This window comes from Microcoleus sp. Pol14D4, assembly GCF_036701245.1.
GTDB lineage: Bacteria > Cyanobacteriota > Cyanobacteriia > Cyanobacteriales > Microcoleaceae > Microcoleus.
Genome location: NZ_JAUBQM010000012.1, coordinates 1 through 57671 on the forward strand (window position 1 = coordinate 1; position 57671 = coordinate 57671).

Consider the following 57671-nt stretch of genomic DNA (forward strand, 5'->3'; position numbering starts at 1 on the left):
GCTTAACTGCTTATCAAGCTATTCAAAAAGCCCTCTCTCTTCATGGCTCCCTTTTTTCCCCTAGTTGAGCAATTACCTACAATTAACCGCCACCCTGCCTTCTGAAGGCAGGCTATGGCGATCGGGAGGAGTATGGAATCAAACACAATATTGCTACTACATTTGGGGTTAAGTTGAAACTAATGGTGCGAAATACGCACCCTAAAGTTTTTCGTTTTCCGGCTCTGACTATTCTTTAAACTGTCAGGATATTCGGTTCCAAAGTGGCCACTAATTTGAGATTGTACTCGTATTCAAAAAATGGCTTTTTATAATCCAAACTCCACAGCTCTAGAGCGCAATCGTCTTCGGAATTGAGCGGTTGTAGTCGCAAGTGAAACTCTCTAACTTCCGGGCGGTGTTGGCATTTAAAATCACAAATAGCGCCTATTTGTCGCCTATCTAAAGCCACAGCCAGCCGCAGGAAAGGATGCAATTTACTGACTAATTCCCGGTAATGTTTAGGAAGGATGATAAAATTTTCGTGCTTCTTTTTAGGAGGATTCTTCCGGTGATAGCGAGCCAAATTGGCAATTACTTCAATCTCTGTTTCAGTGTAGCCCAATAACTCACCATTGCGAATTAAATAGTAAGAATGCTTGTGGTGCGCTGAATGACTGACGTACAAACCGCAGTTGTGCAGAATCGCGGCAGCCCACAGCAACTCGCGTTCTTCGGTTCCCCAATTGTGTAAAATTCCTTGAGTTTGGTCGAAGAAATTGAGCGCAAATGCTGCGGTTCTTTCGCTTTGTTCTAAATTGACTTGATATTTGTCAGCCATGTGCAGAATGCTGCGCTGGCGGATTGACCCTTGATAGCGCAAGCGGTTTTCAATTAAACCGTGAGTTAGCATCCAGTCAACAATTACGCCTTCTCTCAGAGACCGATCGCACACAGTCAGCGATTCAATTCCTAATAGTGTCATAGCTTCTTGCAAAATCATCGATCCTGCGAGAATAATTTCTGCCCGCTTGTCCGACATTCCCGGAATTGCCAACCTTTCGGCATAAGAAAGTTTGCGAAAACGATTGACTAAATCGCGCAAATCTTTTAAACTTAACTGATATCCGGCTAGGGGATTCGGCACTGTTCCCAACTTTTCGCGAGCGTTAATTGCAGCCAGAGTTTCGATGGTTCCAGCAGTGCCAATCAAGCGCAAAGGTTCGCCCTCATGGAATTGAGATCGCAATTCGTCGATCGGTCTTTCCAGCGAAATCCGAATATAAGCTTGCAAATAAGCAAACTCCTCCCTGCTTATCGGGTCAGTTTTGACAAATTGTCCTGTTAAGCGAACAGCACCTATTTTTGTACTGGTGAGACAGCGAGGCTCAGAACTGTCTCCTAAAATCAACTCCGTAGAACCGCCACCAATATCAATAATCACCTGCGATTGATTGTTAAACTCCATACCCGAAAGAACACCGAGATAAATTCTCCGCGCTTCTTCCTGACCGGAAATCAAACTAACATTCAGGTTTAATTCGTCAGCAACTTGTTTGAGAAAATCCCGCCCGTTAGGGGCTTCTCGAACTGCACTGGTAGCCACAGCAATAATTTGTTCGGCATTGAAAGTTTTAGCAATATCTTGAAAGCGGCGCAGAGTGGCGATCGCCCTTTCCATAACCTCGGACTTCAAGCACCCTGTTTTTGCCTCGCAATCGCCCAACCGAACCGTATCTTTTTCTCTAGCAATAATCGTAAACGCGGGCAATTTCGGATCGATCCGTGCCACCACCATGTGAAAGGAGTTAGTACCCATATCAATAGCAGCAATAATACGATTTGACTCCGTAGAAGCAAGTGAATTAACCATTGGAGTATCGGGGTTGATAGATATTTATGATTATTTCACGAATCCAGTGAGGCATTCTATTAAATTAGCAAAAATCTGGAACTGCTGGCTGGCAAAGACTTCCACCTGTTTGAAATTTCGGCAGAAGTGCGATCGGCAGCAGAGATAGTAAGTGATTGTGCCTAAAATTTGATAAAATTTACAGTTAAAAATATCAAATCTAGAATTGAAATGCTTAAAGAGCCCGATCGCCAACCCGAATCCACATTGCTAACCGTCGTGAGGCTGTTGAGATGGGACAAGCCAGCAGGAAGGCTGATTTTAATGATTCCAGCCCTCTGGGCCGTCTTTTTAGCAGCAGACGGGAGGCCGCCTGCTGCATTGGTGGGTGTGATTGTGTTGGGAACCTTAGCCACGAGTGCGGCGGGATGCGTCATCAACGACTTGTGGGATCGCGATATCGATCCCGAAGTAGAAAGAACGCGATCGCGCCCCCTAGCATCCCGCGCCCTCACTGTGCGAACTGGAATCGGAGTTGCTTTAATTTCCTTTACTTGTGCGGCAATTCTCGCTTTTTATCTCAATCCTTTAAGTTTCTGGCTATGCGTCGCCGCCGTACCAGTAATTATCTGCTATCCGCTAGCAAAAAGATTCTTCCCAGTGCCGCAATTAGTGCTATCAATTGCCTGGGGTTTTGCAGTTTTAATTAGTTGGAGTGCGGCCGTTGGGAAACTAGAATTAGGGACTTGGTTTCTGTGGGGTGCAGTCGTGCTGTGGACGATGGGATTTGATACAGTTTATGCGATGAGCGATCGGGAAGACGACCTGCGTTTGGGGGTTAATTCCAGCGCGATATTTTTTGGAGATAATGCAGCTAATGCTGTGGGGTTTTTCTTTATAAGTACAGTCGGTTTATTGACAGCAGTGGGAGTTAATCTGCACTTGCACATTGGTTTTTGGATGGCAATTAGTGCGGCGGCGATTTTGTGGTTTTTGCAGTACAGTCAACTGCGGAATGCGGATATTCCTAAGCTTGTTTACGGTCAAATCTTTCGCCAAAATGTTTGGGTGGGGTTTGTAATATTGGCGGGGATGATTGTTGGGGAGATTTTTTAGCTAGTCTACGTCGGTTTAAAGAATATTGGACGCACTCCGACTCCTAGAAACCGGGTTTTTTACCAAATCGGCAAGCCCAAACGAAGTATATTCGTAAAAAACCCGGTTTCTGGGCCCATGCTAAGTCCGAATAGTGCCATTCCCTACGGGCGCTCGCACCTTCTATGTAAAGTTATATTACAAAAACAGAAACTTCGCATAAAAACTCCGACGTACTCCAGATAGATAAGTAGCGGCGGAAGTTATGCGAGTTAATCCACACTCTGTGTGAAGTTATATTACAAACCGCATAAAAACTCCGGCGCACCTCTGATAGATACATATCAGCCCAAATTATTGGATTCATCAAGGGTGCCTCATGTCTAATATATCGATCGGCAATCTGAACGACAACTATTTCTCCATCGACTTCGCCGGTAAAACTGACCCCACAGACACCTATCGTTTTAATCGGCTGAATACAGGCAGCTTTCGAGTTACGGCTGAAGGATTTAGTTCCATTGTCGGGATGCAACTCCTCGACAGTCAGGGAAAAGTCGTCAAAGACATCGAAACCAACGGCACAAATTCGGGAACTTTTAGCATCGATAATTTGGGCGCAACTAATTATGCACTCAAAATTTCTGCACCCTCCCGCGATACAAATTATCAAGTTAGTTTAACTCCAGATGGCAAAGTTGACCCGCTGACAGGTTTAGGCGTTGACTCCGGCTTTTTCGCTACAGATTCAACGGGTCAAGTTGGCTTTGATTGGCTGCACGACGGCGGCAATTATCAAGGTGAAGTTGCCATTTTCAGCGTGCTGGGAATGGAGAAATTTACCCCGGGTTCTCAAGAATTTATCAAAGAAGCAGCAAGACGATCCCTGACTAATTCTACCTTTGGTCACGTAGTAATTTCTGACCCCACAGAAGGTGCAAATCCACTATTTAATGGCAGTTTAGGAGAAGCAAATTATAACGAAGGGCCGTACAGCGGCGCGAAAACATTTCCGATGAAACCTGGAGAGGTTTTTGCGGTGATGCTGGTGCCAAATGGTACGGTGCAAGATGTGTTTAAGAATCCCAGTGTCGGCGGTGACAAACGCCCGCTGCTATCATTATCTAGCACTAATCCAGATGATGCTTGGTTGTACGGTCAAGTAGCAGATGTCACTGGCAACGGCAAGGCCTTTGCAATGGAAGATCAGCGCGTCGATCAGGGTTCAGATAAAGATTACAACGATTTGGTTTTCAATTTAACAGGTGCGACGGGGAAAGCACCGGCAATAGAGAAAGTGATCGATCCAAGTAAGGATTGGACTAAACTTGATGGCGGCAAGGAATTGATCGATTATGTCAAATCAAAGCAGCCGGTGGTGGAACCGCTTCCTGTGGAAACGCCACCTGTGGAGACAAAACCGCCTGTTGCTGTCGCGCCTCCTGTGGAAACGCCACCTGTGGAGACAAAACCACCGGTTGCTGTCGCGCCACCCGTAACAACGCCACCGATTGAGACAAAACCACCTGTGGCTGTCGCGCCTCCTGTGGAAACGCCACCGATTGAGACAAAACCGCCTGTGGCTGTCGCGCCTCCTGTGGAAACGCCACCTGTGGAGACAAAACCACCTGTGGCTGTCGCGCCACCCGTAACAACGCCACCGATTGAGACAAAACCGCCGGTTGCTGTCACGCCTCCTGTGGAAACGCCACCGATTGAGACAAAACCGCCGGTGGCTGTCGCGCCTCCTGTGGAAACGCCTCCTGTGGAGACAACGCCGGTTGCTGTCACGCCTCCTGTGGAAACGCCACCGATCGATCCAAAACCACCTGTGGCTGTAGCGCCTCCTGTGGAAACGCCACCTGTGGAGACAAAACCGCCTGTGGCTGTCGCACCACCGATTGAGACAACGCCACCTGTCGAAACGCCGCCTGTGGTAACACCGCCTGTAGCAACGCTGCCGATCGCCCCTCCAACACCACCGGTGCAACCGCCTACGATCGCCCCGGAACCGCCTCTAGTTGGACTTGAGCCGATCGACGATCTGTCGCAGCCGATCGACCCCGAACCGCCGATTGAAAGCGTATTACCGATTAGTTCGCCGCCAGAAAATCGCGCATTTATCGGCATCATCGATACTGGGTTTGCGGCGAACAATCCCGATTTGGATTACTCTAAAGTGACATTGGGGCGCGATCGCATTGACAAAGACAGCAATCCTTTGTTTACTGCCGGCACAGGTAACGAACACGGCACATTTAGCTGGGGTTTAGTTAGTGCAATTCAAGGCAACGACAAAGGCATTGATGGCTACAACGATAAAGCGAATGTTTATCTAAGTCGGGCAATTGGTTCTGGGGAATGGGATTTAGCTTTAACTGATTTTGTGGGTGAGGCGAAGGCACAAAAGAAGAAGAATGCGATCGCACTTCTTCCCCTCGATTTAACTCAAAAGAATGCTGATGGAAGCATTACCACTCGTTACGAATTTACACCCAGAGAACGTGCTGCATTAGAAAATGCGCGTCAGAATGGAGTGCTGTTAGTTGTAGCGGCTGGGAATGACGGCGGTGTGATGTCTGTTTTGGGTCAGTCTTCCCAGGAGTTTGAGAATATTCTCACGGTTGGTTCATCTGATGGATTTGGGCGATCGGATTATTCCAGCTACGGCTACGGTTTGGATATTTTAGTGCCCGGAGGTGCGATCGACAATCCGACTTTATCGACTGTTGGCGATGATTTAGGCACGATGGCGGGGACTTCTATTGCGGCGGCCAAAGCGGCGGGGATGGTGTCTAAGGTTTGGGAGAGTAATCCCGATTTGAATCCTACTCAAGTGATTGACGTTTTGACCGGAAGTGCGATCGATCTGAAGGAACCCGGATGGGATGAAGAAACGGGTTTTGGGGTGGTGAATTTGAATAAAGCTGTGGAAGTTGCGAAGGAAACAGCGCCACAAAGTTACACGCCTTCACCGTTTATCACGCCTATAACTTGGGATGGAGAAGGGAAAGTCACGCCAATGGAAAGGGCGACGCAAGATTGGAATGCTGTCGGAGATGGACGGAGAAAGTATGTAGGATGGTTAAATAGTTCTAATACCTCCGATAAGTTAAGTTTCACTGTCAATCAAACGATTCCTTTGTTCCAATTCTCTTTGAATTTTCTTGAAGGTAGTGCGACGCTGTATGACAGCAATGGAAATACGATCGCCAGTGCTGCCCAGACATCCAATATACTTTATGGGACGGCAAATTTAGCACCAGGTAATTATTATGTGCTGGTTGATAAGGGAAGTCGATCGGCGATTGATCCCTATGAGGCGGTTTTGAATTTTACGGGTTCAAGTGGAGAGGTAACAAAACTTGATGAGACGATACTTTTGCCACGTCCAACTCTGACTCCTAATCCGACTCCGATTCAGATAGTGGGAGAGATTGGCAAAGAATATCTCAAAATTGGTGGTGAAAGCCGGATGGGTAAACCACTTCAAAATCAGGTTGAACAGGCTAACGGATTTATCAAACAGTTGTTTGAGAAGGGTTCTATGACTTGGAATGGTAGCAAAGTGGCTACTATCGATTTTGGAGGGGTTAAGGCTTTCGAGTCTTTTGTTAAAGATGTGTCTTCTCCTCCATCAATTCCTAGCGCTAACGTTGATATCTCAAAAAATTGGAAAGCAGAGGTTTATAAGTGGGATCGAGGCAGTGAACTCCAGCCACCCGGAAAGCTAAGCGAGGCGACTCCTACATCGAAATTCCTTGGTTCTTTTGATTTAGGCTCCAACAGCAAAAAAGAGCTAAAATTTGATTGGGGTAATGGTTCTCCCGCTGGTAATTCTAAGTTCCCCGCCGACAACTTCGTAATCAAAACCTACACCGATACGGACTTTGAGGCTAATAAAACTTACAAATTCAGTGCTAGAGGTGATGACGGATTCCGGTTATTTGCCCGACCCATTGACAAGCCTGATGCGTGGGAATTAATCACTCCTATCACAGATACATCGATTAATCCAGATACTCGCCCTTGGTGGCAAGAGTATTACAGCAATCCTAAAGAATACGAATTCAAACCCAAAGAAGGGGGTACGTATCGTGTTGTTGCCCTTTTCTACGATCGAGATTCAAAGGCTGACTTTGACCTTTCTTGGAAGGATATTACGCCACCAATTTCTTCAGGTAGTTACTATCCTAAGATTGAAACCGTCTTGAACAATTTCCTAAGTAACCCAGCTAACACAAAGGGCGAAACAGGTTGGGCGCAGAAAACAATTGACGATAAATGGGATCGAATTGGCGGCGAAAGCGCACAGTATGGCCCTTATTATGGCAATTTCCCTGGTGGTGATAAATGGCAAACAGATATGCCAAGTGATGTTCGGAAAATCTACGAAGACCTTTCAACCTCTATCTTTGGTAAACCACACTCGGTGAATACTGGTTATGCGTATGATGCAGGTTACTATCCTGGAGAGAACGGGAAAATATCGGGATCTCACTCTGGTATAGACATTGATGCTGGAAAAAATACACCTGTTGGAGCAGCAGTTCAGGGCAAAGTTGTTAAGGTAACAGATAGTACCAAACTGGGTTATGACTCAAAATATGGAACCTTTATTGCTATTGATGAGATGGACAGTAGTAATAAAACAACAGGTCGTCGTTGGTGGTACGGTCATCTTAATCAAAAGATAGACGTGAAGGAAGGAGATCGAGTTGTTCCAGGACAAAAACTAGGAACAACAACCGAGTGGAATCATTTACATCTGGCTGTTGTGAATAGCTCTGACACAGTTAAAGATTGGAATGAGGTTGCTAATGGGAAAACATTGGACAAGAACAAGAAGCCAATTTATAATTATGACCAAGATGTTAAAACAGTTCTGTCTCGAACGATGAGTCCTCTTGAAGCATATTGGAAGTCTCGAAATGGAATGAAGGAGTAATATTGGCGAGTTCCCTTTCCTTAACTCTCACCAACAACCAAAGCGCTCGCCCCTTTTCCACTATCAGAAAATAGCGATCGCCCTCGCTCTGAAATGAAGTCGCGATCGCCCTTTTTCCACTATCAGAAAATAGCGCTCGCCCTTTCTAAGGACAATTCAGAAAGGCGATCGCTATTTGGAATGAATTCGCGAGCTCCTTTTTTGCGGTTCATTAAAAGAGCGATCGCTTCTACTTGTAGGATGGAATAACCGCTTGCATCTGGCAATTTCCATGACCAACCCCATCCAGCAAGAAGCCCGCCAAATTCTCGACACTCTCGCCTTTACCCCCTTCGCTCAGTGCCATCCTCTCAGCCACGACTTCGACACAATTCCTGCTAGAGTTGGTTTGTACGCCTTTCGACATCGCATTCAAGGATTACTCTACATCGGCAAAGCCAAGAACCTCCGCGATCGACTGCGAGGTGGTCACAAAGCCTTCCTCTGGGGCTGGCTCGATCGCTACGATCCAGATGATGTAAGGATTGCCTTTGTTACCCTCAACCAATGGCAAAAACCCGGGTTATTATATGAATTAGAAACCCTCATCCTTCAAGCTACAAATCCTCCCTACAACGTTAAAATCCCCAGAGAACAATGACTCAGACCCTCAATATCCAACACTTACCACCAGAAGCTATTCATTCGCTGATGACCCATTTACCTGACTATGTGAAAGTCGCCCTGATGGAAAAAGCTACGCAGCTAGAATGCTCTCTCGAAGCTGCGATCGAAATGGCGATCGCTAGTTTTCTAGACTCAGAAGCTTTCAGCTTTGAAGATTGCCTATTATCGCAACGTCTTAAGGAATCAGAATTGGTAGAATTTCCCCAAAAGAAATAGTGTGCGATCGCCAGTTTTACAATCAAAAGAGCGATCGCCCTTCTTGCATCTGCGTTAATCTGCGTCCATCTGCGGTTAAAAAAGAGCGATCGCCCTTTCTAATAATTCAGAAGGGCGATCACTCAACTATTACCTATAATTCCAATCAATCCCTCTTTCAAAGACTGAATATCTACCTCTTGAAGCCTTCCCAATTTTTTGAGTATCAGTTGCTTCTCAATTGTCGTAATAACAGGCTTAATCATAGAAGCTTTTAAAAGCCCAGCCCCTCGCCAATCTGTTATGACAATATCACAGACTTTCGGGCTACTGCTAACTTGGCTAGTTATACCCATCAGAATGCGATCGGGATATTCTGCATTATAAACGTCAGAACTAATCACAACGGCTGGACGTTTTTTATTGGTAGTTTGATCTGTAAAAGGAAACGGAACTAAAACCACATCACCAAAATTATAACTCGTCATACTCCGCGTCCTCTGGGTTATCCCAAATTTTAGCAAAAGCTGCTTCTGAGAGTTTAGTTGCAGTATCAACGAGAAGACGATCTTCACTTCGGGTTAAAAGGAAATCGATAAAATCTTCTAATACCGTAATTTTATCCGGCGGTAAACTACGGATTTTTTCCATCAGCTTTGTTTCCTGGTTTTGGGCGACACTCATGTTATCTCTCACTTCTTAATGTTAAATCAGCATACATTGTAAAACTACTAGGAAACTTCAGGAAGTTATTGGGCTTACAAACTGTTTTTAGTAATCCACTATTTATATGATAACATACATTGGTAAAAAGTGCCAAAAAACTAGCAAGTTATTAATAACACCATATTCACCCCAAAACTATGAAAAAAATCATCATTGGCCTCATGGGCCCCGGCGAAAGTGCCACATCAACAGACTTAGAAAACGCCTATCAACTCGGACAACTCATCGCGGAAGCAGGATGGATATTGCTAACTGGCGGCAGAAATGTCGGCGTCATGGATGCAGCCAACAAAGGAGCAAAATCAGCTAACGGTTTAACAGTCGGCATCCTTCCGGGGAATGACACTCGCGGCATTTCTGAATCTGTAGATATTGCCATTGTCACCGATATGGGAAACGCCAGAAATAACATTAACGTTCTTTCTTCAGACGTAATAATTGCCTGCGGTATGGGGACGGGCACTGCTTCGGAAATTGCCCTCGCTCTCAAAGCTAACAAACAAGTTATATTATTAAATCACAGCGCCGAAAGTCAACTTTTTTTTAAAGGTTTAGCACAATTTAACATCTTTGTGGTAAACAATGCTGTAGAGGCTATGAATCAAGCTCGCGAAATCCTAGTAAATTCAAGATGAAATCCAAGATGAGAGTAAGCAAATTCAACTTTTGTGCGATCGGCATTTTCCTGACTTTGGGGATTTTCGTCACTACCAAAGCAGACGGAAGAATTGCACAGTTCAGTTTCAGCAATAAACCCACTCAAAGATTAGCACAAACCCTCCCTCCTCCTCCCCCTTTCGCACAGCCTGTTACCGAACAAGAAGCGCCACCTATTCGCAGCGAATCCGTACCCGATCAAATCGCTTTAGCAACCCATTTGCAGACCATCAAAGCTAGAATGTACGGTGCTTACTGGTGTCCTCACTGTCACACCCAACAAGAACTTTTCGGCAAAGAAGCATTTACCGCAATTACTTACATAGAGTGCGACCCCAGAGGCAAAGATGCTCAACCGGATTTGTGCAAAGCTGCCAATATCAAAGCTTATCCCACCTGGGAAATTCGGGGGAAATATTACACGGGTAGGCAATCTTTGGAAAAACTGGCTATTTTATCTGGTTATAAAGGCAGCAGCAATTTTCTGTCACCAGTTCCCTCTCCTTAAAAAAAAATAACTGACAAAGCCAACATTCTTAGCGACAGTACCGAAACTCACCTAAATCAAATGATTTCGGATTTTAGTCGTTTTACCTCGCAAATCGACCTATGAAGCTCAACAAAAAACTCATCTGTAACTGGTAATTAAGATAAATTAGTCAGGATAAAAGCTTCCAGATTGAGCTGTTACAGTAATTTTAAATAGAGCGAGCGCATGATAATTCTGCGAGCACATCTTTCATAATTATCATGCGCTCGCTAACTATTCATATCAAACAGCATCACAAAACGTGGCGCTCGATTTATTGCAAATTTTAATTATTTAGCATAAAATTTAGGAGGGGTAAAATCAACAATGAGATATCAATTTTTTTTCTCCTAAAAAAACAAAAAATATCGAGTGAGTTGCGAGCGCGATAAAATACTCAAAAACTCGATTTGTGAGTACCTCAATCATCTTTAATAGCACAAGATAATAGGAGTATAGGACTTTTAACATGAAACAAAATTTACTTACCCTAGCTTTAACTGCGATCGCCCTCTTAGGGCTGCCTAGTTGCAGTACGACGACCAGCAGTGCCACCACGACAACAGCGCCCACGACTGCCGCAACGCAAACCCAAACCTCGATTAAATTTGGGGCGTCAAGCAGCACGTTGGGTCTTATGAAGGTGCTGCAAACCCACTACGAAGCTACCGCAAAAAACGTCAAAATTACTAACCTAGAACCAGGGCAGTCCGAAAATATAATTGATGGGGTTAAACAGACATTAGTCGATGTAGGTGCAATATCGAGAACATTAAAGCCAGAAGAAAATGATGGCACTTTAGAGTCTCGTGATGTTGCCCACGATGCCCTTATAGTGGCCACTCATTCCAGCGTCACAGGGGTGAAAAACCTTACTACTGAAGACCTCAAAGGCATTTATAGCGGCACTATTACCAACTGGAAGGAACTCGGAGGAGCCGATGCTAAAATTGTACTGCTCGATCGCCCAGAAGATGAATCTGCCAAGCGGCTATTGCGGAAATATTACCTAGGAGCAGATTTAAAAAATTCATTAGAAGCAGTAGTCTTTCGGAAAGAAGGGGAATTGATCGACGCAATTCAAAGCACTCCTTACAGCATCGGTACCTTTTCCCTGGCTCACGCCATTTCCGAAAAACTACCTGTCAACCGCCTCAGCCTCAACGGGGTTGAACCAACACGAGAAAATGTCAAAGCGGGCAAGTATCCGATGGTTCGGACCATTTCAATTCTGTGGCACAAAAAACCTTCAGAGGCTACCCAAGCGCTAATTAAATACATCTCTAGTCCGCCCGGAATCAACGCGATGGAGGAGTCTGGCTTTATTTCCGTGAGCCAATCCGCCAAGGATTAAGAGCTATGGCCATCCAGTCCAGATACGCGCGGTTACCCGTTTCCGCCAAGTTGTTATCACCTCTGTTGTTGGCATTTCTGAGTCTATGGACTGTCGGAACCTTGGGTTTTGGTTATTTTGCTAGAAACAACTTAGAGCAAATGGGGCGAAGGGAGATCGTGGATCTGGCTAGTATGCTGCAGGAAACTCTAAAGCAAAGGCAAGAATCACTCCGTGTGAAAGCCCGTTCGGTGAGTGAAAATAATGATGTCATTACAGCAGTAATAAAGGGCGATCGCCCTTTATTACTGCGAACAGTATTACCAATCCAAGCTGGTTTTAAACTGGATTTGATCAGAATAGTTGACGCTGATGGTCAAGTCTTAGTGTCTTCACAGTTGGGAGCAATAAGACAGGCGAGATTGCAGGATGGCTCTGTGAACCGTGCCGCCCGAACCGGACTAGAGTTACCGGGAGTTCTCCTGGCAGAAAACTGGGCTCCGGCTTCCATGATTGGGTTAATATCAATCAAATCATCTCAAAAGATCCTAGCTGGTTTGGTTGCGGGATTAGCCATGGACGACACAGCGCTCCAGTCGCTTCGCGGCGACACGTCCATACATTTGGTGGCTTTTGACGGCGAGAAGGTAACGGCTGCTACTTTGCCACTTAACCGCGATCGGTCTTGGCAATTTCCCCAGCCAGACGGGTTGCCCACTAAGATCGGGATTGCTGGTGAAGCATACCTGATCAAAACAATCAAGCTACAAGGTTTCGATGGGGCAACTCTCAAAATTGCTGTACTGCATTCTGCCAAGGAAATTGAGCAAGCAGAACACCATTTATGGTTTGTGGTGGGTGGCTTTGGTCTATTAGGAAGTGTCCTGATCGCAGTCGTGACGATCGGAGGTTTCCGTCTGACCCAAGCTCTAAGCCATCGCATTCAAAGACTGACTAAGGCAACCCAGGAATTGGCCAGAGGCAATTTAGCCATTGCTATTCCGGTTGATAGTCAGGATGAAGTGGGGCTTTTAGCTGAGGGATTTAAGAGTATGGCAGAGCAACTGATGGCTCGCGATCTGCAACTGAACCAACAGGTGCAACAACTAGAGAGTACCCTTGAAGAACTGCACCGCACCCAGAGTCAGATGGTGCATAACGAAAAAATGTCGGCACTGGGGCAAATGGTGGCGGGGATAGCGCACGAAATCAACAACCCGGTCAGCTTTATCTACGGCAACCTGTCTCATCTCAACGATCACATCCATGACTTGCTGCGATTACTAGATGCCTATCAAAAGCACTATCCCAACCCGTCCCCATCACTTCAAGATGACCTAGACGATGTGGATCTAAACTTCCTACAAGAGGATCTCACTAAGATTCTTAAGTCGATGAAAATGGGTACCAGTCGCATTCGGGACATTGTGGTTTCGTTGCGTAGCTTTTCTCGTCTGGATCACTCAGAATTCAAGGCTGTCGATATCCATGAAGGCATTGATAACACCTTGATGATTTTAGAACATCGCCTTCAAGCCCAGCCAGAACGCCCAACCATTGAAGTAGTCAGACAATATGGCGAGTTACCGTTGGTAGAATGCTATGCAGGTCAACTTAATCAGGTGTTTATGAACTTGCTATCAAATGCGATCGATGCTTTGGAAGAGAGCAATGAAGGACGTAGTTTTCAGGATATTGTTGACCAACCGAATCGGATTTCGATTAAGACTACCAAAACAAAAAAACAGTGGGTGCAGATTACGATCGCCGATAACGGTACGGGCATTCCAGAGAAAGCGCGATCGCGCCTATTCGATCCCTTCTTCACTACTAAACCCGTAGGCAAGGGGACAGGATTAGGCTTATCCATTAGCTATCAGGTGGTGAAGGAAAAGCACGGAGGAAAACTCTGGTGTGATTCCACCCTGGGCAAAGGCACGAAGTTTGTGATTGAGATTCCCATAGAGCGGACTCAGCCAATAAATACTTGAGAATCGGTTTTCAGTTTTTCGACTTCTTGTCAACCGTCAACCGTCAATTGTCAACTGTTTTATCACTAAAATACTCTTCAACAATTTTCAAAATCCGCGACGCTGCCAAACCGTCACCAAAGGGATTAATTGCCATTGCCATTGCGTTGTATGCTTCGGAATTCCTGAGCAATTCTGCCGCTGCTGTGAAAATTGTATCAGAATTCGTACCTACAAGTTTAGCTGTGCCTGCGGAAATTGCTTCTGGTCTTTCGGTGGTTTCTCGCAATACTAAAACTGGCTTGCCCAAACTCGGTGCTTCCTCTTGCAAGCCGCCGGAATCTGTGAGGATTAAATGACATCTCTGAATCGCTCCTACTAATTCTGCGTAATCTAAAGGTTCTGTTAAAAATACTCTTGGATGGTCGCCCAAAAGAGCTTGCAAAGGTTCTCTAACAGTAGGATTTCGGTGCAGGGGTAGCAGTAAAGCTGTGTCGGGAAATTTATCTAAGATTTGGAGAAAGGCGCGAGCAATTCCTTGTAAGGGTTCGCCCCAATTTTCGCGGCGGTGAACTGTTGCTAAGATAGTGCGATATTTGCTCCAATCTAAATTGGGAATGTTGCATTCTGGTTCGCGTTTGGCGACAGAAAGCAAAGCATCGATTACTGTGTTGCCTGTGCGGTGAATTTCTCCTAAAACGCCCGATCGCCCTAAATTCTCTTGGGCCAGCTCTGTCGGGGCAAAATGCAGCCGTGTGAGCTGAGATATCAACCGTCTGTTAGCCTCTTCGGGGTAAGGATTGAATACGTCATCTGTTCGCAATCCGGCTTCTACGTGACCTACGGGTATTTTCTGGTAAAATGCAGCCAAAGTAGCGGCAAATGCAGTCGTTGTATCGCCCTGAACTAAGACGATGTGGGGCTGCAATTCTTTAAACAATGCTTCCAAACCCTGCAAACTCCGGGAAGTAATATCCGTCAAGGTTTGCTGGTGCTGCATAATTGCTAAATCCCGATCGGCTTTTAGATCGAACATTTGCATTACTTGCTCGACCATTTCTCGGTGCTGACCGGTTAAAATTACTTGGGTATCAAAGGTGGGCGAACTTTTGAAGAGTTGAATTACTGGCGCTAGTTTAATCGCTTCCGGGCGAGTTCCTAAGACGATACAAACGCGGTGAGTAGCTTCGGGCATGGTAAAATTGGGTAGTTGAGATTTGCGAGGGTGTTAAAGGCTCAATATTTTATAGCAGGTTTGAATCGTTGGTTAATAAGATTTATTTTTTTATGAACCGCAGAGGGCGCAGAGGGCGCAGAGGAGTGAAGAGAGATAGAAGGTGTTTTTTTGGGAGTTATATCGTTTCTGCTTGCACTTTTGGTACATTTTTATTTTTTAATTTGTCATGCCTTATCGTTACATTCTATTTTACAAACCCTACGACGTTTTAACTCAATTCACTGACAACTCCAGCGAAACTAAACGCAGTACACTCAAAGACTATATTCCTATTCCTGACATTTATGCAGTAGGAAGGCTCGATCGCGATAGTGAAGGTTTGTTGCTGCTAACCGATGATGGACAAATGCAGCACCGCCTCAGTGACCCGAAATTCGCTCATCCCCGCACTTACTGGGTGCAAGTTGAACGAATTCCCGATGCAAGTGCGATCGCCGCTTTGCAGACAGGTGTCACAATTCAAGATTATCGGACTCGATCGGCAAAAGTGCAATTATTGTCAGCAGAACCACCTTTGCCGCCCCGCGAACCGCCGATTAGATTTCGCAAAAACGTGCCCACAGCTTGGCTGGAAATGACTCTCACAGAAGGCCGCAACCGCCAAGTGCGCCGGATGACCGCAGCAGTAGGGTTTCCGACGCTGCGGCTGGTCAGGTGCGCGATCGGGCATTTGCGTCTCGAAGACCTCAAACCCGGTGAATGGCGCGAACTAACTCAAGCCGATTTGAGATTTTAGATTGGGGAATTACAGTCAACCGCCTTGACATTTAGGACATTCTTGATATCTGAAACTATTACTGCGACTGCATTTCCTTTCTTCCTTCTTCCTTCTTCCTTCTTCCTTCTGCTTACTTTCGAGGGGGCAAAATAAAACTCTCGTTTCCATCCCGATCTTTTTGCACCTGAGCTCCCAACTTTACAAGAGCTTGCTTCGCCCTTTGACGCACCACCTTATCAGTTGTTTGAGCATAAACCGTACTCCAAGCAGTAAACCGCACCGGCACGCTATCGGGATCTCGGCGCAAATACTCAGCAGTTGCTCGAAACATCTGCGCCAAATTTTTCCCTTCCGGCGTTTTTTCCACCCAATCAGCGGCCATTTCGTGAGAGTTAATTGACTCTGGAATATCCCCCAACAGCAGCAACTCATCAAGACCTTTAGTTCGCCACACTATCCACGATTGGGAATGAAGTTGCGGCGAAACGGCAAGAGCCCTAGTACCGCGCTCTATAAAGTTAACAGCGGTTTCAGGCTTTCCTTGATAAAAAGAAATAGCTGTGGAAAGAAACAGGTAGATGTCAGCCCACCGCGGGTCGCGCTGCGTAACTATGTCAAAATAATCTTGGCTCAGATTGTAGCCCGTCACATCTCGGGCTTCGTCGTCGCCAAAATACTGCAAAAATTTTAGAAATGTCCAATCTGCAATTAAATTGTCAAATCCAAAACTAGGGATAGTTTTGACCATTTTTAGCCGCAGGGCTTCTTGCTGCGCTTCTTGCTGTGCGGCTTGCTTGAAACTGGCAGCAGACACTGCAGAGAGCGGCTTTTGCCCCTGAACGCGAACTGGGGACATTCCGCCCAACTCCCCGCTCGACTGCATGGCGACGACCCCCGCCAGCGCTGCTAGACCGATAGCTCCATTAACGAGCAGGCTCAACCACTTACGTGAAAATTGTTCGATTTTAGCTTCCACGGCACTTTATAAATCCAAGTTTTAAATTAAGTTTATTGAAAGAGAGTAATAATTGGTTGGCGATCGACTATGAATCTCGTTAAACTGTCCAAAGGGATAGTGGAGCCTCCACACAATAGTTTAAGTAGTAGTGTGAGATTTTTTAGCAATATAAAATCTCAAATCAAAAATCTAAAATCGAATTGAGCCAAATTCAATGAATCAAGCCCGCAGACGCTTTTCTAAATTACAGGCAGCCCTGTTCAGTGGGGCGATGGCAACAACCGCTTCGATATCTTTACTCGTTCCCGGCCTGAGTCAATCAGTCCGCGCCGAGCTTCAAGATAGCCCCAAAGCTGTCTTAGATGAAGCTTGGCAAATTGTGAACCGAGACTATGTTGATGGCAGCTTTAACAAGACTGACTGGCAATTGACCCGCCAAGAACTGTTGAGCAAAAACTATACCTCTCGCGAAGCAGCCTATACCGCTCTCCGTAAAGCTCTAGAGAAATTAAACGACCAGTACACGCGCTTTATGGACCCGAAGCAGTACGAAGCGCTGACGAATCAAACCTCTGGGGAACTGACAGGGGTGGGGATGAGGCTCGAAGAAGACGAGAAAACGAAAGTGATTACTGTAGTCGAGCCGATGGAAAATTCCCCCGCCCTGAAGGCCGGGATTCTAGCGGGCGATAGGATTTTGGTGATAGACGGCAAAACTACCAAAGGCATGACTGTCTCGGATGCGGCTCAGATAATTCGAGGCGACGAAGGCACAAAAGTCACGCTGCGGATTGCTCGTGAGGGCAAAAGCGAATTTGATGTAACTCTGACTAGGGCGAGAATTGAGGTAGCAGCGGTTCGCTACAGCCTCAAGAAAGAAGGCGGTCAGAATGTCGGTTACATCCGTTTGCAAGAGTTTAGCTCTCATGCCGGGGAACAAATGCAGGCGGCGATTAAAAAGCTCTCGGATCAGAAAGCTGATGCTTTTGTTTTAGATTTGCGGGGAAATCCCGGCGGGTTGCTGCGAGTGAGCATTGATATCGCTCGGATGTGGATGGATACAGGGGCGATCGTCCGTACAGTCGATCGCACGGGAGATTCTCAGGAAATGCGGGCCAACCGCACTGCAATCACTGACAAGCCTTTGGTGGTGCTCGTGGATGATAACTCGGCCAGCGCTAGCGAGATTTTGGCCGGTGCTCTGAAGGATAACAAGCGCGCAACTGTGATGGGCGGCCAAACTTTTGGCAAAGCTTTGGTGCAGTCGGTACATTCTTTGGCTGACGGTTCGGGATTGGCAGTGACGATCGCTCACTACTATACTCCCAACGGTACGGATATCAGCCACAAGGGGGTTACTCCCGATGTGAAAGTTGAAGTAACCGACGAACAAAAGCTGAAATTAGCTAACAAACCGATGTTGGTTGCGACTAAGGAGGATCCTTGCTACGCGCAGGCGATCGCACTTTTGAAAACTACTGCTTCCTCGGCCCGTCCCGTTGCCGCTCATGAGGTTGTCGTTCCTCATAAGTAGTTGAAACCGTCAGTCCTTAAACAATTAGCTTTAAGATAAAACCCGCTCCGGCGGGTTTTGTTTTTCTAGTTTAATTGAGCCTCAGATTGCTAGAAAATGGTTTGTAATAACAGCCAACTATTTAATCCTACTATAATACTAGCCACTAACCAAGCTAAGGCTTTCAGCCAAAATGGATTTACAAAATCTCCCATTAAGTTGCGGTTTGAGGTAAACATTACCAAGGGAATTACTGCAAAGGGTAATTGCAAACTGAGAATCACTTGACTGAAAATCAGTAAATTAGTTGTACTACCTTCCCCAAACAAGATAATTACGATCAAAGCCGGCACAATTGCAATCAGTCGAGTTAGCAAGCGCCGCAACCAAGGTCGCAGTCGAAAATTTAGAAACCCTTCCATCACAATCTGTCCTGCTAAAGTTGCTGTCAAGGTTGAGTTCTGCCCCGAAGCCAATAAAGCAAAGGCAAAAATTGCACTGGCAGAACCCACGCCCAGTACCGGAGAAAGCAGTTTGTAAGCATCTTGAATTTCTGCTACTGCTTGATAGCCGGAAAAATGAAAGCTGGCTGCAGACAAAATCAGAATAGCTGAATTAATAAACAAAGCTATTGACAGCGCTACTGTAGAATCAATTGTGCCAAATTTAATTGCTTCCCATTTTTTATCAGCCGTTTCTTCCCAAGAGCGAGTTTGCACGATCGACGAATGCAAGTAAAGATTGTGCGGCATCACAGTTGCCCCCAAAATACCAACAGCAATATAAAGCATTGCCTGATTTTGCAAACTCTCTAGGTTGGGAACATAACCGAGTAAAACTCCTCCGGCATCTGGTTTGGCAAAAATCATTTCTGCGATAAAGCAACCGCCAATAATTGCAATAATTGTAATCACTAAAGCTTCGATATAACGAAAGCCTTTTCCTTGTATAAATAACACCATTATCACATCTAGTGCAGTGATGCACACTCCCCAAACTAAGGGAATGCCAAATAGCAATTGCAGCCCGATCGCACTACCAACAAGTTCAGCTAAATCGCAAGCAGAAATAGCAATTTCACAAAGTATCCACAGCAAAAAACTGACTCGCGGACTGAAATAATCTCGACAAGCTTGTGCCAAATCTCGTCCCGTTGCCACTCCCAAACGCACGCAGAGTGATTGCAGCAAAATTGCCATCAAATTAGATAGCAAAATCACACTTAATAGCGCATAGCCAAACTTGGCTCCCCCCGCTAAGTCAGTCGCCCAGTTTCCGGGGTCCATGTAACCCACTGAAACCAAATATCCAGGCCCTGCGTAGGCCAGCATTTTACGCCAGAAACCTTTGCTGTTTGGAACGGGGATGCTGCGGTGAACTTCAGGAAGGCTGGGTTTGTTTTCCGAATCAGTCATTTGTTTTACCGTTGGACGTTTTCATATTGTTTTCATAATTTCACAAGTGTAGCGGAATGTCATCAGTTTGATCGAAATCCGGCAAAGTTGCAATAAATATGAAATTGTGTATTTTTTCATACCTTAAACCGAGATGCGTGCGATCGACTATGATTAGGTCGATCGCCAAAAATCACTCTTGTCAACGTTCCTGATTTGAGAGGTTTCTAAATTCGCGAGTTCCCTGATAACCTGATAAATCAGCTAACTCCTGCAAAGATTTTTGCCCTGAGTAAAACTTACCATTGATTTCCCAAGTAGGAGTACCCTGAATCTTGGCAGCTTCGCAAAGATCGCGACGAGCATTTTTCCCTTGCGGATTGCACTCGATATAATTGATAATGCGAGCCGCTTCTTTGCCAAAACTTTCCTTCTGCATCTGACAGTGATCGCAGGTAAAAGAACCGTACATTTTAGCTCCCACTTTTTTTAAATGTTGGGCTAAAGCAATTTCGGAAGTACCAGAGGCTGTTGTGGTATTGATACTTGTTTCCTTAGCTGTACCGAGATTATTAACATCGGCATAAAGAGCCAGAGAGGAAATCAGGACTAACATAGACACCAGAATCCCTATAAAAAATAGTTGCCCGATATCATCCCATTCGCGACCGATTAATGCTAAGACAAACAAGCTAGTTGCAAACAAAGCAGACGCAATACAGTAAATACAAGCTGCTTTAATATCAACAGCCAGTACATACATCAAATAGCCGCTGAAAATTGTCATAGCTGTGCTACCAGCAAACAGAAATAGTCCCGTCCAAGACTCTAACTTAGAGCGGAGACTCTTCTGTTCTGCGGGATTAACAAGTAGGGGAGCTACGGCAAAAACTATCATGCTCAAATAGCCCAAAAAACCGAACAAAGAAAGAGGGAAACCAAAGACATAGGCATAGGGACTCGAAAGCACGATATCGCAGCCTTCGATCGGACAAACTGTCGTCCCGTTGGATAACTTGACCACTGTTAGATAAGCAGTAGTCGCAGCCCCTATTGAGGCAATTCCTGCCGTAATGGGACGAGAATAGCGGTGAATCCAGGGCTGATAACGTTGACGACGCATAGTATTTTTGACCTCAAAATGTATGTCTCAATTGTGGGGTAAGGTGGGCAAGGCTCGCCCTGCGAATACTCTATTTCAAAACTCTAGTCGCATTGAAAATAGCTGCTAAAGCCACCCCAACATCGGCAAAAACTGCTTCCCACATTGTCGCTAACCCAAAAGCACCCAAAGCAATAAATATGCCTTTGACTAACATGGCAAAAATGATATTTTGCCAAACAATATTGTGAGTTTTCCGGGCAATTTGGATGGCTTCAGCCACCTTTGACGGTGCATCTGACATAATTACAACATCGGCAGTTTCGATCGCCGCATCGGAGCCCAAACCCCCCATCGCTATGCCCACATCAGCTCTAGCAAGCACGGGTGCATCATTAATTCCGTCCCCGACAAAGACAATTTTATCGCCTTTTTTAGATTGACCGATCAATTTTTCGATTGCCTCGACTTTTCCTTCTGGTAATAACTCAGCTAAATAGGAATCTAAACCGAGCTTTTTCGCAACACTATCGGCTACAGCTTGATTATCTCCTGTGAGCATCACGATTCGCTCAACACCAAGTTTCTTGAGGTCGCGAATAGCCTGTACTGCGTCTTCCTTCAGCTCGTCAGCAATCAAAATATACCCAGCATAGCGGTTGTCTACCGCTAAATGCACGATCGTACCTTCAGCATTGCAGACATCGTGAGCAATGTTTTCTCGGTGCAGTAAACGGTCATTTCCCGCCAGCACAATTTGATTATTTAATTTTGCTCGGATGCCATGTCCCGCTATTTCTTCGTAATCTTTCACATCCGATGAATCTACTTTTCCGCCGTAAGCTTCCAGAATAGATTTCGCGACTGGGTGATTGGATTGAGATTCTACTTTAGCCGCTATTTCCATTAACTCTGTTTGGGAAAAACCATTCTGAGGCACAATTTGTGCTACTTGAAAAACTCCTTTTGTCAGAGTTCCTGTTTTGTCCAACACAACTGTCTTGACTGCTGTCAGGGTATCTAGAAAAGTCGAGCCTTTAACCAAAATACCGCGCTTGGCTGCACCGCCAATTCCCCCAAAGTATCCCAGAGGAATGCTAATTACCAATCCGCAAGGACAGGAAATCACTAACAAGACAAGGGCGCGGTAAACCCATAAAAAGCGATCGGCATTAGTTGCTCCTGAAATGAACAAAGGCGGAATTAAAGCCACTGCTAGCGATGCAAATACGACAAAAGGCGTGTAATAACTGGCAAATTTGGTGATAAATTTCTCAGTTTCAGCTTTTTTGCTTCTGGCATTTTCTACTAATTCCAGAATTCGGGAGATTGAAGATTCGCCGAAGAGTTTGGTAACTTTGACAGTGAGAACTCCTGTCTGGTTAATTGTTCCTGCTAAAACTGTTTCTCCAACTTTCACCGTTCGAGGTACTGATTCTCCCGTGAGTGCAGATGTGTCAATCTGAGAGTTGCCTCCGATAATTTCACCGTCTAAAGGAATTTTTTCTCCCGGTTTGACAAGGATGATATCGCCGACGGCTACGGTTTCTGGCGAAACTTTTTTGATGTCGCCATTTGTCTTGAGGTTGGCGCTGTCTGGGCGAATTTCTAAAAGCGATTTGATCGATTGACGCGATCGCCCGATCGCAAATTCTTGAAAAAGTTCTCCGATTTTGAAAAACAACATCACCCCGACTGCTTCAGGGAGTTTGTGAATAGCGACAGCGCCGAGTGTTGCTATAGTCATTAAAAAATTTTCATCAAAAAATCGACCTCGCAGAATGTTGCGACCCGCATAGGTTAAAACGTTCCATCCGCTTAAAAGATAGGCTGGGATGAAAACCAGATATTCACCTATAGAATAGGGCGTGTTGTGGAGTTGTTCTTCAAAAATTAAACCGCCGACAAATAGTACAACAACCAATATCACAGGAATCAATTCTTGATTGAGGTTGAAATCTCCGTTCCCGTGGTCGTGGTTGTGGTCGTGGCCGTGGCCGTCGTGGTTATGATTATGACTGTGTTCGTGGTGGTGGTCGTGACTACAGCAGCCGGAATCGCTCGACTTGGCTTTTTGCATGGTTTTTCGTGGGTTTTGCTTACATCTGATCGTATGAATAGATATTCATATTATAGGGTCAAAAATAAAATCTACTAGATTTTGAGTTAAAAATCTAGTAGATTTTATAAAAATATTGTTAAGTTGGTAAGAAACGTTATGAGGGATTAAGAGTAATAACTATTCTAAGTTTCCGATTGAGAAAGACAATGATTATCCATAGTCGTTAGTAATTAACTAATTAAGCCGCCGGATAAATTCTAAAGGCAAACCATCAGTATCGGCAATAAAAGCTACTTCGTAAACATTTTGCCCGATCGCCTGTTGAGTCGGTTCTAATAAAACTTTCAAAGATTGAAACTGGTTTGGTTGGTCTTTAGCAGCTTCCTCAAACCGCTCTTTAACAGACTGCAACCAACTAGGCAAGTCAGTTGTCGCTTCAGTTAAATCAAAAGATAAATGATAATATCCAACATAATGCTCGTCTCCGAAAGCATCCGGTGCGGGTTTTGGTTCCGGGATTTGAATGAGTTCGATGCGTCCGTTAAGACCTTCCATCCAACAGGCTAGGGTGTAACCTGTGGTAAAGCGATCGCTAACAGTAAATCCCAACTGTTCGTAAAAGGCGATCGCCCGGTGAATGTTAGCAGTGCGAATCGAGGCGTGGTGCATTCGATTTTAGATTTTAGATTTTAGATTTTAGATTTTAGAAGGGAAGTAGGAATTCCGGCTTGGGATTTTAGATTTTAGAGGGTAAATTCGTAATTGGGAATTATAAACGGTCGCAGCATCTTTAGCGCGAAAGCAATAGAGCCTTCTTCCCTCTTCCCTCTTCCCTCTTCCTTCTTCCGATGGACATCCGTTACATCCGTTACATCCGTTACATCCGTTACAGAATCCGTTGCCGAACTTCCTTCACTTATTCAAACAACCGAAAATAGGGATATCTAATCGGAACTCCCGGCTCTTTTTCCAAATCAAAATTAATCACTTCCCAACAAGGGTCCTCTTGGGGATCGGGGCTAAAATCTACAGGCAAACCGTACAGCCTCGGCCGCGGCGATTCGGACTGGCCGCGCCAAGGCGTGCTGCGTTCCAAATAAGCGCTGATTAAGTCGCGATAGCGTTGGGCAACGATCACGCGAGTTGCTCGGTAGCCTTGAGTATAGAGTCGATCGAGCGCTTCGTGAATTTCAAACCGAATCCCGTCCGGGTGGGTGTGCTGGCGATACCATTCATTCTCCCAGCGGCGCCAGTGCCGCCCAGACTGAAGGTGAACCAGTTCCCCCGTTTTTGGATCTGCCTCAAATGCCCCGTGACGCGGACACAAATAGGTATCCGTTAGCGTTAGAGCCGGAATTGTTTGGCGACAGTGGGGACACTGAATTTCCGGGCCAAACATCGGGTATTGCAAGGCAACTTCAATCATTTATTTGCGTCCCAGCATATTTTCTCTGCAAAAGTCCCAAATACTTTTATTATATCCCGTATCAACAACCAGCTAATCTGCTAGAAGTATAACGATCGACCAACTAATGAGCAATCTCAACGAATCTCAGTCTGCACTTCCTTCCTATTGGCCAAGGCCAGATCTGTCCCAAGCGGCTTTTGTCGCTGAAGGCGCTGTAGTCATCGGCAGGGTAGAGGTGGCTGCGGGCGCTAGTATCTGGTACGGGGCGGTGGTGCGGGCGGATGTAGAGCGAATTGCGATCGGCTCAACTACTAATATCCAAGATGGAGCAATTCTGCACGGCGATCCGGGAAAACCGACTGTTTTGGAAGATTTCGTGACAGTCGGACACCGAGCGGTGATTCACTCAGCTTACATTGAACGGGGCTGCCTGATCGGGATTGGGGCGATCGTCCTGGATGGAGTGAGGGTGGGAACAGGCTCTATCGTCGGTGCAGGGGCTGTTGTCACCAAAGACGTTCCCCCTCACACGCTAGTTGCGGGAGTGCCTGCCAAACGCCTCCGGGATGTCTCTGAGGAAGAAGCTGCGGAGTTGGTGGAACACGCTAAGCGTTACGAAAAGTTGGCTCTGGTTCACGCGGGGAAAGGAACTGATTTGGGATTTGGTTAGTTGATACAATAAGATTTTTAGCAAAAAACTATTAGTTTCCAATGGCTTACACCGCGCCAAAAATCTTAACTTTTGAAACATTCCTCGATCGATATTGTGACAACTTCCGCTACGAGCTCGCTGACGGAGAATTAGTTGACAGGTCACCCACAAGCCCACACGAAACCGTCAGCGGTAAACTGGCAACTCAAATCGGCATAGCCATCGCAGCCGAAAAACTACCTTGGTTCATTCCCCGCACTTGTTTGATCCGTCCATTTTCTGATGCAGCTACTGCCCGCCGTCCCGATATTGTCGTGTTAGATGAAACCGCCCTTGTCAGCGAACCTCTCTGGGAAAGAGAACCTGTGATTACGCTGGGACGATCTATTAAATTGGTGGTAGAAGTCGTCAGCACTAACTGGGAAACAGATTACGCCAGAAAAGTTGAAGAATATGCTATTTTAGGGATTCCAGAATATTGGATCGTTGATTATCGCGGATTGGGGGGTGTGGCTTTTATCGGTAAACCAAAACAACCTACTATCACCGTTTGCCAACTAATTGACCAAGATTACACTCAGCAACAATTTCGCCTTGGTCAACCGATTATTTCTCCTCTGTTAAAAAGCTTGCAACTTCGCTTAGATGATATTCTTCCCCGATAAAGTGGGGTGTCAAACTAGATATAGGAATTAAGCACGGGGAGTCAGGGTTTCGACACTTCGACGGAGTTTATTCGGATTCATCTATCATCGGTTTTTGGGCAGCGTGTCGCACAAAAATAATCTGAACTCTATCATCAACAATCGTAAACAGAATCCGATAGGCATTTCGTCCCTTGCCGTAAACAAGTTGTCGTATTTCTTCTTCAAAAAAACTATTCTCAAACGCGAAGGAACAACGAGAAGGCATATTTTCTAGCGATAAGATAGCTTTGTACAAGCCTTCTAACCAATTTCTAGCCTTCTGAGAAGAATGATTACTCAACCAAAAATAAGATTCCTCGATCGCTTTTTGCGCTGCGGGTTGGATAATGACTTGATATTTCTGATTCATCGCTAACTGTCTAGCTTATCAAACAGTTGATTGAAAAAATCCTCCGCTTTTTGCCCTTCCCCTCGATCCATTTGTGCCAAACCCAGTTTAATTCCCTTTAAAGTCTCTAATAACTCAACTGCATCTAAAAGTTTCTGATAGGATTCAGCATCCTGAATAACTAACTCTGCTTTCCCGTTGACAGTTAGAACTAAAGGATGTTTTGTTTGTTTGAGCCGCTGCACAAACTCAGTCGTATTACGTTTAAAATCGGTGAGAGAATGTATGTCTCTTGAAAGGTTAATCATAATGATAACATGAAATTAGCATCTAATTAAATGTTAAACGATACCTGCGGAGTTTGTCAATCTAAGCTTAGGTGATATTCTGCCCCGATAAAGTGCCTTGCTGCAATCTAAAATCTAAAATCTAAATCAGAAACTGGGTTTTTTGTGTAAGTCCTATATATACTATTAAAGCTGTGCCGGAATCGCACCGATCGCCCTTGCCACTAACACCTATCATGAACGATCGCACATCTACTCCAAACATCCCCCCGCACGCCTGGAAACGCCCGATCGGCCTCGGTTGGGATAATCCCTATACAGTCCGCTACGCAAGCAATCTAGACGACGGGCCCTGGCACGGAATGCCTTTGGGCGGGTTCGGTGCCGGCTGCATCGGGCGATCGCCCCGCGGCGACTTCAACCTCTGGCACATTGACGGCGGCGAGCACATTTTTCGCAGTTTGCCCGCTTGTCAGTTCAGCGTTTTTGAAGAAACTCAAGGTAAAAAACAAGCTTTTGCACTCTCCACTGAACCGCCTACCGATGGCAGTTTATCTAGTTGGAAATGGTATCCAAAAGAAGGAAGTTCGGCAACGGATTATGTAACGGATGCAACGGATGGAATTCTGAAGGCAGACGGAAGAAGGGAAGAGAAGGAAAAATTTCAATCTTCTGGGACTTATCATGCTTTGTATCCGCGCAGTTGGTTTGTTTACGAAAATGTGTTTGAGGCTAAATTAACCTGCGAGCAATTTTCGCCAATTTTGCCGAACAATTATCAGGAAAGCAGTTACCCAGTTGCCATGTTTGAATGGGTGGCGCACAATCCTACAGATGCGCCGATTACTCTCAGTATCATGCTGACTTGGGAGAATATTGTCGGTTGGTTTACTAATGCCAATAAGTCGCCGAAAGTGATGGTGCGAGATGATGGCAGTCCATTTTATGATTATCAATCCCGCTGGGGAGAAAGTGCGGGAAATTTGAATTTGTTGGTGGAAGATTTTCACCGGATCGGTTGCGTGATGACGCGGTTGACTGCTGAGGACGAACCGCAAGAGGGGGATGGACAGTGGGCGATCGCAACTATTACTAATCCGGCGGTAGAAGTATTCTATCAAACTCGCTGGAACCCGGCGGGGAATGGCGAAGATATTTGGCGCAACTTTTCTGCTGAAGGTTTCTTGTTGGATGACAAAGACGAGACAGCCGCAGCCGCAGGAGAACAGTTGGCTTGTGCGATCGCAGTTCGCTTTACTCTTCGACCTGGAAAAACGCGCAAAATCCCCTTTATTATAGCTTGGGATTTGCCCGTTACTGAGTTTGCATCGGGAGTTTGGTACTACCGCCGCTATACAGATTTCTTCGGCCGCAACGGCAAAAATGCTTGGCCGATTATTCGCACTGCAATGAAGCATTCCGATACTTGGCGCGAAAATATTGAAGCTTGGCAAAAACCTATTTTAGAACGGAAAGATTTGTCAGATAGTTTTAAAATGGCTTTGTTTAACGAGTTATACGCCCTCACAGATGGCGGTACTCTGTGGAGTGCGGCTGACGAACGCGACCCCAAGGGTCAATTTGCGGTTTTGGAATGCATTGATTATCGCTGGTACGAAAGTTTGGACGTGCGGCTTTACGGTTCTTTTGCTTTGTTGATGCTGTGGCCTGATTTGGAAAAGTCGGTAGTTTTAGCGTTCGCTAGGGCAATTTCAGCCGGAGACGATACGCCGAGAATTATTGGCTGGAATCAAGCTTCGGCTATTAGAAAAGCTGTCGGTGCGACGCCACACGATTTGGGTGCTCCTAACGAACATCCTTGGGAGAAAACCAATTATACTAGCTATCAAGATTGCAATTTGTGGAAGGATTTACCGTGCGATTTTGTGTTGCAGGTTTATCGGGATTTCCTGTTGACTGGCGGCACAGATTGTGAGTTTCTGCAAGAGTGTTGGCCGGCAATTGTTGAGGCTTTGGCTTATCTGAAAACTTTTGATGAGGATGGGGACGGAATTCCAGAGAATTCTGGAGCACCCGATCAGACGTTTGATGATTGGCAAATGCGGGGGATAAGTGCGTATTGCGGCGGTTTGTGGTTGGCGGCGCTGGAGGCTGCGATCGCGATCGGCGAAATCTTGGAAGAGGCAGCACCGCAGATAATTCCTAATCCCAAATCAAAGATAGCATTATATCACAGTTGGCTGCTACAAGCAAGACCGAGCTATCAAGAAAAACTGTGGAACGGTCAATATTACCGTTTGGACAGCGAGAGTAATTCCGAAGTGGTGATGGCTGACCAACTGTGCGGTCAATTTTACGCGAAACTGTTAGGATTGCCGGATATTGTACCGCAGGAATGTGCAGTCAGCGCTTTAGAAACTGTGTACGATTCTTGCTTTTTGAAGTTCAACGATGGCGAGTTCGGTGCGGCAAATGGCGTGATGCTGAATGGTTCGCCGGAAAATCCGAATGCGACTCATCCTTTGGAAGTTTGGACTGGGATTAATTTTGGGCTGGCGGCTTTTTTGGTACAGATGGGGATGGAGGATAAAGCGTTTAAATTGACGGATGCAGTGGTGAAGCAGATTTATGAAAATGGCTTGCAGTTTCGCACGCCGGAAGCGATTACGGCGGGGGGGACTTTTCGGGCGAGTCACTATTTGCGGGCGATGGCAATTTGGGCAATTTACGGGGTGTTGACGAATTTTAAATAGGGAAAAAGGTATATTAGCTGGTGCATTCCACTAAACTTTTTAAAGTTTAATCCTTCCACCCAATTTTTAGCAAGGAAAACGGTTAATTTACCTATCAATAAAATTGACCGTAAAATTTTTTCGCGTTCGAGGAAGACATTAATGTTTCATTCTCAAATGTTAGCACAGCTAAAGTTTGAGCATGAAACAGCCGTGGGATGCGATGGAGAACGAACTCGGCTATAAATGAGGGAGACAAAGGGTATGAGGCAATTGTTGACACCAATGCAGTCCGCACCTTACCCGTATATAATTTGGAGCGATCGCCAATTTCAAGATAAAATAGAAAAATGTCAAATCCTTTGCTTTCCCTCAACTACGAACCCGCCCTCGAATCCCTCGGTGGCGACTATTTTGATGAAGTCCCTGCCGCCGATTTTCCGCAGCATATTCTCCGCTTCCGCAACGACAAATTATTGCCGACATTGGGTTTAGACCCCGCACAAGTAACCGACCAACATTTCATCGAAGCGTTCGGCAAATTTCATTGTGTCCGTCCCTTTCTCGCACTCCGTTACCACGGCTATCAATTCAACGAATACAACCCGAATTTAGGTGACGGTAGAGGCTTTTTGTACGGCCAAGTTCGCGGCACTGACAGCAGACTTTACGACTTCGGCACTAAAGGTTCCGGCCGCACGCCCTACTCGCGGCACGCTGATGGTAGACTCACTCTCAAAGGGGGAATTCGCGAAGTTTTAGCCGCCGAAGCTTTGCACCGGTTGGGAGTTCGGACATCTCGCTGTTTTAGTTTAGTTGAAACGGGCGAGGCTTTGTGGCGGGGCGACGAACCATCTCCGACGCGATCGTCCGTAATGGTGCGTTTCAGTCATTCTCACATTCGGTTTGGAACTTTTGAAAGATTGCACTATATCCGCCGCCCGGATTTAACTAAAAAACTTTTAGATTTTGTTATTGAATATTACTATCCAGAACTGCATTTAGAAGCAAGTAAAGCGGGTGTTTCGCCGCCGGAAAAGTATGCGCTATTTTATGCAAATTTAGTCAAGCGAGTAGCTGAATTAGTTGCTCAGTGGATGGCGGCAGGATTTTGTCACGCAGTGCTGAATACTGATAATATGTCGATTACTGGAGAAAGTTTCGATTACGGGCCTTTCGCTTTTATCCCAACTTACAAGCCGGAATTTACAGCAGCTTATTTCGACCATTACGGTCTTTATTGTTACGGCAATCAACCGTTTATTTGTAAGGGGAATTTAGAGAAGCTCCAGCAACCGCTAGCAGCCGCGATTCCTCAAGCTGATATGGATGCTGCTTTGGAAAAGTTTGGCGAGTATTATAATTCAGCTTACCGGCAGTTGATGCTAAATAGATTGGGATTTGATGATTTGCCAGAGGCGGAGGGAGATGAGTTGTTGAAGGTGACCATTAAAATGCTGGCGGAGTCTCAAGTAGCCTATCACGATTTCTTTTGGGAATTGCGAAGACAGTTCGATCGCACTTGGCGAGATGATGCTAGTCAAATTTTTGCTGAGGCGGAACCGGCGGACTTGATAGCACCTTGGCGGCAGTTTTATTATCACGTTTTGCAAAGTTTGTCGGCGGATGATATGGACAAAATGGCGGACAGGTTGCGGAAGCACAATCCCGAACAATCGCTGTTGAGACCGACGATTGAAGCTGTTTGGGAAGCCATAGCTATTGAGGATAATTGGGAACCGTTTTATGAATTGGTGAAGAGACTTCAAAATTCTTAAAGGGAATTGGGCATGGGGCATTGTTGACTGTTAACTGTTAACTGTTAACTGTTAACTGTTGACTGTTGACTGATGACTAACAACTAACAACTAACAACTAACAACTGACTACTTGAGCTTTTCAATCTCAAATTGTGCATCTTTGTAACCGCCGGTAAGTCCTTGATCTAAAAACATTTTGCCGGCTTTTTCTAAATCGCTAATTGCTCCTGCTTTGTCTCCCAAGGAGCGGCGAACTATGCCTCTACCGTAGTAAGCAGCAGCATAATTCGGACTGATCCGAATAGCTTGCACGTAATCGGCGATCGCACTATTGTAATTCTTTAACTCCTGATAAATCTTAGCCCGATTGGCGTAAGCTTCAGCATTGTTGGGATTGAACCCTATTGCTGCTGTAAAATCTGCGATCGCCCCCTGGGCGTCACCCCCTGCGCTGCGAGCTAAAGCACGATTGTTATAAGCATTATAATCATTCGGATTCACTTTCAGCGCTTGAGTGCAATCGGCAATTGCTTTTGGATAATCCTTCAAATTTAAATAAGCAATACAGCGATTGTTGTAAGGAACCCCATCCTCATCGCTCAGCGAAATTGCCTGAGTGCAATCGTCAATTGCCGCTTGATGCGCTCCCAAATTCAACTGCGTACTGCAACGATTAGCGTAAGCATCTGCACTCTTCGGATCGATCGCAATTACCTGAGAATAATCCGCCAAAGATCCCTGATAATCTCCTAGGTGAAAGCGAGCTCTCCCCCGACTGTAAAAAGCATCAACATTCTTAGCATCAAGTTTAATTGCCTCAGTATAATCTCCAATCCCGCCCTGCAAATCGCCGCTCCCAGCGCGAGCCAACCCCCGCGAATGATAAGCTTTACCAAGGTTCGGCTGCAACCGAATTACTTCTGTAAAATCCTGAATAGCCATCTTGTAGTCTTGCAGTTCTAAATAAGTAACTCCTCTTTCATAATATGTATCAGCATCCTTGGGCTGGAGATTCAAAGCTTGAGTGTAATCCTCAATCGCCCCGCGCTTGTCGTTAAAATCGTGACGGGCTAGCCCGCGGTTAAAATAAGCAGGAACATATTTAGGATTGAGAGCGATAGCTTGAGAATAATCCGCAATTGCTTCTTGATATTTTTTTAAATCATAATTAGCATTACCGCGCTGGTAAAAACTTTCAGCATTTTTAGGATTCAATTGAATTGACTTATTAAAAGCCTGCAAAGCTGCCTCCGCATCTTTATTGCGAGACTTTTCTACTCCCTGTTCGTAATATTCCTTAGCTTTAATCGGATTCGGTCGGCTCCAATAACTAAATAGAAATATCAGAACTATTACCGCCCCTATACCCGCCAAAATCAGCAACCAAAATCGACTTCCCAAACGTGAATAAAAACGATCGGAAGACACTAAGCTGGGAGCAATACTTTTCTTGTGAGCCGTATTCACAGGCTCTTGGCGGTGTCTCAACTTGCTGAGAGCTACCAAAACTTCCTCGGCAGATTGATAGCGCTTGGCAAATTGGTGACAGACCATTTTGTCAATTATATTGGCTAATCCCACTGAACATTGAGATCGGTTTCGCCAAACAATTTCCCCCGTATGAGAAGGACTCGGATCTTGCAATTTTGGCAAATCCGTACCGGGTAAACCAGTGATAGCTTGGACTGCCATCATCCCGACTGCATAGAGGTCACTGCTAAATTGCGGGTTGCCTTGAAATTGTTCGATCGGCATATAAGCCGGAGTTCCCGTAGCAATGGTGCGCGGAAATTCTGTATCGTAGTCACTGACGTGACTTGCAACTTCTTTAACGGAGCCGAAGTCAATTAAAACTAATTTGCCGTCTGGTTTGCGGCGGATTAAGTTGGAGGGATTAACATCGCGGTGAATCACTCCCTGAGAGTGTACGAAGGCGAGAACTTGTAACACTTCTTGCAACAGATCCAGCACTCGTTCTTCTCGCCAAGGTTGACCGGCCACAATTTCCCTATTTAGGGCGTGTCCGGGTACAAACTCTTCGACGAGGTAGAACTGATTGGCTTCTTCAAAATAAGCTAGTAAAAATGGAATTTGATCGTGTTTTCCCAGCTTTTCTAATATTTCTGCTTCTTGTTTAAATAAGCGGTAAGCGGTTTTGAGAACTGTGGAAGTGTTGCTGGGAGGGCGCAGTTGTTTGACTACACATTGAGGGTGGCCCGGCCGGCGAGTATCGACAGCTAAATAAGTTTGTCCAAAAGCTCCTGAACTGAGAATTTGCACTACGCGATAACGCCTGTCTAAAAGTTGACCAACCATGTTCATATCGGGAATTGGGAATTGGTAACGGGGAGGTGGTAATGGGGAATTGGTAACAGGAAGTTGGTAAGGGGGAGTTGGTAACGGGGAGTTGGTAATTTGGTTTTCTTCCTTCTTCCTTCTTCCTTCTTCCTTCTTCCTTTTTTCTTCTTTTTTTAACATCTGACGGACTGACGACTAATAGCTTATTTAGGGTCGTTGATTTGTGCTTGTGCGTTTTGGAAACCATCGGCTCTTCCTTGTTCTAGAAAGAGGGTTGCAGCTTTCTGAAAATCCTCGATCGCCCCGGTACGGTCTTTTAGTTGGCGGCGGACGAGGCCTCGGCTGTAAAAAGCGCTAGCATTGTTGGGGTTGAGCCGCAGCGAGTGAGCGAAATCCTCAACCGCTAAGGGGTAATTTTTTAGTTCTGAGTAAATAGTACCGCGATTGCTGTAAGCTACTGCATCGCTGGGATTGAGCCGAATTGCTTGAGTAAAATCTTCTAAAGCTCCCTGCTTGTCTCCCGAAGCCGATCGAGCTAATCCTCGATTGCTGTAGGCTTTGGGATTGTTGCCGTTGAGTCCGATCGTCAAACTGCAATCTTCGCTGGCTTTTTGAAATTGTTTTAAATTCAGATAAGCAACGCAGCGGTTGTTGTAAGCTGCTTCATCTTTTGGATCGAGGCGAATTCCTTCGGTGCAATCTGCAATCGCTTTGTCGTAGGTGGCCAAATTCAAGTAAGCGCTGCACCGATTGGTATAAGCATCAGCGAGATCTGGTTGCAATTCGATCGCCTTAGTATAATCTTCCATCGCTCCTTGATAATCTGCCAGATTAAACCGCGATCGACCGCGACTGTAGTATACGCCAGCTTGTTTGGGACTAATTTGAAGGGCTTGAGTAAAATCTGCCATTGCTCCTGTTTTGTCGCCTGCAGCCGATCGAGCTAAACCCCGATTGCTGTAAGCTGTAGCATCGTTGGGACTGAGCCGAATTGCTTGAGTGTAGTCTTCAATTGCCTGGCGGTAGTCGCCCAAATCGTAGTAGGCTAAACCCCGCTGAGAGTATGCCTCACCGTCGCTGGGATTGAGTCGCACTACTTGGGTGAAATCTTCCACTGCCCCCCGCTTGTCCCCGATGTCGAGGCGCGCCATACCTCGATTGTAGAGAGCTTTGGTGTGGTTAGGATTGACTTTAATTGCTTGCGTGTAATCCTGTATTGCTTGCTCGGTTGCGCCCATGTCGTAGCGAGCGTTTGCCCGCTTGTAGTAAGTTTCCGCGTCGCTGGCATTCAGGGCGATCGCTTGAGTATAATCGGCGATCGCGCCTGTTGTGTCACCTTGCTGCGCCTTGGTAACGCCGCGGGCTAACAATTCTTTTGCCCTCGCGGGACTTTGACTCTGCCACAAGTAAATTATCAGTGCCGTGAGGATTAAAGCTGCCGCTGTGGCAACCAAAAGCAGCAGTTTGGTTTGGCTTTGTCTTCGCGGTTGACTCATAGCGTGCGTGATGATAGTGGCTGGCGGCGGCTCAACCTCCAATTTTACGGCGATTTGTTGGAGGTCTGCTAAAACTTCGGCGGCCTCCTGATAGCGTTCCTCGCAGTCGGGGCGCACCATTCTATCGATAATATCTGCTAGGGCAGGTGAACAAGTTGCCCGGTTTCGCCAGGGAATTTGGTTTTTGTTGCTTTTTAAGGCACTCAATTCGTTGGGTGAGAGTCCCGTCACGGCAAGCTGAGCTATCGTACCTAGAGCGTAAAGGTCGCTATTGTACCGGGGGTTGCCGTTCAATTGCTCGATCGGCACGTATAACTCCTGGGCCCCCAAATCCTGCTTTTTTGCCTCATGCCGTTTAACAGAATTCGGTGAAGTTTGCGACAACAAATGACAGTTAGCAAGTTCCGGGTTAATTTCTTTGTCTAAGCTAAAGTCTACCAATACAAATTTGCCGTCTGACTCGCGCCGAATCGCTCTGTCTGGTTGAATTCTGCGGTGAATGAAACCTTTCTCGTGTATGAACACCAAAATTTCTAATATTTCTGATAGCAGACCAATTACTTGGTCTTCATCCCAAGGTTGACCGGGTATTAGTTCTTGACTTAAAGGTAATCCGGCAATAAATTCTTCAATTAAGTATAAACTTTGATTTTCCTCAAAATACGCCAATAATTCGGGAATTTTGTCGTGTTTACCCAATTTTTCAATTATTTCTGCGTTTCTTTGAAATATAACTTTGACTAATTCTGGAGTTTGCGAACTTGTGCCGGGTAGCCGCATTTCTCTAACCGTGCATTGCGGATACCCGGGACGGTGAGTATCTGCTGCTAGATAAGTTTTTCCCACCTCACTTGAGTCTGTGACTTTAATGATGCGGTAACGTCTGTCTAGAAGTTGACCAATCATGCTTTGCCCTCTACCCTGTCAATGTTCCATTATCGCATGAAATCAGAATAGCCAAAATATTTGGCTGAGTAATTTAAGTTCGATCGAGCCGTGACTCCCACCCAAAAACGGATAGTTGCTTTCCCACAGGAGTCGTTAGCCTCCCCAAATTTTAGACCAGAGTTGAATATCCCCGATTGATCTGTGGAGTCAATCTAAAATCTCAAATCTCAAATCTCAAATCGACTGACTGAGCAAACGGGTGATGGGAATGGCGAGCCAAGTCCAGCGGTGTAGCCACGCTCTTCTAATATCTTAGAAAAAAAATGCTGAAATTGTTTATCCTCTCAATGAAAACTGTATAATTTAACAACCGGGGCAGAGGTGGCTCAAATGAACGTACAACTGGTTGAATCGCTAATTCAAGTTATCCTGTGTCTCGAAGCCTGCGAGCAATTAGCGATCGCAGGAAAAAGATTAAAAAATCTACCTTGGCTTTTGACTCAGAAACTCGTGCAGCTTGGCCAAAAGGGCGGGAATTTAATTTTTTTGAATGACGAACCAGAAATTTATATCCTCGAATACCGATAAGCAATTGCCTGATACTCAAAAACAGGAGATTGAGAGAACTTTTAAATGTGTGAACAATAAAAATGTCTGAATCACTAACAAAAGGAGGAACGATCGCAGCGATCGCCACCGCCATAGTTCCCCAACAAGGCAGCGTCGGCATTGTGCGAGTTTCCGGTTCCGCAGCCTTAAAAATTGCCGAAACTCTGTTTTGCGCCCCAGGACGGCAAATTTGGGAGTCTCACCGCATTCTTTACGGCCACATCCGCCGCCCCAAAACTCAAGAATTAGTCGATGAAGCTTTGCTGCTAATCATGAAAGCACCGCGTTCTTTTACTCGCGAAGATGTGGTGGAATTTCACTGTCACGGCGGTATTATGGCCGTGCAGCAAGTCTTGCAGTTGTGTTTGGAAAATGGGGCGAGATTGGCGCAACCTGGAGAGTTTTCGCTGCGGGCTTTTTTGAACGGGAGGCTTGATTTAACTCAAGCTGAAAGTATCTCAGATTTGGTGGGAGCAAAATCGCCCGCTGCTGCACAAAGTGCTTTGGCTGGTTTGCAAGGAAAATTAGCGCAGCCAATTCGCAAATTGAGAGCAACTTGTTTGGATGTGCTGGCAGAAATTGAGGCGAGAATTGATTTTGAGGAAGATTTGCCGCCTTTAGATGAAGCTAAAACTTCTTTGGAAATAAATCATGTTTTGGAGGAATTGTCAACTATTTTGGCGACGGCAGATCGTGGAGAATTGTTGAGAACTGGTTTGAAAGTGGCGATTGTTGGGCGGCCGAATGTGGGAAAATCGAGTTTGTTGAATGCGTGGAGTAAGAGCGATCGGGCGATCGTCACGGATTTGCCAGGTACGACGCGGGATGTGGTAGAGTCGCAGCTAGTTGTGGGCGGCATTCCGGTGCAGGTGCTCGATACTGCCGGCATTCGAGAAACCGAAGACAAGGTAGAAAAAATTGGCGTTGAGCGATCGCGCGCAGCCGCAAAACAAGCCGATTTAGTGTTGTTGACAATTGACGCGGAATCTGGCTGGACAGAGGAAGATTTGGAAATTTACGAACAAGTAAAGCACCGCCAGCTAATTATAATTATCAACAAAATCGACCTAGTAAACACCATCCCTGAACTACCTTTTTCCTCTGAAACTCACCGCATAGTTACCGCAGCCGCCGCCCTAGATCGAGGCATAGAAGACTTAGAAACAGCAATTTTAGATGCAGTCAGCGGGGGAAATTTGCAAGCAGCCAACTCAGATTTAGCAATCAACCAGCGGCAAGCAGCGGCGTTAACTAAAGCTAAAATTTCTCTGGAACAATGTACAGAGACTATGAGCAACAAATTGCCTTTAGATTTCTGGACAATAGATTTGCGCGGTGCAATTCAAGCATTGGGGGAAGTTACGGGGGAAGAAGTGACAGAATCAGTATTGGACAGAATATTTAGCAGGTTTTGCATTGGCAAATAGCAATGGTAAAACTTACATAAAACCTCTCTATTGCAGGTTGACAAGGCTGACTTTAGCGCTATCACTTGAAAATGCAGGAGATTGAGTGACTCGCTTGTTTCATTTTTGGCAGATTGAGTGGTTCATACCGTAAATCAGCCAGCCCAATCCTTCAATCTAAAATCTAAAATCTAAAATCTAAAATCGAGTGACTCATTCTCACGATCGAGGTCTTCCCAGACTTGTAATATAAAGTACAGCCTCACCCGCAGGAATACCGAGAACGTCATTAACACGATCGTCAAAAAAGCCCGCGATACCGCTGACACCCAAACGCAGTTGCATAGCTGCTAAATTCAACCGCTGGCCCAAATGACCCGCGTCCATGTGCAAATAGCGGTAAACTCGATCGCCATATTTTGCTACAGCCCTGTTCAAATCCGCCGTGTGAAATAACAGCGCCCCTGCATCTCTGCCCAAGTCTTGCCCCAAACACAAAAAATGCAATTCCCGGCGGAAATTTTTAAACCGAATTTGCCGCAATTCTTGAGCTTTCGGAGCGTAATAATAACAGCCTTCTTCTAACCCATTCACTCCCGAAACAGCAATAAAAGTCTCGATCAAACTTAGATCGAAATAGTCGGGAGAACCGTCTAACCCTTGGTCGATATAGTGCTGGGGCTGGTAAGTAAAATCGAGCATAGCTAGCAGTTCCCCCAAACTCAAAGAAGCACCTGTATAAGCACGGGTAGAACGTCTTTTTAGCATAGTATTTTCTAAACTTTCCAGGTTCACTCCCCAAGGAATCGAAGGAGTCACCGTCGAAACTTTAGTACAAAATGGAAAGTTATATTTATCCTCTAATTCCCCTTCACTTTCATCAAGTTTCCAGCCGTCAGATCCGGTAGGGTCTGCTTCTAAATGCGTGGCTTTGTGGAGGTATTTTAACAGTTGACCGTCGGAAATTTTAGGGTAATCTGTGGTGGTGTTTCCGGGCAAAGCTGTTTTAAATTTAGGCAAGTTTTGGTCAATATCTAGCAAGTCGGCTAAAGCAACTACACAAATAGCTCCTTCTTGCTCCGAGTCAATGTACAGTAATTCATTGACAGCTTCGTCGGCGAATCCTCCAATTAGGTGAGGTCGGTAATCGTTGACGGCGCAAGCTAACTCGATATTGCTCAATAAATGACCGGTGTCTAGAAAAATTCGCCGATAAGCTCGGTCTTCGTAACGCCAAGAAGAACGGAAAAAAACAGTGGTAATGGCGATCGCCAATTGGGTACTTTCTAGCGCTGGCGACTGGAAACAAGCTGCTTGCAATGCCGGCCAAACTTGACTGTCCCAAAAATGAACAAGTGAATGAGTTCTGCACTGATAGTTGTACAGTCCGGCCGGCAACTGGGCAGTGCCGCGGGAAATTAAATAAACCTCTGCTGGGTAGAGTCCACCCGCCGACGGTGCAGATCGCAAATACAGGTAGCTGTCGTCTACCGTCTGCACTTTCGCCGTCAACCCGTAGCTGCACAGCAACAAGCTGGATAACCGATGCCACCAAGCGGCATCGGACTCGGCATCGGCATCCTCCGAGGGGTCTTTTAGATAAGGCTTGAGGTCAAAATACGCTCCAATTTTATATTCTTTGAAAGGCACAGGTTGCTCTGTCCAATCTAGCTGTTTGCTTTTGGCGGCAATGGTTTCAGGGTCGTATTTTGTCCGTTCGTGGTAGTGCTGAGCAATGGAGAGAGGATGTTCTGGCATATTTCAGTAGAGGATTGGCTTTGGTTTCTCGATCGATCTTGACATTACTAACCGCTTAGTGGTTGAGCAAGGCAGAAATTTACAAATATAAAAAAAATCTTAGAAAAAATGCGACTGTTGTTACACAAGCTTAACATAATAAGAGACATAAGTATAAATACGCAGAATAATAACCATTAATTACTGTTATGGATTGGCTGCAGTAGCTGTCGTCATGAGGAATGAAAATGCAAAAACTAAGCGCTGAGGAATTGCTTGCTCAGTATGCTGAGGGCGAGCGAAACTTTAACGCCGTTGACTTAAGTGAACATAACTTGTTTCAAGCAGATTTAACAGAAATAAATCTTTCTGGTAGCGTTCTGAGGCGAGCTTATTTGCCCTACGGGAATTTGACTCAAGCCAATCTTTATAAAACTGATTTGCAAGATGCTGAATTGGGCGATATTCAACTTTATCAAGCTAACTTGTCGGAAGCAACTTTATCAAGAGCCAACTTATCAAGAGCCAATTTGCGTCACGCCAATTTGCAAGGTGCTAATTTGCAGAAAGCCAATTTGCAAGGTGCGGATTTGTACAATGCAGATTTGACAAATGCCGATTTGAGATATGCGGATTTGAGCCGAGCTAATTTGGAGAAAGCAAAGTTAAGCAAAGCTCAATTAGCGGGCTGCAACTTATTTCGATCGCGCTTGGTTGATTTGTCGGAAGCGGAGTGCGATCGCACTACTATCGGGCCCGAAGGCTATTGATGATTTGCAGCCGCTAGTCTAGGGCCTAGGGCGATCGGCTTAATTAGTCGTGAAGCGTAGCTATCCCGTAGGGAATCGCCCTTTTTAAAATTTCTTAACATTTCTCGACACGGCGGAAAATGTGAGTTACAGTCGTAGAGAACTTATCGCTCCACAACATTGACAATAAATAACACATTTTTCCAGGGGAAAACAGGCTAAAATTTATGAATTCTCCCGACAAAAAAGCCAGAGAACTCCGGCACAAAGAACAAGAACTGCGGAAGCGAGAACAAGAACTTCGGCTCCGCGAACTAGAAGCCGAAATCGACCGCTCAGTGCCCGAACATCTAACAAGCAAGTACCAAGAACCCGACAGCCAAGCTAAGGGCAAACTCAAACAGTGGCGAAGAAAAATTATAGCAGCAGCTCAATTTACAGGCATTGTCATTGCTGTTGTTGTTGCAGTTCGCATAGCATCTTGGCTGGCCGCCGCCCTGATAGTAGGAGGCATTGCTTTGATAGCTTACAAAATGTTTATTGAAGAAGACAGAAGTTGAAAAGCCCAAGCCGGGAAATATTAGGAAATACCCATGAACCTTAAAGTAGAAACTAGCAATTTTCTCAACGATTTAGAGCGCGTAGCCGCCGTCCGCCGAGAAATTGCAGATCGCCTCAGCAACATCGCGACAGCCATCAACCTATCAGAATTAGCAGCAGGAGAAGCATCGGGAAAACTAGGTTTAGAAACAGACAACGCTGACATCAATGTCGCCAGTAAAAACTTGCGCCAAGGAGTTTTTCGCCTGCTAGTGCTAGGCGACATGAAACGCGGAAAAAGCACTTTTCTTAATGCGTTAATCGGCGAAAACTTACTGCCCAGCGACGTAAATCCCTGTACAGCTTTGCTGACGATTTTGCGCTACGGTTCAGAAAAAAAAGTTACCGTTTATTTCAATGACGGCAAAAGCCCCAAACAGCTAGATTTTAAAAGTTTTAAACAAAACTACACAATTGATCCCGCTGAAGCCAAACGTTTAGAAGAAGAAAAGAAACCAGCATTTCCAGATATCGATTGTGCCGTAGTAGAATATCCCTTACCTTTGCTGGAAAAAGGCATAGAAATAGTAGACAGTCCCGGACTGAACGATACAGAAGCCCGCAACGAATTATCCCTCGGTTATATCAACAACTGCCACGCTATTTTGTTTGTACTCAGGGCAACTCAGCCTTGCACAATGGGTGAAAGACGTTATTTAGAAAATTACATCAAAAATCGCGGATTGAGCGTTTTCTTTCTGATTAATGCTTGGGATCAAGTGCGAGAAAGTTTGATTGACCCGGACGATCCTGAAGAATTGGCAGAAGCCGAAGGGAAACTGCGGCGAGTTTTTCAAGCTAATTTAGCTGAATATTGTTTAACAGAAGGACACGATATTTACGACGAGCGAGTGTTTGCAATTACCTCAATTAAGGCACTCAGGTTGCGGATGAAAAACCCGGATGCGGATTTGGCAGAAACTGGTTTTCCCGAGTTTATGGCGGCACTGAATACCTTTTTGACGCAGGAAAGGGCGATTTCAGAATTGCGTCCGGCGAGGACTTTGGCGCGTCAAATTTCTGCTCGCGTCCGCGAAGCTGTGGGGCGCAGATTACCATTACTCGATCGCGATGTCAATGAGTTGAAGGAAAAGATTAATTCAGTTGAGCCGGAGTTTAAAAAGCTGACTCAGATTCGCGATGAGTTTCAACAAGAAATTAGCCGAGTTAGAGATAGTAAATCGTGGGCGATCGCAGATTCTTTCCGCGCCTATGTTCTCAACTTAGAAAATACCTTTGAAACTGACTTTTTGCGGTATCAACCGGATCTAAAATTTCTGGATTTCTTCAGCCAAGGCAAGCGAGAAGCCTTTGAAGCATCGCTAAAACGAGCATTAGAACAGTACATCAACGACAAATTAGCAGCTTGGACTCTCACAGCAGAACAAGAGATGAATTCTGCCTTTTCACAGCTATCGCAAAGTGCGGCAAATTACGGAGCATCTTACACGAAAGTGACTGAAAAAATCACAGAAAAACTGACCGGGCAAAAAATACCAGCAGCAGTCAGCAACTCGAACGAAGATAACTCGCCAGCTTGGGCAAAATGGGCGATGGGATTGTTCTCCTTAACGACCGGAAATCTGGCGGGCGTAGCAATGGCAGGAGCGGGTTTTGATTGGAAAAATATCCTGCTTAATTTAATCACTGTGTTAAGCGTTAGTACGATTCTTGCTAGTTTGACGGGGATTGTTTTGGGACCGCTGTACTTGGCTTTATTGGGGATGGGTGTTGGGTTTTTGCAAGCAGACGGAGCTCGCAAAGAGTTGGTGAAAGCTGCGAAAAAAGAGCTGGTGAAATATCTGCCGCAGGTGGCTCAAGAGCAGTGGCAGCCGATTCACGATGCTGTGAAAGAGTGTTTTGATGTTTACGGGCGGGAAGTGGGCGATCGCATGAATGCCGATATTAATTCTCGGAAAGCTGAGTTAGATAATTTGCTGGAACAAAAGGAATCTCGCGAGATTAATTTTCAGGCTGAATCTGAGCGGTTGAAAAAATTGGAGGCTGATGTTTCTGCCGAGTCGCAGAGTATTGAATCGCTATATCAAGCTTTCCTAGCATCCGCTAAATGAAATAAAACAGCAATATGCAACAACCCGAAATTTATCAAAACCTGACCGACTATCTCAAATCAGCACTCGGTATTCTCGAACTGGATAAAAACTCCCAACTGTATCGAGATACCACCTCAATCTGCGATTATCTCGCCAAACCAACTTTTCAAATTGCTGTCTTTGGCCCGTTTAATTACGGCAAGTCAACTTTGCTCAATGCTTTGGTGGGAAATCGTGCTTTGCCGATCGACCTAGTGCCGACTACAGGTGCTGCCATTTATGTCAACTACGGCCAGGAATTGCGCGCAAAAATTACCCTGAAAGACGGCACGGAAGTTAGCGAACCGGGGACTGATGTTTTGAAACGCTATGCCATCCTTGACGACGCGAGACAAATGCGGGATGATGTGGCCGCTGTTAATGTTTACTGTCCCCATCCATTCCTGAAAACGGGTGTGGAATTGCTGGATTTGCCGGGAACCAATGACCGGGAAGAACAGGATAATTTGGTTCGGGATAAATTGCTAACGGCTGATTTGGTTGTGCAGGTTTTAGATGCTCGCAAATTGATGACTTTAGGGGAACGGGAGAACTTAAGAGATTGGTTGAGCGATCGCCACATCAACACTGTAGTCTTTGTTGCCAATTTTCTCAATCTACTCGAACCAGACGAACAAAAACAAGTCTACAATCGGTTGTTGTTTGTTGCCGAAAGTTTTCGCTCGAACTTGCCGAACAATATCAGCAATATCTACCGCGTCGATGCTTTGCCGGCTTTGAGGGCGAGGCTGAAAGGAGATGTGGCGGCCGCCCAAACTACAGGAATTGCCGCGTTTGAATCGGCTTTGCAAAGTATTGTGGCAGCTCAACAGGAACAACTAGCAGTTAAGTTGCCCAGAATTGAAGCTATAGCTACTAAAATTTGCCAATCTCTCCGAGCGAAATCTGAAACTGTCACCGCAGAAATAGCCGCAGCTCAAAAAAAGCACAAAGACAAAATTGAAATTAAACAAAAAGCTGAAAAACTGATATCAAAAGGCTTTCACGCCAGCGTTTCTGACTTCGAGATGTGGCTTTACCAGCCCACACTTTTGCAGCGTTATCAATCGGAAATGGCGCTGTCGCTCCAGGAAGGGAGTTTTGATGCGTGGAAGCTAAAATTTGAGCGAGAGGTCTTACATCAGCAGCAAACCATCGCAGAATGGGTAAATAAAGCTTGCGAATTCTTTGAGAAAGAACAGCCGATCGCACTTTTGATTTCCTTTCCTCCATCCCCGCAAGTCAGTTTACCGGAACCGCCGCCACCTCCAGCTCAAAAGTCGATCGACAGCGAAGTGGCTCCAGTGGCGATCGCCACCGGCTTAGGTTGGCTGTTGGGCGGGCCTGTGGGAGCCGCAGTAGTTGGCGGTGCTAGCTATATTTTGAATAAAAGAACTGGGTATGAAAAGCCGGCTGAATCGTCAGAAGCTTATCTCAATCAAGTAAAGGAAATTTGCAGCGAGGCTGCTAAAAACTATCTCGCTCGCTTCAGCACCGATACTTTTTCCATGCTGCAACACTACAAGGAAATCGCCGGAAAAGTAATCTGTTTTCAAGACAGCAAAGAGCCGCTACAGACAAATATTCAGCACTACCAGATCCAGTTAATCAATAATTTGTTAGAAAATATCGAATCCTGCCTTCAAATGACCAAATCTGTAATTAACGGCAAACGATCCGAACCGACATGAGGGCTAATATTAATTTTTAAAATACAAATTTCTTTGCAGAGTAGAAAGCGATTGAACGGAATATCAATCAGAAGCATAAACGTCTGTCAACTCGGTAAAAACTGAGATGTTAGACAAACCATTATTGCACTGGAGATATGACCATCGCTTTGGAAGCTATGTCGGGCTAACTTCCACACGGACTATACAACCACAAGTTACACAAGACATTGTGCAAAATTCTATATTTCTATGTGTTTTAAACACTTTGCATTAGGGCTTTTGTATTCCCGAACACATGGAGACTAAGCAGTGATTTATTCCTTTAGACAGTTGGATAACTCACGCACATCTGAAAAAGGCTAGAGAAAAGATTCTTTCTAGCTCTTTAGGATTATTTCTGTGACCTACTTTGATAGAGGTTTTTTGCATCGGTTCATCTAATACTGTGAGTAAGTCCTAGTTATTTCTTAAAGGAGACATTTATGGGTATCAGCAGACGCAATTTGTTAAAAGTAACTTCTGCTTCGGGTTTGGTTGCAGCAGGGCTGGCAGCTTCCGAAGGGTTTTTCAAACCTTTGTTAGCTCAAGATGAACCGGCTCAAGTATACGCTGAAAGTGCAGTTGCCCAAGGTCAAACTCAAAGCGGCGAGATGAGTTACAGGACGCTGGGACGCACAGGAGAGCGAGTGTCTGCAATTGGCTTGGGGGGACACCATATCGGACGCCTTCGAGAGGAGCAAGAAAGTATCAAGCTGATCCGCAGTGCGATCGACCGCGGCATCAATTTCATGGACAACTCCTGGGATTATCACAACGGACGCAGCCACCGATGGATGGGGCAAGCGCTGAAGGATGGCTACCGGCAAAAGGTGTTTCTGATGACCAAAATTGACGGCCGCACTAAGGGCGCTGCCATGATGCAGATTGATGAGTCGCTGAAGGCGTTGCAGACCGATCGCATCGACCTGATGCAGCATCACGAAATTATTCGGATGGAAGACCCCGATCGCATTTTTGCTCCCGGCGGGGCTATGGAGGCCGTAGTAGAAGCGCAGAAGGCGGGCAAGATTCGCTACATCGGGTTTACAGGGCACAAAGACCCTTTGGTTCATCTACGAGTGCTGGAAATTGCCGCTCAAAACAATTTCCGTTTTGACGCGGTACAGATGCCACTGAACGTGATGGACGCTCATTTTAGAAGTTTTGAGCAACAAGTTCTACCAGTGCTGGTGAAGAACCAAATAGGTGTATTGGGGATGAAATCTATGGGCGACCCTTACGTTCTTAGAAGCAATACAGTAAGCCCGATCGAATGTCTCCACTATGCGATGAATCTACCTACTTCAGTCGTGATTACTGGCATTGATAGTATGCAGCTCCTCGATCAAGCCTTTGAGGCCGCTCGCACGTTTAAGCCGATGGATCGATCGCAAGTTGCAGCAATGCTGAATCGCACTCGCGAGGCGGCGGCAAAAGGGCAATACGAATTGTATAAAACTACCAACCAATTTGATAGTACCGCCATGAACCCCTCGTGGTTAGGATAAGTGCTTTTGTATTCATCAGCACATCTAGACTTGAGCCGGAGCAAACGCAGCCTAATGACGAGCACTTGGGAAATTTTCCCAAAATTTTTTCGCATTTGGCTCCGCTCGGGGCTACCAAAAATTTAGATAAAGCACTACCAAGTTTATGAATAACCCCTCTATACAAGTGCAAAAAATCCGAGCCATTGGATTGACTGTGACAGATGCCGATCGCTCCAAGGATTTCTATACGAAAGCCCTCTCGTTTGAACCTGTTTCGGATATTACGGTTGAAGGGCAAAATTACAGCGATCTCGAAGGCGTTGATGGGGCAAAAATCCGCATTGTTACTTTGCAGCTTGGAAATGAACTGATTGAGCTGATGGAGTATCTTAACGTTGAGGGAAAACCCATCCCAAAAGATTCGCAAAGTAATGATTTGTGGTTTCAACACCTGGCAATTGTGGTCAGTGACATCGATCGCGCCTATGCACACCTGTGCTCTTTTCCTATTGACCCCATCTCCACTCAACCGCAGACAATACCGCCTGAAAATAAAGAAGCTGCTGGCGTGCGAGCTTTTAAATTTAAAGACATTGACGGCCACAATTTAGAGCTAATTTGGTTTCCTCCCGACAAAGGACAAGAAAAGTGGCATCAAAAGAGCGATCGCTCCTTTTTAGGAATCGATCACAGTGCGATCGCGATTAGCAACACCGAGCAAAGTCTCCAGTTTTACCGCGACTTACTGGGAATGCAAGTTGATGGAGGCAGCCTCAACCAAGGGGAAACGCAAGTTCACCTCGATAATTTGCCAGAAGCTAAAGTCAAGATTACCGCACTGCGGCCGATTCAAGGCGGTTTAGGAATTGAACTATTAGACTATTTAGTTACTCCAAAAGGCCGCCCCATACCGAGGGATTGGAAAAGTTGCGATATTGCCAATATGCAAGTGGAACTAATTGTTAACGATCTCGAGCAACTATTGGAAAAATTGCGACAAAATGGCGTTGAGTTTGTCTCCCCACGACTTGTGCATTTCTCAGATAATGCCAGTTATTATCGCCAAAGTTGTCTGGTCAAAGATCCTAACGGACACCGAATTTTACTGACCTCCGAACTAGCTAACTATAGCGCTTCTAATCACGGCTAACCAATTAATCTTTTTCACTATTTTTATGCACTTTAGCCCTTAAGTATCTATCTTATCTTTGCTATCTCCTAACATTTGAATCAATTTTCGGGCGACGACAAGACCGACTACTGCACCGCCGACCCATTTAATAACCTCCCCAGTCTGAATCGGGTGCAAGTGCTGCTCAAAAATTTCATCTTTTAACCATTCCGTTGTTACTTTAAAATTATGAATTGGAGTAGGTAATAACTCTAAATAAGTACCTTGGCGGATTAAGTGACCGACTTCTCCGGCAACTTCAATGCTATTGTAAATGTTAGCCACGCTTTCTTCTATCCCGAGTTTTAGCAGCGTTCCCCGCAGGTTAACTTCAGCAGGTTTTAGGCTATTTCCTAAAGCGAGAGCTTTCAAATTGTGAGCAATTGCAGCTCCCTGCTGATAAGCAACTTGAGCGGTGGCAGGTAAAGAATTGCCTTGAACTGTTGCACAATCTCCTGCCGCAAAAACTTCGGGAAAATCTAGCAGTTGTAGTGTAGGGTTCACTAAAGGGTTGCCGTGTTTGTCTCGGCTTTCCTCAGAAATTGCTAAACCTTTAATGAGCGAGTTAATGTTAGTTCCTGTCGTCCAAATTACTGTAGATGTAGGTAAAGTTTCTATCTGTTCCTGGCGCTTATATTCAACTTCGTTGACGCGAATAGCAGTCGCTTTTGCCTCCATAATAAATTCTACGGGTACAGTGCGCTTTTGCAGAGCCTTTTTCGCAATTTCGCGCAGGTGACTATTAATATCGCTGTCAAGAATTTCCTTGCCGTGATTGAGTAAAACGACCCGTACTTCTGCTGGATTGCCACCCATTGCAGCAAACCAATTAGGTAGTAAATCGCCTAATGTACCTGCCATTTCCACACCGGAAGGTCCAGCACCTACTACGGTGACTGTCAGGAATTTGCGACGCTGTTCTGCATCTGGAATCTGAAGAGCTTGCTGGAAGCAATCGCGTAGGTGTTTATCAATGGCGATCGCATCTTCTCCGGTACGGAAAGGGAACGCATTTTCTTGAGCTCCCTCTATACCAAAATATCCTGTAACGCTGCCTAAAGCTAAAACTAAATTGCTGTAATTGTAAGAATCCCCCGATGTTACTTTCACTTCGCGCCCGTGCAAATCAATGGATTGAACGGCATCTTTAACAAAGATTACACCGCTACCTTTTAGCAATTCATCATAGCGCGGCCAAACTTCTTCTGCACCCATCTCTCCGCTAAAATATTCATAAAGTAACGGCTTAAAGCAAAAGCGATCCTCTTTTTCTATCAAAATTACAGAACGGGGATAGTGTTGATGGCTCAAGTGCAAAGCTGTAAATAGCCCCGCAAAGCCGCCACCTACAATTACAGTTTGATAGATTGTGTTGTTCATAATACTGTTCGTTAAGCTTGATAATTATTGACATACCTAAGAAAATTGTTGTCTCGGTATGGACGGAGGATTTTATTAATCCATTCACTGCTTTTAAAACCAAAATTTTGCGCCTTACAAGCGGTTTTATTAAGTCGCATATAAACCGTTTGTTAACCATTTTTTTATTCTAACACCCTTATTATTTGCTCCTCAATTATATAAAAATGCAACTACAGCGGTTGTCAAAAAAGTGAGGTATGCCCTAGGCCCTATGCCCTATAGTACCTCCTAAGAGAACTCGAAAGGCTATATATTCTAACTAACTTCAAGTTATAGGTAATAATTATTCAAAAGTATCTATCTTAAGAAAGAGATAAATTTAACAAATATAATTCTTAAGATAGAAATATATTTGTATTCCCAATGACTAGACGCTAGAATTAGCAAGACTTTGAAGGAAATAAATCTCTAGTAGCTAGTTTGGTCAGAACTTTGACACAAAATTGTTATCAATTTGACAAGTAAAATCTCTATAAGTGTAAAATAAAAAAATAACGGAGAAAAAATTATGAGCTTTTCCCCTGAGCTTCTGAAAGGCCAAAAAGCTCTTGTAACGGGCGCAAGTTCTGGTATCGGCGAAGCGATCGCCCGTTCTCTAGCTTCAGCGGGTGCATCTGTTGCAGTTAATTACCACTCGGAAGCTGAAGAAGCGCAGAAAATTGTGGCTGACATTAAGGCTGCGGGCGCAGAAGCGATCGCTCTTGGTGCCGATGTCAGCAAGGAAGACGAAGTTAAGGCTATGTTCAGCCAGATGTTCAAGGAATTTGGTACGATCGACATTCTGGTTAATAACGCAGGTCTGCAAAAAGATTCGCCCCTCGTAGACATGACTATCGATCATTGGAACCTGGTGATTGGAGTCAATCTAACGGGACAGTTTTTATGTGCCCGCGAAGCTGCCAAAGAATTTATGCGGCGGGGCGTACAACCCCATATTTCATCGGCTGCTGGGAAAATTATTTGCATGAGTTCAGTACATGAGGTCATTCCTTGGGCCGGCCACGTCAACTATGCTGCTAGTAAAGGCGGTATTAATATGATGATGCGGAGTATGGCTCAAGAACTCGCACCCCATAGAATCCGAGTCAATAGTATTGCGCCAGGGGCCATCAAAACCCCCATCAATAAATCAGCATGGGAGACGCCAGAAGCCGAAGCAAAGTTATTAAAGCTGATTCCTTACGGTCGAGTAGGGGAAGTAGAAGATATCGCTAAAACTGCTGTTTGGCTGGCTTCTGATGACTCGGATTATGTTTGCGGTGCGACGTTGTTTGTGGATGGTGGAATGACGTTGTATCCAGGATTTGCCACAGGCGGCTAATCTAGATTCTGCAATCTGAAATATTCTCGGATAACTGCAATGGATGCTGAACAGAAACGAATTCAAGAAAATGCTGAAATGACAGCCCACTGGAACCGCTGGGGATCTTATTTAAGCGATCGCCAGTGGGGAACAGTCCGCGAAGATTATTCGCCCTACGGTACGGCTTGGGAGTATTTCCCTCACGATATGGCGCGATCGCGCGCCTATCGCTGGGGTGAAGACGGGTTAGGGGGATTTTGCGATCGCCACGGTCAAATTTGTTTCGCCCTCGCACTGTGGAACGGCAAAGATCCCATTTTGAAAGAGCGTTTTTTTGGGCTTACGAACAGTCAAGGAAATCACGGAGAGGATGTCAAAGAATACTACTTTTATTTAGACAATACGCCAACTCATTCTTATATGCGCTGGCTGTACAAATATCCGCAGCAAGAATATCCTTATACTTTGTTGGTTGAGGAAAATGCGAGGCGCAACAAATCTCAACCAGAATTTGAGTTGCTGGATACAGGAATTTTTGAGGGCGATCGCTACTTCGATATCGTTGCTGAATATGCCAAAGCCTCCCCAGAAGATATTTGCATTCGCATCAGCGCCACTAACCGAGGTTCGGAAACAGCAACCCTTGACTTATTGCCGACTTTATGGTTTCGCAATACTTGGTCGTGGACGGGTAGCGAAAAACAAGCGCTGGTTTCTCAAGCAGCCGATGGAATTATTAAAGCTCAACATCAAAAATATGGCGATCGCTGGCTGTTTTGTCAAGGTCGTCCCCCCTTGTTATTTACAGAAAATGAGACTAATCTACAGCGTCTCTACAGTGTCCCCAATACCTCACCTTACGTTAAAGATGCTTTCCACGAATTAATAGTTCACAATCGCAAAGATGCTGTAAATCCTGCTCAGATTGGCACGAAAGCGGCTGCCCACTATCACCTAGAAATCGGTCGAGGAGAAACGGCAGTTATCGAACTCAGATTTACTGATTCTTACACCGATACTCCTTTTAGCCAAGAGTTTGCGGAAACATTCATTCAAAGGGAAAAAGAAGCCGATGAATTTTATGACTCGCTGACTCCAAATCTTGATGAAGATGTCCGCAACGTACAGCGTCAAGCCTTTGCGGGATTATTGTGGAGTAAACAATTTTATGCCTACGATGTTCGCACTTGGTTGCAAGGCGATCGCGCAGAACCCACACCATCAGCTCAGCGTTTAAATAGTCGCAATGCTGACTGGCGAAATTTATATGCAGAAGAAGTCATTTCCATGCCTGATAAATGGGAATATCCTTGGTTTGCAGCCTGGGATTTGGCATTTCACTGCATTCCGCTCGCTTTAATTGATGCTGACTTTGCCAAGCGGCAATTGCTACTGCTAACTCGCGAGTGGTATATGCACCCAAATGGTCAAATTCCAGCTTATGAATGGGCATTTGGAGATGTCAATCCACCCGTGCAAGCTTGGGCGGCATGGCGAGTTTATAAAATTGAACAAAAGCGAGTAGGTAAAGGCGATCGCGACTTCCTCGAACGGATGTTTCACAGATTGCTGCTCAATTTTATTTGGTGGGTAAACCGCAAAGATCCTCAAGGTGCAAACCTTTTTCAAGGCGGCTTTTTAGGTTTAGATAATATTGGGGTATTTGACCGCAGCAAACCCTTGCCAACTGGCGGCTATTTAGAACAAGCAGACGGGACTGCTTGGATGGGAATGTTTGCACTGAATATGTTAGCGATCGCCTTAGAACTTGCCAGGGAAGATCGAGTTTACTCGGATATGGCGCTCAAATTTTTTGAACACTTCCTCTATATAGCTGATGCTGTTAACCATGTCGGCCCCGAACAAATTGCTTTATGGGACGATGAAGATGGATTTTACTACGATGCTCTGTCCCAGCCTAACGGTCAATGTTGCTTGCTAAAAGTCCGTTCAATGGTGGGGATGACGCTGCTATTTGCTGTCGATACTCTGGAAGCTGACTTATTAGAAACAGTGCCGGGACTTAAAGAGCAAATCGATTGGTTTTTCAAGAACCGCCCGGAACTCGCCAAGAATATTGCTAGTATGGAAATTAAAGGAGTCGGTCAGCGGCGGCTGCTTTCAATTGTCACCCCCGAAGCATTGCAGCGCGTCCTCAAAAGGCTGTTTGATGAAAACGAATTTCTCTCGCCCTACGGCATCCGCTCCATCTCTCGCTATCACTTAGAACATCCATTTATTTTTGAGTGGGATGGCACTAAATATCAGGTAGACTATGAGCCGGCTGAGTCTACGACTGGGCAATTTGGTGGCAATTCTAACTGGCGCGGCCCGATCTGGTTTCCCTTAAATTTCTTATTAATTGAATCGTTGCAAAAATACTACCATTATTTCGGCGATGATTTCCAAGTAGAATTTCCTACAGGCTCTGGAGTTATGCTTAATTTATGGGAAGTTGCCTTGCAACTAGAGCAGCGGCTAAACAGCATTTTTATGAGGGGAAAAGATGGTAAAAGACCTGTTTATGGCAGTTTAGAGAAGTTTCAAAACGATCCTCAATGGCGCGACATGATTTTGTTTCATGAATACTTTCACGGCGACAATGGTGCAGGATTGGGCGCGTCCCACCAGACGGGATGGACTGCACTGGTAGCAAAACTGATTCAGCAAGTTAGTAAAAAGCCATGAAACTGATACAATTTTGTTTTACATAGCACGTTTCAATGAGTTGTGGGCATTGTAGTGTGACCATCTTGTTCGCGGTACAATTGCATGAATGATTTAGACGCACTAAATCAATCTTTAGATAGATATCAAAGTGGTAATTATAAGGGAATAGTTATTAGCAAGACCAACTAAATTTGGGCGTTGCTATATAAAGTAACGGTAACGCCTTGATGCCGTAAGGATAAAGTAATGCCGGCTCTACCTCTCAATAGCGAAAATCTACCTTACCCCGATCCGATCCATCCGATTATTGTTCACTTTGTAATTGCGATGGTGTTTTTCTCGTTTTTCTGCGACGTTACTGGCTATTTTACCCGCAATCACCGCTTGTTTGAGGTGAGTTTTTGGAATTTGTTTGTCGCCGCGGTTTCTATCTTTCTAGCTGTCATTTTCGGTCAATTTGAAGCTGGTTTGGCGCAACCTTATGAGGTAGCTAAGCCTGTACTAGATTTGCACACAATTACTGGTTGGTTGCTGGCGGCAGTCCTTGCAGCTATTGCAGGTTGGCGCTTCGTAATTCGCAGGCGCGACCCCTTGAAAGTACCGGCTGCTTATCTGGGTGCGGCAACATTTTTGAGCTGCTTGGTTTTCTTCCAAACATATTTGGGAACTCGGCTGGTTTGGGTGTACGGGTTGCACGTAGAACCGATCGTTGAAGCGACGAAAAGAGGAATTTTACAATGAACTCCCAACTTGTGCAGCAACTTGTCGATCAGTTGGGGTTCAAGCTAGGTGCAAATAGACTACCCTACGAAGTGCCAATTCATCCGAATTTTGTGCATTTCACGCTGGGTTTGTTTATCATTGCGATCTTATTTGATATAGCAGGAAATCTTTTTCCCTTAGAAAGACCAATCTTTAAATTTTTGGCTCTCCCTGCAATCCGATCGAGCTTTTATGATGTGGGCTGGTACAATTTGGTCGCCAGTGCGATCGTCACATTTTTTACTGTAGCAGCGGGCTTTTTCGAGATTATGCTCGCAGATCCGGCAGCGAATGTCAAGAGCGCGTGGGGATTGGGAGCAGCTCCAACGATGATCTTGCACGGTTTGGGCGGAGTTTTGCTGTTGGGGGCGATCGTTGCCATGACTGTGTGGAGGGGGTTTCAGCGCTACCGCTGGCGCCCGGAAGCCACCAGGCAAGTACAGTGGAGCTATTTGCTAGCAGGCGTGGTCATGCTGGGTTTCCTATTCGTTCACGGGACGCTGGGAGCACATCTGGGAGACCAGTTTGGGATTCACAATACCGCTGCGGGTTTGCTCCGACAGGGGGGGAATCCTAGTTCTGCGCTCAAGTAAATAGGTAAACAAATTAACTGTTTTCAGTTAGAATACGCATCTTTAAGGTTTCTACCCGTTTTTCTGATGAAAGTTTTTAAGGCCTTGCTATTAGCTATTGCGATCGCCGTGGATATAGTCGCCAGCCACTGGGTGGGACAGCAGGCCTATTCTTGGATGCCCAGTCAGGGAACAGCAGAAGCGAAACAAGTTGACAATCTGTTTAGCTTCCTGGTGTCGATCGGAGCGTTTATTTTTGTGGGAATTGTTGCCATTATCCTCTATTCTATCCTCACTTCCCGGGCACAGAAAGGAGACTTCAGCCACGGTCATCCTGCGAGGGGAAATTGGAAAATCGAGCTTCTTTGGGTAGTTGTTCCGGTGCTGTTAGTGTTGTGGATTGCGGCTCAAAGCTACATCATTTATCAGCAAATCAACATCCAGGGTTTGACACCGATCGCACACTTGCACCTGCCTCTAGAACAACCTGTTTATGCCGCCAATAAACCCAGTGAAAACAACAACAATTCTAAACCAGTTACTGAAGAAATTGAGGTAATTTCTAAACAGTGGTCTTGGTCTTTCCGCTATCCGCGCCGGAATGTTACCAGTACAGAATTGCACCTGCCAGTTAATCAAAATGTGCGGCTGACCTTGCAATCGCAGGATGTTATTCACGGTTTTTATGTTCCTGAGTTCCGCATCAAGCAAGACATCATCCCTAACCGCACTCTTAACTTTGTGTTCGCGCCGATCCGAGAAGGCAAATATCGGTTGAGGGATTCTCAATTCAGCGGCACTTACTTTGCATTGATGCAGGCGGATGTGTACGTTGAATCCCCGGAAGCTTACGATCGCTGGCTGGCCCAAGCTGCGGCACAATCGCCAACTCCTGCAAGCAATCAGGCGGTTTCTGAACACACAAACCAAGTCCAGAAAGCCAGAGGTAGTTTCTGGCCGACTGTTTTGCCGGCTCCGCCTCCTGTTGTAAATCATCCCAACTGATCGAACCATCGGCAAAAAACCAAATTTCCTGTTTATTAATAATTAACAACTGAAAGATGACAAATAACTCGATTGAAAACATTGCCGGTGGTAATAATTCTGAAAGCGAGCGCACTGAAAATCCGATTGGTTGGGGGCGCTACCTCAGATTCAGTAAAGATCACAAAGTTATCGGCATTCAATACCTAATCACTGCCTTTATCTTCTTCCTGATCGCGGGTTTATTCTCGATGATTATTCGCGCCGAACTGATCCAACCGCAATTAAATCTAGTCGATCGCCCCCTCTACAATGGCTTGTTCACGATGCACGGCACGATGATGATCTTCCTGTGGGTGTTCCCGTGTCTGGTGGGTCTAGCTAACTATCTAATACCGCTGATGATTGGGGCGCGGGACATGGCGTTTCCTCTCCTCAATGCCATCTCCTTCTGGATAGTTCCCCCGGCGGGTTTGTTACTGCTGTCGAGCTTTTTCCTGCCCAGCGGTACCGCCCAGGCTGGCTGGTGGTCTTACCCGCCGGTTAGTATCCAGAACCCGTCGGGTCATTTAATCAACGGTCAACTGATCTGGCTTTTGAGTATCGCGCTGCTGGGCATCTCGTCGATTATGGGGGGAGTTAACTTCGTGACGACCATACTCAGGATGCGGGCACCGGGCATGACGTGGTTTCGGATGCCCATCTTCGTCTGGACGGTTTTGAGTGCTCAGTTGCTGCAACTGTTTTGCCTGCCTGCCCTCACTGCGGCTGCGGTGCTGCTGTTTTTCGATTTGGCGCTGGGGACAACCTTTTTCGATCCCTTTAACGATGGCAGTCCGATTCTTTATCAGCACTTATTCTGGTTTTACTCACACCCAGCAGTTTACGTGATGGCGCTGCCTGCCTTTGGCATCTTCTCGGAGATACTGCCGGCTTTTTCCCGCAACCCTTTGTTTGGCTATAAATCAGTCGCGATCGCATCCTTTGCCATTTCTCTAGTCAGCATATTCGTCTGGGTACACCACCTGTTTGCCAGCGGCACCCCTGGCTGGATGCGGATGTTGTTCATGTTCTCCACGATGTTGGTGGCCGTACCGACTGGTGTCAAGGTATTCGCTTGGACTGCTACTGTCTGGGGCGGAAAGCTGCACCTACAAACGCCGATGTTGTTTGCCTTGGGAGGTGTGGTGATGTTTCTTTTCGGTGGCATCACTGGTGTCATGCTGGGGGCAGTGCCGTTTGACCTGCACGTAAATAACACATATTTCGTAGTCGGTCACTTCCACTACATTGTCTTCAACACTGTAACAATTGCGATTTTTGGAGCAATTTACTACTGGTTTCCCAAAATGACGGGGCGGATGTATGCCGAGGGCTGGGGTAAAATCCACTTCTGGCTGACTTTTATCGGGGCTAATCTCACTTTCTTTCCGATGCACCCGTTGGGCTTGCAGGGGATGGTGCGCCGAGTTGCCTCCTATGACCCGCAATACCAAGGGTTGAACGTTATTGCCAGTTTGGGGGGATTTCTGCTGGGGGTGGCGACGCTGCCTTTTATCGTCAATATGGTGGTTTCCGCGTTGCAGGGCCCGAAAGCCACTAATAATCCTTGGCACGCTACGGGGTTGGAGTGGACGGTTTCTTCGCCGCCGCCTGTTGAGAATTTTGCCCAGATTCCGGTTGTGACTTTGCCGCCTTACCACTACGTCGATTCTCCAGATCCGATCGCCCAGGCTTCTGCTCAAGAATAGCTGCAATTTCCATCCTGAAAGAGTTACTTATGGCAAATCCTACGCATTCAGGGCGATCGCGCCACTCCTCGCCCAAAGGAAGCAAGCAAAATTCTCAAGAACACGGAAACGCGATGTTTGGCTTTACCGCGTTCTTGCTTTCGGAGAGCATGGTCTTCCTCAGTTTTTTCGCGGCTTACATCATCTTGCGGCAGACAACTCCCAACTGGCTGCCTCCTGGTGTCCCGAAATTAGAGGTGCTTAAACCTGCAATTAGCACGGCGGTACTGGTTTCCAGCAGTTTTGTCATTTACTTTGCCGAACGCGCCCTCGATCGCCGGAAACTGGCGCAATTTCGCTTGCTTTGGCTGCTGGCATCCTTGATGGGAACTTACTTTTTAGTTAATCAGGCGATCGAGTGGAACCACCTATCTTTTGGGCTGACGACGGGGTTATTTGGCGCGACATTTTATCTGCTGACGGGGTTTCACGGTTTGCACGTTTTTGTCGGGATTATCTTGCAGCTAATTATGCTTGTGCGTTCTTTCATTCCGGGCAATTACAATGCCGGTCACTTCGGCGTGAGTGCAGCTTCTTTGTTTTGGCACTTTGTTGATGTGATTTGGATTGTTTTGTTCTCGCTGGTTTATCTGTGGTAGTTCTATTTCTTTGCCCAAACTCTACCCTTGCGGTTTTGAGAGTGCTTGTAATTCTTCCCAATTGTAATGTTTGGGCAATTCAACTGGCTTAGCATTCGCGCCTAAACCTAACCCGCTCGCAGGCTGAATTTCGGCGATCGCCTCTGAAGCAACATCAGCCACCGCATTGCCGGCAATACCACCCGCGATCGCTCCTGCAATGCTACCAATGGCAGCACCAACCTTTCCCCCAACAGAATTACCAATGGCCGCACCGGCTACACTGCCGCCGACTGCGCCCAATCCTGTGGCGATCGGATGATTATCGGGATTCTTTTGAGGATCGTTGAGATCTTTGTCGTCAGATTCAGATTGCTGCTTGTCATTCATCGTCGTAACCTCCTTAAAACTTGGAACTTTAGATTTTGGAAATCATGGGTCAGGTTTGCACCAACAGCGAGACTAAGATGTGCTGTAGCGAGCTAACACCCACAGAGTAAAGCGCTCCAATCCCACCAACAGGGCAGTAATGCCGACGGCTAAACCAAACAAAACTAAGTTGTTTTCGTTAC

Annotated in this window: 48 protein-coding genes (1 of these 48 running past the window's edge); 29 read left to right on the top strand and 19 right to left on the bottom strand. The window is 45.7% G+C overall.

Annotated elements, in window-relative coordinates:
• Positions 1-235: 235 nt before the first annotated feature.
• Entirely contained in the window at positions 236-1852 is a 1617-nt protein-coding gene (locus QUA33_RS07340) for a Ppx/GppA phosphatase family protein (protein WP_333147684.1), read from the bottom strand.
• Positions 1853-2062: 210 nt separating this feature from the next.
• Here QUA33_RS07340 and QUA33_RS07345 point away from each other — a divergent pair, with 210 nt between their 5' ends.
• Together QUA33_RS07345 and QUA33_RS07350 are read left to right on the top strand one after the other, a co-directional pair.
• Positions 2063-2947: a 4-hydroxybenzoate solanesyltransferase gene (locus tag QUA33_RS07345; RefSeq protein ID WP_333147686.1), complete on the top strand. Its 885-nt coding sequence runs from the start codon at positions 2063-2065 to the stop codon at positions 2945-2947.
• Positions 2948-3305: 358 nt separating this feature from the next.
• Entirely contained in the window at positions 3306-7874 is a 4569-nt protein-coding gene (locus tag QUA33_RS07350) for a S8 family serine peptidase (protein WP_333147688.1), read from the top strand.
• A gap of 122 nt (positions 7875-7996) precedes the next feature.
• Here the strand turns inward: QUA33_RS07350 and QUA33_RS07355 are convergent, their stop codons facing one another.
• Entirely contained in the window at positions 7997-8140 is a 144-nt protein-coding gene (locus tag QUA33_RS07355; protein ID WP_333147690.1) for a hypothetical protein, read from the bottom strand.
• A 5-nt stretch (positions 8141-8145) separates the two neighbouring features.
• On the opposite strand from QUA33_RS07355, the gene QUA33_RS07360 reads away from it, so the two are divergent.
• Together QUA33_RS07360 and QUA33_RS07365 are read left to right on the top strand one after the other, a co-directional pair.
• Positions 8146-8514, top strand: coding sequence for a GIY-YIG nuclease family protein (locus QUA33_RS07360; RefSeq protein ID WP_333147692.1), 369 nt, complete (start codon positions 8146-8148; stop codon positions 8512-8514).
• Positions 8511-8756: a hypothetical protein gene (locus tag QUA33_RS07365; RefSeq protein ID WP_333147694.1), complete on the top strand. Its 246-nt coding sequence runs from the start codon at positions 8511-8513 to the stop codon at positions 8754-8756. Before QUA33_RS07360 ends, QUA33_RS07365 begins: the two co-directional genes overlap by 4 nt.
• 122 nt (positions 8757-8878) lie before the next feature.
• Here QUA33_RS07365 and QUA33_RS07370 read toward each other — a convergent pair whose 3' ends face one another.
• Together QUA33_RS07370 and QUA33_RS07375 are read right to left on the bottom strand one after the other, a co-directional pair.
• Positions 8879-9223 (bottom strand): type II toxin-antitoxin system PemK/MazF family toxin, encoded by a 345-nt coding sequence (locus QUA33_RS07370; RefSeq protein WP_333147696.1) that lies wholly within the window; start codon positions 9221-9223, stop codon positions 8879-8881.
• On the bottom strand, positions 9210-9419 hold the full coding sequence (locus QUA33_RS07375) for a toxin-antitoxin system, antitoxin component, Xre family protein (protein WP_333147698.1): 210 nt from the start codon (positions 9417-9419) through the stop codon (positions 9210-9212). Before QUA33_RS07375 ends, QUA33_RS07370 begins: the two co-directional genes overlap by 14 nt.
• A 179-nt stretch (positions 9420-9598) precedes the next feature.
• Here QUA33_RS07375 and QUA33_RS07380 point away from each other — a divergent pair, with 179 nt between their 5' ends.
• The 4 genes from QUA33_RS07380 (at position 9599) to QUA33_RS07395 (ending at position 13971) form a co-directional block, all read left to right on the top strand.
• Positions 9599-10096, top strand: a complete 498-nt coding sequence (locus QUA33_RS07380; RefSeq protein ID WP_333147700.1) for a TIGR00725 family protein — start codon at positions 9599-9601, stop codon at positions 10094-10096.
• A gap of 8 nt (positions 10097-10104) precedes the next feature.
• Positions 10105-10626 (top strand): hypothetical protein, encoded by a 522-nt coding sequence (locus QUA33_RS07385; RefSeq protein WP_333147702.1) that lies wholly within the window; start codon positions 10105-10107, stop codon positions 10624-10626.
• Positions 10627-11116: 490 nt separating this feature from the next.
• Entirely contained in the window at positions 11117-12001 is an 885-nt protein-coding gene (locus tag QUA33_RS07390) for a substrate-binding domain-containing protein (protein WP_333147704.1), read from the top strand.
• Positions 12002-12216: 215 nt separating this feature from the next.
• A complete protein-coding gene (locus QUA33_RS07395; RefSeq protein ID WP_445304772.1) occupies positions 12217-13971 on the top strand; it encodes an ATP-binding protein in 1755 nt (584 codons plus the stop codon).
• A gap of 43 nt (positions 13972-14014) precedes the next feature.
• Here the strand turns inward: QUA33_RS07395 and wecB are convergent, their stop codons facing one another.
• Positions 14015-15145: a non-hydrolyzing UDP-N-acetylglucosamine 2-epimerase gene (gene wecB / locus QUA33_RS07400; protein WP_333147708.1), complete on the bottom strand. Its 1131-nt coding sequence runs from the start codon at positions 15143-15145 to the stop codon at positions 14015-14017.
• 208 nt (positions 15146-15353) lie between these two features.
• On the opposite strand from wecB, the gene QUA33_RS07405 reads away from it, so the two are divergent.
• The gene (locus QUA33_RS07405; RefSeq protein WP_333147710.1) at positions 15354-15923 is read left to right on the top strand and encodes a pseudouridine synthase; all 570 of its coding nucleotides are present in this window, start codon (positions 15354-15356) and stop codon (positions 15921-15923) included.
• Between the two features lie 112 nt (positions 15924-16035).
• Here QUA33_RS07405 and QUA33_RS07410 read toward each other — a convergent pair whose 3' ends face one another.
• Positions 16036-16881 (bottom strand): hypothetical protein, encoded by an 846-nt coding sequence (locus QUA33_RS07410; protein WP_333147713.1) that lies wholly within the window; start codon positions 16879-16881, stop codon positions 16036-16038.
• A gap of 196 nt (positions 16882-17077) precedes the next feature.
• Between QUA33_RS07410 and ctpB the strand changes: the two genes are divergently transcribed.
• Entirely contained in the window at positions 17078-18397 is a 1320-nt protein-coding gene (ctpB, locus tag QUA33_RS07415; protein ID WP_333096653.1) for a carboxyl-terminal processing protease CtpB, read from the top strand.
• A gap of 89 nt (positions 18398-18486) precedes the next feature.
• Here the strand turns inward: ctpB and QUA33_RS07420 are convergent, their stop codons facing one another.
• The 5 genes from QUA33_RS07420 to QUA33_RS07440 all read right to left on the bottom strand — a co-directional run bounded on the left by QUA33_RS07420 (position 18487) and on the right by QUA33_RS07440 (position 24360).
• Positions 18487-19791: an Nramp family divalent metal transporter gene (locus tag QUA33_RS07420; RefSeq protein WP_333147714.1), complete on the bottom strand. Its 1305-nt coding sequence runs from the start codon at positions 19789-19791 to the stop codon at positions 18487-18489.
• A 181-nt stretch (positions 19792-19972) separates the two neighbouring features.
• A complete protein-coding gene (locus QUA33_RS07425; protein ID WP_333147717.1) occupies positions 19973-20893 on the bottom strand; it encodes a vitamin K epoxide reductase family protein in 921 nt (306 codons plus the stop codon).
• Between the two features lie 70 nt (positions 20894-20963).
• Positions 20964-22952: a heavy metal translocating P-type ATPase gene (locus QUA33_RS07430; protein WP_333147719.1), complete on the bottom strand. Its 1989-nt coding sequence runs from the start codon at positions 22950-22952 to the stop codon at positions 20964-20966.
• Between the two features lie 216 nt (positions 22953-23168).
• Positions 23169-23603, bottom strand: a complete 435-nt coding sequence (locus tag QUA33_RS07435; protein ID WP_333147721.1) for a VOC family protein — start codon at positions 23601-23603, stop codon at positions 23169-23171.
• 247 nt (positions 23604-23850) lie between these two features.
• Positions 23851-24360, bottom strand: coding sequence for a TIGR02652 family protein (locus QUA33_RS07440; RefSeq protein WP_006631343.1), 510 nt, complete (start codon positions 24358-24360; stop codon positions 23851-23853).
• Between the two features lie 106 nt (positions 24361-24466).
• On the opposite strand from QUA33_RS07440, the gene QUA33_RS07445 reads away from it, so the two are divergent.
• Both QUA33_RS07445 and QUA33_RS07450 read left to right on the top strand, forming a co-directional pair.
• Positions 24467-25012 (top strand): gamma carbonic anhydrase family protein, encoded by a 546-nt coding sequence (locus tag QUA33_RS07445; protein WP_333147724.1) that lies wholly within the window; start codon positions 24467-24469, stop codon positions 25010-25012.
• A 41-nt stretch (positions 25013-25053) separates the two neighbouring features.
• Complete coding sequence (locus tag QUA33_RS07450) at positions 25054-25659, top strand: Uma2 family endonuclease (protein ID WP_333147726.1); 606 nt, start codon at positions 25054-25056, stop codon at positions 25657-25659.
• Between the two features lie 67 nt (positions 25660-25726).
• On the opposite strand, the gene QUA33_RS07455 is transcribed toward QUA33_RS07450, so the two are convergent.
• Together QUA33_RS07455 and QUA33_RS07460 are read right to left on the bottom strand one after the other, a co-directional pair.
• Positions 25727-26050, bottom strand: a complete 324-nt coding sequence (locus QUA33_RS07455; protein ID WP_333043944.1) for a type II toxin-antitoxin system RelE/ParE family toxin — start codon at positions 26048-26050, stop codon at positions 25727-25729.
• A 2-nt stretch (positions 26051-26052) separates the two neighbouring features.
• Positions 26053-26337: a type II toxin-antitoxin system Phd/YefM family antitoxin gene (locus QUA33_RS07460; RefSeq protein ID WP_172187146.1), complete on the bottom strand. Its 285-nt coding sequence runs from the start codon at positions 26335-26337 to the stop codon at positions 26053-26055.
• 215 nt (positions 26338-26552) lie between these two features.
• Between QUA33_RS07460 and QUA33_RS07465 the strand changes: the two genes are divergently transcribed.
• Positions 26553-29030, top strand: a complete 2478-nt coding sequence (locus QUA33_RS07465; RefSeq protein ID WP_333147728.1) for a GH116 family glycosyl hydrolase — start codon at positions 26553-26555, stop codon at positions 29028-29030.
• 329 nt (positions 29031-29359) lie between these two features.
• A complete protein-coding gene (locus QUA33_RS07470; protein ID WP_333147730.1) occupies positions 29360-30787 on the top strand; it encodes a protein adenylyltransferase SelO family protein in 1428 nt (475 codons plus the stop codon).
• Positions 30788-30895: 108 nt separating this feature from the next.
• Here QUA33_RS07470 and QUA33_RS07475 read toward each other — a convergent pair whose 3' ends face one another.
• Positions 30896-33085, bottom strand: a complete 2190-nt coding sequence (locus QUA33_RS07475) for a tetratricopeptide repeat protein (RefSeq protein WP_445243222.1) — start codon at positions 33083-33085, stop codon at positions 30896-30898.
• Positions 33086-33270: 185 nt separating this feature from the next.
• Positions 33271-35469, bottom strand: coding sequence for a tetratricopeptide repeat protein (locus tag QUA33_RS07480; RefSeq protein ID WP_333147734.1), 2199 nt, complete (start codon positions 35467-35469; stop codon positions 33271-33273).
• 372 nt (positions 35470-35841) lie between these two features.
• On the opposite strand from QUA33_RS07480, the gene QUA33_RS07485 reads away from it, so the two are divergent.
• Positions 35842-36039, top strand: a complete 198-nt coding sequence (locus QUA33_RS07485) for a hypothetical protein (protein WP_333096677.1) — start codon at positions 35842-35844, stop codon at positions 36037-36039.
• Positions 36040-36101: 62 nt separating this feature from the next.
• Entirely contained in the window at positions 36102-37487 is a 1386-nt protein-coding gene (gene mnmE / locus QUA33_RS07490; RefSeq protein WP_333147736.1) for a tRNA uridine-5-carboxymethylaminomethyl(34) synthesis GTPase MnmE, read from the top strand.
• Between the two features lie 198 nt (positions 37488-37685).
• On the opposite strand, the gene QUA33_RS07495 is transcribed toward mnmE, so the two are convergent.
• Positions 37686-39224 carry a SagB/ThcOx family dehydrogenase gene (locus QUA33_RS07495; RefSeq protein ID WP_333147738.1) on the bottom strand — a complete coding sequence of 513 codons (1539 nt, stop codon included), beginning with the start codon at positions 39222-39224 and terminating at the stop codon, positions 37686-37688.
• Between the two features lie 227 nt (positions 39225-39451).
• Between QUA33_RS07495 and QUA33_RS07500 the strand changes: the two genes are divergently transcribed.
• The 6 genes from QUA33_RS07500 to QUA33_RS07525 all read left to right on the top strand — a co-directional run bounded on the left by QUA33_RS07500 (position 39452) and on the right by QUA33_RS07525 (position 46997).
• Complete coding sequence (locus tag QUA33_RS07500) at positions 39452-39973, top strand: pentapeptide repeat-containing protein (protein WP_333147740.1); 522 nt, start codon at positions 39452-39454, stop codon at positions 39971-39973.
• A 206-nt stretch (positions 39974-40179) separates the two neighbouring features.
• On the top strand, positions 40180-40512 hold the full coding sequence (locus tag QUA33_RS07505; protein ID WP_333147742.1) for a hypothetical protein: 333 nt from the start codon (positions 40180-40182) through the stop codon (positions 40510-40512).
• A gap of 33 nt (positions 40513-40545) precedes the next feature.
• Complete coding sequence (locus tag QUA33_RS07510) at positions 40546-42624, top strand: dynamin family protein (RefSeq protein WP_333147744.1); 2079 nt, start codon at positions 40546-40548, stop codon at positions 42622-42624.
• Between the two features lie 14 nt (positions 42625-42638).
• The gene (locus tag QUA33_RS07515; RefSeq protein ID WP_333147745.1) at positions 42639-44336 is read left to right on the top strand and encodes a dynamin family protein; all 1698 of its coding nucleotides are present in this window, start codon (positions 42639-42641) and stop codon (positions 44334-44336) included.
• Between the two features lie 464 nt (positions 44337-44800).
• The gene (locus tag QUA33_RS07520) at positions 44801-45865 is read left to right on the top strand and encodes an aldo/keto reductase (protein ID WP_333147747.1); all 1065 of its coding nucleotides are present in this window, start codon (positions 44801-44803) and stop codon (positions 45863-45865) included.
• A gap of 145 nt (positions 45866-46010) precedes the next feature.
• Complete coding sequence (locus QUA33_RS07525) at positions 46011-46997, top strand: VOC family protein (protein WP_333147749.1); 987 nt, start codon at positions 46011-46013, stop codon at positions 46995-46997.
• A gap of 39 nt (positions 46998-47036) precedes the next feature.
• Here the strand turns inward: QUA33_RS07525 and QUA33_RS07530 are convergent, their stop codons facing one another.
• Positions 47037-48398 carry an NAD(P)/FAD-dependent oxidoreductase gene (locus QUA33_RS07530; protein ID WP_333147751.1) on the bottom strand — a complete coding sequence of 454 codons (1362 nt, stop codon included), beginning with the start codon at positions 48396-48398 and terminating at the stop codon, positions 47037-47039.
• A gap of 550 nt (positions 48399-48948) precedes the next feature.
• Between QUA33_RS07530 and QUA33_RS07535 the strand changes: the two genes are divergently transcribed.
• From QUA33_RS07535 to QUA33_RS07565, 7 genes are all read left to right on the top strand, one after another.
• Positions 48949-49761 (top strand): SDR family oxidoreductase, encoded by an 813-nt coding sequence (locus QUA33_RS07535; RefSeq protein ID WP_333147753.1) that lies wholly within the window; start codon positions 48949-48951, stop codon positions 49759-49761.
• Positions 49762-49800: 39 nt separating this feature from the next.
• A complete protein-coding gene (locus QUA33_RS07540; protein ID WP_333147755.1) occupies positions 49801-52431 on the top strand; it encodes an MGH1-like glycoside hydrolase domain-containing protein in 2631 nt (876 codons plus the stop codon).
• A gap of 228 nt (positions 52432-52659) precedes the next feature.
• Positions 52660-53154, top strand: a complete 495-nt coding sequence (locus QUA33_RS07545; RefSeq protein ID WP_333147756.1) for a DUF2231 domain-containing protein — start codon at positions 52660-52662, stop codon at positions 53152-53154.
• Positions 53151-53768 (top strand): DUF2231 domain-containing protein, encoded by a 618-nt coding sequence (locus tag QUA33_RS07550; RefSeq protein ID WP_333147758.1) that lies wholly within the window; start codon positions 53151-53153, stop codon positions 53766-53768. Before QUA33_RS07545 ends, QUA33_RS07550 begins: the two co-directional genes overlap by 4 nt.
• Before the next feature lie 66 nt (positions 53769-53834).
• Positions 53835-54752 (top strand): cytochrome c oxidase subunit II transmembrane domain-containing protein, encoded by a 918-nt coding sequence (locus tag QUA33_RS07555; protein ID WP_333147760.1) that lies wholly within the window; start codon positions 53835-53837, stop codon positions 54750-54752.
• A gap of 56 nt (positions 54753-54808) precedes the next feature.
• Positions 54809-56482, top strand: a complete 1674-nt coding sequence (ctaD, locus tag QUA33_RS07560) for a cytochrome c oxidase subunit I (RefSeq protein WP_333147762.1) — start codon at positions 54809-54811, stop codon at positions 56480-56482.
• Positions 56483-56511: 29 nt separating this feature from the next.
• The gene (locus QUA33_RS07565; protein ID WP_333096706.1) at positions 56512-57120 is read left to right on the top strand and encodes a heme-copper oxidase subunit III; all 609 of its coding nucleotides are present in this window, start codon (positions 56512-56514) and stop codon (positions 57118-57120) included.
• 21 nt (positions 57121-57141) lie between these two features.
• Here QUA33_RS07565 and QUA33_RS07570 read toward each other — a convergent pair whose 3' ends face one another.
• Positions 57142-57489, bottom strand: a complete 348-nt coding sequence (locus QUA33_RS07570; protein WP_333147764.1) for a colicin V family bacteriocin — start codon at positions 57487-57489, stop codon at positions 57142-57144.
• Between the two features lie 72 nt (positions 57490-57561).
• Positions 57562-57671, bottom strand: the 3' end of a protein-coding gene (locus QUA33_RS07575) for an HPP family protein (protein ID WP_333096708.1). 322 nt of this gene lie beyond the right edge of the window; 110 of the gene's 432 nt are visible here — the last part of the coding sequence; the start codon falls outside the window, past its right edge — the gene reads right to left on this strand; its stop codon occupies positions 57562-57564.

Coding starts and splice junctions, on each gene's coding strand:
- QUA33_RS07380 (WP_333147700.1), top strand. CDS start 9,599: ATGAAAAAAATCATCATTGGCCTCATGGGCCCCGGCGAAAGTGCCACA.
- ctaD (WP_333147762.1), top strand. CDS start 54,809: ATGACAAATAACTCGATTGAAAACATTGCCGGTGGTAATAATTCTGAA.
- QUA33_RS07535 (WP_333147753.1), top strand. CDS start 48,949: ATGAGCTTTTCCCCTGAGCTTCTGAAAGGCCAAAAAGCTCTTGTAACG.
- QUA33_RS07420 (WP_333147714.1), bottom strand. CDS start 19,791: ATGACTGATTCGGAAAACAAACCCAGCCTTCCTGAAGTTCACCGCAGC.
- QUA33_RS07550 (WP_333147758.1), top strand. CDS start 53,151: ATGAACTCCCAACTTGTGCAGCAACTTGTCGATCAGTTGGGGTTCAAG.
- QUA33_RS07455 (WP_333043944.1), bottom strand. CDS start 26,050: ATGAATCAGAAATATCAAGTCATTATCCAACCCGCAGCGCAAAAAGCG.
- QUA33_RS07350 (WP_333147688.1), top strand. CDS start 3,306: ATGTCTAATATATCGATCGGCAATCTGAACGACAACTATTTCTCCATC.
- QUA33_RS07510 (WP_333147744.1), top strand. CDS start 40,546: ATGAACCTTAAAGTAGAAACTAGCAATTTTCTCAACGATTTAGAGCGC.
- QUA33_RS07440 (WP_006631343.1), bottom strand. CDS start 24,360: ATGATTGAAGTTGCCTTGCAATACCCGATGTTTGGCCCGGAAATTCAG.
- ctpB (WP_333096653.1), top strand. CDS start 17,078: ATGAATCAAGCCCGCAGACGCTTTTCTAAATTACAGGCAGCCCTGTTC.
- QUA33_RS07345 (WP_333147686.1), top strand. CDS start 2,063: ATGCTTAAAGAGCCCGATCGCCAACCCGAATCCACATTGCTAACCGTC.
- QUA33_RS07450 (WP_333147726.1), top strand. CDS start 25,054: ATGGCTTACACCGCGCCAAAAATCTTAACTTTTGAAACATTCCTCGAT.
- QUA33_RS07365 (WP_333147694.1), top strand. CDS start 8,511: ATGACTCAGACCCTCAATATCCAACACTTACCACCAGAAGCTATTCAT.
- QUA33_RS07425 (WP_333147717.1), bottom strand. CDS start 20,893: ATGCGTCGTCAACGTTATCAGCCCTGGATTCACCGCTATTCTCGTCCC.
- QUA33_RS07385 (WP_333147702.1), top strand. CDS start 10,105: ATGAGAGTAAGCAAATTCAACTTTTGTGCGATCGGCATTTTCCTGACT.
- QUA33_RS07540 (WP_333147755.1), top strand. CDS start 49,801: ATGGATGCTGAACAGAAACGAATTCAAGAAAATGCTGAAATGACAGCC.
- QUA33_RS07525 (WP_333147749.1), top strand. CDS start 46,011: ATGAATAACCCCTCTATACAAGTGCAAAAAATCCGAGCCATTGGATTG.
- QUA33_RS07445 (WP_333147724.1), top strand. CDS start 24,467: ATGAGCAATCTCAACGAATCTCAGTCTGCACTTCCTTCCTATTGGCCA.
- QUA33_RS07460 (WP_172187146.1), bottom strand. CDS start 26,337: ATGATTAACCTTTCAAGAGACATACATTCTCTCACCGATTTTAAACGT.
- QUA33_RS07555 (WP_333147760.1), top strand. CDS start 53,835: ATGAAAGTTTTTAAGGCCTTGCTATTAGCTATTGCGATCGCCGTGGAT.
- QUA33_RS07360 (WP_333147692.1), top strand. CDS start 8,146: ATGACCAACCCCATCCAGCAAGAAGCCCGCCAAATTCTCGACACTCTC.
- QUA33_RS07570 (WP_333147764.1), bottom strand. CDS start 57,489: ATGAATGACAAGCAGCAATCTGAATCTGACGACAAAGATCTCAACGAT.
- QUA33_RS07475 (WP_445243222.1), bottom strand. CDS start 33,085: ATGGTTGGTCAACTTTTAGACAGGCGTTATCGCGTAGTGCAAATTCTC.
- QUA33_RS07495 (WP_333147738.1), bottom strand. CDS start 39,224: ATGCCAGAACATCCTCTCTCCATTGCTCAGCACTACCACGAACGGACA.
- QUA33_RS07520 (WP_333147747.1), top strand. CDS start 44,801: ATGGGTATCAGCAGACGCAATTTGTTAAAAGTAACTTCTGCTTCGGGT.
- QUA33_RS07340 (WP_333147684.1), bottom strand. CDS start 1,852: ATGGTTAATTCACTTGCTTCTACGGAGTCAAATCGTATTATTGCTGCT.
- QUA33_RS07370 (WP_333147696.1), bottom strand. CDS start 9,223: ATGACGAGTTATAATTTTGGTGATGTGGTTTTAGTTCCGTTTCCTTTT.
- QUA33_RS07530 (WP_333147751.1), bottom strand. CDS start 48,398: ATGAACAACACAATCTATCAAACTGTAATTGTAGGTGGCGGCTTTGCG.
- QUA33_RS07545 (WP_333147756.1), top strand. CDS start 52,660: ATGCCGGCTCTACCTCTCAATAGCGAAAATCTACCTTACCCCGATCCG.
- QUA33_RS07480 (WP_333147734.1), bottom strand. CDS start 35,469: ATGATTGGTCAACTTCTAGACAGACGTTACCGCATCATTAAAGTCACA.
- QUA33_RS07465 (WP_333147728.1), top strand. CDS start 26,553: ATGAACGATCGCACATCTACTCCAAACATCCCCCCGCACGCCTGGAAA.
- mnmE (WP_333147736.1), top strand. CDS start 36,102: ATGTCTGAATCACTAACAAAAGGAGGAACGATCGCAGCGATCGCCACC.
- QUA33_RS07565 (WP_333096706.1), top strand. CDS start 56,512: ATGGCAAATCCTACGCATTCAGGGCGATCGCGCCACTCCTCGCCCAAA.
- QUA33_RS07500 (WP_333147740.1), top strand. CDS start 39,452: ATGCAAAAACTAAGCGCTGAGGAATTGCTTGCTCAGTATGCTGAGGGC.
- QUA33_RS07375 (WP_333147698.1), bottom strand. CDS start 9,419: ATGAGTGTCGCCCAAAACCAGGAAACAAAGCTGATGGAAAAAATCCGT.
- QUA33_RS07390 (WP_333147704.1), top strand. CDS start 11,117: ATGAAACAAAATTTACTTACCCTAGCTTTAACTGCGATCGCCCTCTTA.
- QUA33_RS07430 (WP_333147719.1), bottom strand. CDS start 22,952: ATGCAAAAAGCCAAGTCGAGCGATTCCGGCTGCTGTAGTCACGACCAC.
- QUA33_RS07435 (WP_333147721.1), bottom strand. CDS start 23,603: ATGCACCACGCCTCGATTCGCACTGCTAACATTCACCGGGCGATCGCC.
- QUA33_RS07405 (WP_333147710.1), top strand. CDS start 15,354: ATGCCTTATCGTTACATTCTATTTTACAAACCCTACGACGTTTTAACT.
- QUA33_RS07470 (WP_333147730.1), top strand. CDS start 29,360: ATGTCAAATCCTTTGCTTTCCCTCAACTACGAACCCGCCCTCGAATCC.
- QUA33_RS07505 (WP_333147742.1), top strand. CDS start 40,180: ATGAATTCTCCCGACAAAAAAGCCAGAGAACTCCGGCACAAAGAACAA.
- QUA33_RS07515 (WP_333147745.1), top strand. CDS start 42,639: ATGCAACAACCCGAAATTTATCAAAACCTGACCGACTATCTCAAATCA.
- wecB (WP_333147708.1), bottom strand. CDS start 15,145: ATGCCCGAAGCTACTCACCGCGTTTGTATCGTCTTAGGAACTCGCCCG.
- QUA33_RS07485 (WP_333096677.1), top strand. CDS start 35,842: ATGAACGTACAACTGGTTGAATCGCTAATTCAAGTTATCCTGTGTCTC.